Source organism: Stenotrophomonas sp. PFBMAA-4, assembly GCF_030053215.1.
GTDB lineage: Bacteria > Pseudomonadota > Gammaproteobacteria > Xanthomonadales > Xanthomonadaceae > Stenotrophomonas.
In genome coordinates, this window is sequence record NZ_JASGBW010000002.1 from 170,370 (window position 1) to 228,040 (window position 57,671).

The window sequence follows — 57,671 nt, forward strand, 5'->3', positions numbered from 1 at the left end:
TCATCTCAAGCCCATGAAATGATCCTGTATTCCAGATCTTGTCGCTTTCCACGCTGGTGAGCTTCCGGCCCAACTTCCCCTCCATTGCCGATTGCGTTTCCGCGGACCAAAGACGATTCCGTTCCGATGGAGTGGTCACTACGAAGCCCCAGCTATCCGACTTGGCCAAATAACTATGCCCCTGCTACCAGTCTTGAGCAAGCGGCGGCACTGGAGGGCATATTCAAACCGACTTGGGTAACGGGTGCTTCAGCAATGTCCGCTTTCGGCCAGAAGCGGACGTTCAAGACTCGGGAACCAAGCCTCCCCGCGGAGCGCGGTTGGGCTTGAATGAACTGTCAGGCGCCAACCTGCGAACCGAAGCCGACAGGAAGCAACCGAACGTCCGTAGACATGCAGATGCCATTTCCCCCGGAAAGTGGCCGTACACCCAAGATGGTGCCCTGCTGCGCGAGCTCTGCCTGGACAATGACGACAGGCTGTTCAGCGCCATCCTCCAGTAGCTGAACTGCGCAGCATGGAAGGGTCATTGGAGCTGGAGTGGAACCACCCTGTACGTAGAAGACGGCAGATCCGGCCGCAACATCAGCCTCGGTCGCTGGGCGGCCGACCACGCACGGTGTGGCATGCCAATCGGTTGCCGAAATGGGACCCCAAAGTTCAGTCATAGCTGTACTGGCACCCAACTGCCGAGTAGACGGACCCGTGGGTCCGGTCATGCGCGCTAGCCACGATGCACCGAGTTGCGCGCCTCCCCTTGATACAGCTCGATCTTAGGGCGGCCGGGTCCGGCTAACAAGCCAGTCCAGCGGCAGGCTTGGTGGCCGCGCCAATGGCCGCTATGGGTCGGATGCTGCCTTGTCGTGCCCACGACTGTTTTCGGCCAGAAGCGGACACTCAACGCCTGAGCTAAGCCGAGCCGCGAAGCGACTTCGGCTTGAATGAGTTGTCAGGCCCCCGGCGGTGCTAAGGCCAGCTCATCGGCCGAGAAATCGCTAAGCCAAATTGTCTCACCAGACGCACTGACGCACTCAACAACGTATCGGTCGGGCTGGCCGAATCCACGCAGTAAATCTACGACAGCACCTCGGTCCCCAACCTGGGGCAGCGCCTTGTTGATCTTGAATGGATCGTAGAACGTTGGCGGATGCCGAATCTCCGTAACGACCACTGTGGAGTACTGAGAGATCATCTGACGATGCCTAACTCTGGAATTAAGCCGACCCGCGCAGTGGGCTCGGCTTGAATGAACTGTTAGGCCACAAGCTATGGGAACTTCACTTGCGACCCGTACACGACCTCACCAGCCTGGACACGTAGCTCAACGTCCGCAAGGCGCTGATAGATCCTGCGCCAGTGCCGCACCCAATGCACCAATAGCGGCAGGCCGAACAGAACGTAGCTGACCGCCGCCAGGAAAATGGCCGCAGAAACCTCTCCAGGGCGTACCCAAAGCCATGCCGCGACCACGAAAGCGCTGAAGATGATTCCGCCGGCACCTGCGGCAAGAATTGATCGTAACCGCATGACCGATACGGCCTTGCGGACATCTGAGAGATCATCAAGCGAGATGCGATCAGAGCTGTCCATGCGGCTTGATTACCTGTTAGACGGACCCCGGAGTCCGGTTACACGATTTACCCACAAAGCACCGCATGGCGGGCTCTCCCCTTGGTACAACGCGATCCCAGGTCGGCCGGGTCCGGCTGACAAGCCAGCGTACAACCAGACCCAGCAGGCTCGATGGACAAGCTTGGGCTTGGCCAAAGCTTCGACCAAAGAGCCATCAGCCCCCTCCCTACCTCAATGCACCGGGCCCAGATTGCTGGGCATCCCTTTGCGCAGCACCGACAAATACCGCAGATACTTGCCAACAAAGATGCCGGTGAACCCACCAGACAGCAGCAGGTACGCGGCACTGAAGTTTCCATTGGCACTCAGCGCAGGCGACACCGCAAGCGCCACCTCGAACCCGTACTTCACCAGGAACGTGACCAGCAGCAGCGGCAGCAAGCTGTAGTCCGCGCTGCGCCACAACCGGCCCGACGCTTCATTCACCGTCAGCGTCGCGCGGCGCAGCAGCACCCAGCCAAGCATTGCACCCGCACAGATGCCGGCCAGCCACTCGCTCCACGCCACCAGCGAACCGCCGTAGCGATGGCTGATTGACCAGATGCCCCACACCGTGAACAGCGCCGGCACGATCGCCAGCCTCCGCAGCGAGGTCTGCCCTGGCCGCATGGCCGCGACGCCACGGGTGATGAGGTACGCCAGGATCACCCAGACCCAGATCGGGGTGTGCGAGAGGATGGGCAGCAGCAGGTTCACGGGAGATCCTTTCAGTGAATGCCCGCACGGAGGGCGGTGGGTAGCGCTCACTATTGACGGACCGGACGCGCTGAACAAGTGACAGGTGTCAGCGACCGCTTCAGAGCCCTCGGCCGCCGCGCACGGGCGGCGGCCGGCCACCCTCACTTCTTCAGAGCACTACCCAGCGCGTCATCCAAAGACCCGAGCTTCTCCCCGTACGGCGCACGCAGCCGCAGGTTCGACGCCCCATCCTTGGCCTGCACCACCACCGCCTTGCGGTGGCTGAACTGACGGAAGCCATGTACGCCGTGGTAGGCGCCCATGCCCGACGCGCCCACGCCACCAAACGGCAGTTCTTCCACTGACGCATGCGTCATCACATCGTTGATGACCAGCGCGCCGGACGTGGTCAGCCGGGTGAATGCCGCCTGCCCTTCCGCGGTGTTGCCGAAGTAATAGGCCGCCAGCGGGCGCGGGTGCGCGTTGATGTAGGCAATCGGCTCTGCGGCAGCAGCGTAGGACATGACGGGCAACAGCGGCCCGAAGATCTCTTCCTGCATGATGTCCATGTCGTCAGTGGCGTTCAGTACCAGGTGCGGCGCGATCTTGCGGGTGGCCGCATCAAATGCGGGCTCGCCGGCCGGGGCCAGGGAAATGATCGCCGCGCCCTTGTCGGCCGCGTCGGCCAGCAGGCCGACCAGACGGTCGAAGTGGCGCTGGCTGACGATGGAGGTGTAGTCCTCGTTGTCCTGCAGGGCCGGGAAGGTGCGGGCCATGAACTGGCGCGCATGCTCCACCAGCGCGGCGCCGCTGCCCTCGGGCACCATGAGGTAATCCGGCGAAAGGCAGATCTGCCCCGCATTGAACGTCTTGATGGTGAGCGTGCGTTCGATGGCGGTCTGCAGGTCGGCATCGGGCGCCACCACCACCGGCGACTTGCCGCCCAGTTCCAGCGTCACCGGCACCAGGTTGTTGGCCGCCGCACGCATCACATGGCGGCCGACGGCGGTGCTGCCGGTGAACACCAGATGGTCGAACGGCAGTTCGCTGAAGGCCTTGCCCACCTCGGCATCGCCCAGCACCACGCCCAGCTCCATCGGGTCGAAGTAGATCGCGATCAGTTCGGCCAGCAGTTCAGAGGTGGCCGGGGTGAGTTCGGACGGCTTGATGAGCGCCGAGTTGCCTGCCGCGAACACACCGGCCAGCGGCGCGAAGGCCAGGTTGATCGGGAAATTCCACGGGCTGATGATGCCGACCACGCCCAGCGGCTGGTGTTCGATGCGCGTCTGCATGCCGGCTACCGGGGCCTCCACGTCTTCGCTCTGCATCCACGTGCCCACGTTTGCGGCGGCATGGTTGAGCGTGGCGGCGGTGGTGCCCACGTCCACCAGCAGCGACTGGTAGCGGCTGCGCTGGCCGAAATCCCTGGAAATGGCCTCGGCGATGCGCTCGCGCTGCTCCAGCAGCAGCCTGGCGGCGCGCTGCAGGCGGTCGCGGCGCTGCTCGAGCGTGGCCGGGCCCTGGGCAATCTGATGGGCGCGCATGGCCCGCAGGATCGTGTTCAGCTCTGTGGCGTGGGTGCTGGTATCCATCTGGGGCAGCCTCTTGGAAGACGTGGGGGAGGACGCGAAAGGCCTTGCAGCACAAGGGCTTTCGCCATGGAAGAAAGGCTACGCCCCCTGCCCGACCCCGGCCAACGAGGCTTTCGATGAAGGGTCATAAATAATGTTATGGTCCGCCCCATGTCGCTCTCCCGCCTGCGCACCTTCATCGAGGTCTACCGCCAGCGGTCGATCAGTGGCGCCGCGCGCCGCCTCAACCTGACCCAGCCTGCGGTGTCCCAACACATCGCCGGCCTGGAAGCCTCGCTTGGCCGCACCCTGTTCCATCGCCTGCCCAGCGGCGTAGAGCCCACGCCGGCCGCCGACGAACTGGCGGCCGATGTGGGCGACAAGCTGGACCAGGCCGAGGCCGCACTGGCCGCTGCGCGCACCCGTTCTGATGAAGTGGCCGGCGCGCTGCATATCGTCGGGCACGCGGATTTCCTGGCCGAAGTGGTGGCCGCCGAACTGGTGCCGCTCATCAAGGTGGGCATGCGGGTGCGGCTGCAGACCGGCAGCACCAGCGTGGTCTGCCAGATGCTGCTGGATGGGTCGTGCGACCTGGGCATTACGGTCTACCCGCCCGAAGACGATCGGCTGCGTTGCGAAACGGTGCGGCAGGAGCCGCTGCTGGCGGTGGCTGCACCGGAAGTTGCGCAGCGCATCGCGGCGCGTGCGGAGTGTGGTGCAGCGCTGTGCGAGGAGCCGTTGCTGGCCTACAGCCTGGACCGGCCGCTGGTGGATGCGTGGCTGCAGTTCAACCAGCTGGATGTGCGCCCGCCGCTGCCTTCGCTGCTCGGGCAGGATCTGCGTGGGCTGCAGCGGCCGCTGCAGCTGGGGGTGGGTTGGACGGTGCTGCCGCACTATCTGTGTGCGGATGCGCTGGAGCGCGGAACGCTGGTGGAGATTGAAGGGCCTGTGGGACGGGCGAGGCTGGATTACTACTTGATGTGGACGGCGGCGGGGTTGCGGCAGCCGCGGGTGGCGCATGCCAGGCAGGCGTTGCTTTGGAGGTTGCGGGGTGGGGACTCGGCGTAGTCGCGGGGGTGGAGTGCAACTCGATCTTCGTCTGCACCAAGCGCTGGCTGATGTCCGCTTCTGGTCGGAAGCGAACCACCCGCGCCTACCCGGTGAAACTACCCCCGCATGAACGCAATCATGTCGAGCATTTCCAGCCATTGATTACGTCCACCACAACCCGGTCCCGCGAAGCGACATCCCCGGCAAATTCAATATCCGTGGCAAAGGAGTACTTGATTTCCTGGGCGCCGGATTTCACCACACGACTGCAAAGCTGTTGATCGCAAACTGCGAGCGGCCAACGGACATCTGCATCATTCCCATCGGAAAGAAAGACAGCTCGGCTTTCCGGGTTGAACCTGACGAGAAACCGATGCCTGTCCTCGGAGTACTCGCGCGCACCATTCCCGCGCAATTGCTCGTAATAGCTCGTGCCGTGCAGGGGCCTTGGCTTCCAGTCCGTCACCAACACGCTTGAAACATCGTTGAGCCGACCATCGCAACTGCGATCCCACAGGCATCCACTGACGAAAAACCCATCGTCACGCCCATCAACTTTACTGCGCCATCCCCCGGTCAAGTCATAGTCGGAGGGTGGGCAGAACCGCTCGCCCGAGCCAAGCGTGTACTCATTCGCGCTTTCTCCGCATCCGACGAGGAAGAGCAAGCCGATCAACGTTGCCAGAGCTGCAACTCGGCTGCGGACACTAGTCATGGAACTATCTCACCGACATTCCAAGCACGCTCAAGATCTTCTCTGTGGCATCCATTCTGTATCCGCCGAATGCATCGGGGTTTGCGCCATTCCTGGCAGTGACACCGGATTATCAGGACAGGCGAGTCTGGCGTCCAAGGCTTTCATGTGTCCCAGAACCAGGACAGGCTCCCGACCACTGACACCTCGCAGCATGGCCTTGTCGCATTTGGCCTGCTCAGGCTCAGACAACTGCACTGCCTGACGCCGATGGCCCCACGCCCCGGAAAGCCCCGGCCCGCGTGCCTCTCGCACCGACCGTTGCCCATGCGACAATGCCAGAAGCGTCATGGGTTTTGGCGGCATTGACCCCAACCCTTGCCTTTCCCAACTGCTTCCAGCAACTCTGGCACCGCCACCGGAAACGGGTGGCCGGGCCTCGAAAACCCGAGTTACTAGGTAGTAGTTTGCGCTCACCAGTCGGCACCACCTCGCGTGGTGCCGGCTGGTGATCCGTCTGCCGGCTATGGCGGGCGGTGCGTGGGGGCCTTGTGCCCGCCGGTTTCCTAGTAGCCCGGTTTTCGAGCCACGCATCGTCCGCCACCTTATCGGTGGCGGCTTCCGCCTGTTTGCACGGAGCCAGCCATGACCAAGCCGCATTCCCCTTCCCCGCGCCCCAACCAGGACGCCCCCTCTTCCTTCGATTTCAACAGCCTCATCGCCATCCTGCAGAGCATTGGTGCAGGCGCTGCCTCCGATGGCCAGCCCTGGCCCGAGCGCCACCAGGTGCGTGGCCGGCAGATTGCCCTGGCCGATGCAGACTGCGCGCTGGCGGGCCAGCGAATCGTGCAGGAAATCCTGCTGGCGGCCATTCGCGCGCAGCAGAATGGCGACCCTGACGAGTACGTAGGTGACCGCGTGCTGGAGGGGCTGGCGATGGCCGCGCTGGCGCTTACGGCGTTCATCCAGGAGCGCGTGCGGCCGGTTGAGTGAGGGCAGGTTGGGCTGCGCCAGGTGCATCCACGGACGCCGTGGATCCACCTGGGTCGCCCGCCAACGGTGGGTCAGAACGCCACCTGCGCACGCACCCCAACGGTGTTGCCCGAATCAGGCCCTTGGAAGGTGCCCACCTTGTTGTCGGTTTTCCAGTGCACGTAGTTCACCATCAGGCGCGACCAGTTATTGAGATACCAGTTCATGCCCAGTGTCCACGCGGTGCCTTCACCGCCGCGCGCGGCGTCCAGGTAGTCATAGCGGTCGTAGCGTGCGGCCAGTTCAAACGCGCCCCAGCCGCCTTCCTGCACGGGCCGCAGCACGCGGGTGGTACCCCATACGCCAGAGCGACGGCTGAAGCCCGGTCGTTCGCCGGTAATGAGCCAGCCGGCATAGACGGAGGTCGCTTTCTGGTCCACCGCGTTCACCGTGCTCGACTCAATGGTGCGCACGGTCTGTTCGGCAAAGCCCCACAGGCTGCGGTAGACCCCGCCCAGCTCAAGGCCCCAGGCGCGGTTGTCGGTGACATTGGCGATGGAGCTTGCCGACACACGTACGTTGCCGTTCCAGCCCAGTGCCACGGGCGATGTCTTGTTGATGCTGGTGACATCGTTGCCCAGGTCTTCATACCAGTACCAGCCACCCAGGTGCACAAACCCCTGCTGCCCGCGCACCGGGTTCCAGTGCGCACGCGCGAGGTAGGCGATGGTGTCGCTGGCGGTGCTGTCATTGCCGATGTCATCGCCGGTTACCGCCAGGCTGGCATGCCAGCCCTCGCCGATGACCTTGGTAGTGAGGCCGAGGCCGTAGTAGCCGCTCTGCTGCGCGCCCACAGACGCCACCGCGTTGCGAGACATGAACGGCGTGGTGGTGCCGCTGCTGCCGCCATCCAGGCCACGGTCCTTCAGCTTGTTGCCCAGGTAGACCTCGGTGGGCAGCGTTCCCAGCCGGGTATCCCAGGACAGGTAAGTGTCTTTCAACGACACCTCGTTGCCGGCAAAGTCGGCATCGATCTTGTAGCCCAAGGGGCCCATCTGGCCCTCTGCGCCCAGGCGGCCACTGGCCAGATCGGTGCCGGTGATGTTGCGCGCGGCGAATCCGGAACCGTGGGTGCTGCTGAAATCCACCAGCACCCGGCCGCGCGGGTGGAAGGTGAACTGTCCATCGCTGCTACGGAACTCCGGCCCGCCCTTGCGCCAGCGGACATTGCCACTCCCCCCGCCGCCGCCCCCGGTGGCTGCCAGCTGCGCCACCTGCGCCTGCAGCAGTGCCATATCATCCTGCCGCGTGCTGGCGATGGCGGCAGACACCTGCGCCTGCACCGGGTCGGCGGCGGCCGGGGCAGCCCGCTCCAACGCGGCCAAGCGGGCGTTGAGCGCCTCCAGCAATGCCGATTGCTGGCGGAGCTGCTCAGCCTGCTGCTGCACCTGGGCGCGCAGTTCGGCTTCGGTAGTTGCTGGTGCCGCAACGGCATGCGGTGCAGCCAGCGACAGGCAGCCAACGGCAGCCGCAGTAAGCGCGGCACGGTTCAGAACGTTCATTGTTTTCTCCCGAGGGAAGTGAAGGACGCGCGGCTCAGTCGCCGCTGCCGTCGTCGTCGCGCACAGGCGCCACGCCCTGTAATGGCGCGGGCACTGCCGGGCTGATCGGCATCAACGCCTGTGGTGCAACGCCCAGGTAGCCATGGCTGCGGGCCCACGTGGCAAACAGGCGCGGCCATTGGCCCACCAGTGAGCCCGGTGCACCCAGGCCCCAGCTGTGCCCGCCTTTCTCGAACAGGTGCAGCTCGACCGGAAGCCCTGCCGCATGCACGGCCTGGTACAGCGCCAGGCTGTGGCCCACATCCACTGTGTGGTCGTCCACCGCCTGCGCCAGGAAGACCGGAGGCATATCCGTGCGCACGTGGGCTTCCACCGAGTAGGCCTGCTCGGCATCGGCCTGGCTGCCCAGCTCACGCCGCGAGCGGGTCTTGTCCAGCGGCGCGCGCATCGACACCACCGGGTAGATCATGCCGAGGAAATCCGGCCGCGCCGAAAGCTGGTCGGCCGCATCCACGGGCGCGTAAAACGGTGCATCGAAGCGCGTGGCAACTATGCCGGCGAGGTTGCCCCCTGCCGAAAACCCGATCGCACCGATCCGCTGCGGGTCTACGCCCAGCCCGGCGGCGCGGGCACGCAGCAGGCGCATGGCGCGTTGCCCGTCCTGGAACGGTGAGACCGGCGCCCAGCCATCAGCGGGCAAGCGGTAATACACGACTGCGGCGGTCACGCCCAACGATTGCAGCCATTGCGCGGTGGGCGTGGCGGCACTGCCGATCTGGATACGGAAGTATCCGCCACCGCCGAAGATCACCACGGCCGTTCCATTGGGTTTTGCAGGGCGGTAGATCTCCATGCGTGCATCGCTGACGCCAGAGACGGCGCCCTTCGCACTGCCCTCCGCGCCGGTCTTTTCCGGCCCCAGCGCGCGTTGATGCCAGTGGTCCTGCGGCCATAGCGGCACGACCTCGGGCGGGCCTGCGACAGGCTGTGCGCTGGCCTGTACGGCCACAATCGCGCCCAACAACAGACCGGCCCACGGCCAGACGGCGTTTCTCACTTTCTGCTTCATCGTCCCCTCCCAAGGATGCGACAGGCAGTGCGTGGGCATGGATGCCCATGCTGCCGGCCGATTGTCTGCACTTGCAGACGGGAGGGCGATAGCTAATTGGGACTACCGCCTGTGCGGGTGGTCGCCATGGCCACGGGGCAGTTCAACGCCCCTGCGCGGGTGCGACGCTGGGCCTGCGCGCGGCGACAGTCGCCAGGCGGCGGCTGACGAGACCGTAGAGGTCCTGCAGTTCGACCGCGCGCTCAGGCGTCATGTTGCTGCCGAAGAGGACGCGTGCGAGTGCCGCTTCGTGGGTGTCATCGGGGAAGCGTTCGCGGGCGCGGTAGACGTTCTGGAAGACCAGCCAGGCCAAGCGGAGGCCGCCACCGGGCAGCGGGCGCACGAGACGCTCGTAGGCCTGCCAGAACTGGTATTCGGCCTGCAGATCGACCGTCGGCGCCGCGTAGGGCACCGGACGCGGGCGTCCGTGGGCACGCGGGCGGGTGGGCAGGTAGACGGGATCGGGCTGGGCCATGCTGGACAGCATGCCCCAGCAACATTGTGGGAACCTTGCGCTGGTGCCGGAATATCAGTGCGGGCTGTGCAAAGTGCGGTGGTGGAGCCCGCTTTGGTAGATGCCAACCTTGGTTGGCAGGGTTTTCCCGGCGCTGGAGGCATTCCGCCGGGCATGGCCCGGCGCTACCGGGGTGCGCGGGGAGCATCCACGCATGGCGTGGATCTACTGGGGGCAGAGTCCTCCGCATTCGCGGAGGGATCCGACCCCGGGTAATGCGTGTGCCGCTTTGGTAGATGCCAACCTTGGTTGGCAGGGTTTTCCCGGCGCCGGAGGCATTCCGCCGGGCATGGCCCGGCGCTACCGGGGTGCGCGGAGAGCATCCACGCATGGCGTGGATCTACTGGGGGCAGAGTCCTCCGCATTCGCGGAGGGATCCGACCCCGGGTAATGCGTGTGCCGTTTTGGTAGATGCCAACCTTGGTTGGCAGGGTTTTCCCGGCGGTGGAGGCATTCCGCCGGGCATGGCCCGGCGCTACCGGGGTGCGCGGAGAGCATCCACGCATGGCGTGGATCTACTTAGAAGGTCATTGCGGTACTGAACATCACCTGCCGTGGGGCGCTGCGCTGCAGCGTCTGGTAATCGCCCGAGAACGAGGAACCCGCAATCGTGGCGGTGCCGATGTTGTTGCGGTTGAACAGGTTGCTCACATCCAGCCGCAGTTCCAACCCGGGCAGCACACTGCCCTCGCCCAGCGTGTATGCGGCGTAGGTGTTCACCTGCCAGAACGTGGGCACGTGGATATCGTTCTCGTACGTAAAGGGCTGGCGCAGGTAGGAGGTGCTGGTGGCGCCCAAGCGCCAGTTGCCAAGATGCGCGGACAGATCGCTCACCAGCGAAACCTGCGGATACCCCGGCTGGGCGTTGCCCTTGATCGGGTACACGGTATCGCCCACCACGAAATCACTGCCGTAATACGAACGGGCGACGGCTACGCCCTGGTAGAACTGCACGCGATCACTGATGTCTGCAGTAATGCCCAGGTCGGCGCCAATCACGTGCATCTTCGGCATCAGCCGCACGGTGTTGATCTGAGCGAACTGTGTGCCGATGGCCGCTGACAGCAACCGGTTGCGGATATCGCTGTAGAACACATCGCCGGTCAGCGTCAGCCGCTCGAAGCGATGCGTTGCGCCCACGGTGAAGTTCCAGTTCTTCTCCGGCCGCAGCGTGCCGGCCACGCGGTCGAACTCGTCCTGGTCGCTGATGGTCCACGCCGATGCGGTATAGCCGATGTTGCCGCGCTGGGCCACGCGATAGCCGTTCATGGTGTTGGCCACGTCGATGAAGGCATCGGTGGCGTCGCTCGGGCTCCAGAACAGCGAGACGTGCGGCAGGACGTTGTCCTTGGCGCGCAGCGCGCCGTATACCGGGCGGTCCACGGCATCGCCGAGGCCGCCGCCTTCGGTGCGGAAATCCACGGCCTTGAAGCCGACGCCCAGCTTCAACGTATCGCTCAGCGCGATGTCATCGTGCAGGTAGAACTGCTGCGATCGGGTAACCCAGCGCGAGGCGTTGTCGGTGAGGAAAGCCGGGCCATACACATCGAACGGGCCGGTGGCCTTCAGCGGCTTGCCCTGCCCCAGCAGCGGCTGCTGGTACCAGTCGGTGCGGGCGGCCGCCTTGCTCTGTTCCTGCCAGTAGCCTGCGGTGAGCGTATGCGGGCCAACCTCGAGCTGCAGGTTGGCCATGCCACCGAGGCGGTTCACGCGCGGCGTCTGCACCTGTTCGGAGAACGGCGCGCCGTTGGGCGACGGCACGGTGGGGTCGGTCAGCGTGGCCTGCGTGTGGCTGTTGGCGTTGTACAGCTGCACGTTGCCACTGAGTGCGGGCGTGATCTGGAAACGGTGGTTGATGGACGTCACGCGGTCGCGGGTGATCTGGCCGGTCTGGTAGGGAATCAGTTCGGACAGCTCGCCGCAGGTATAGGCACCGCAGGATCTATCGGCATTCTCCGGCGAAGCCACGTAGTACGCCCAGGCGTAATCGGGGTAGAAGCTGTCGGCCTTCCAGCCCAGCTTTCGGATCATGTCGAAGGAGATGTTGTTGTAGCCCCAGACCTTGGCCTTGCTGTCGGAGGCGAACACGGTGAAGTCACCCCAGGACACATCCTGCTGCGCCTTCAGGTTGCCGCGCAGGAAATCCTGCGTGCCCGCGCCCTGGTACTTGTCTGCCGAGACGCGCTGCAGGTCGACCAGCACTTTCGGGCCGTGCTCGCCCAGCTGCCCGCTCTGCGCGGACACCGTGGTGACCAAGGTGCGGTTGCTGCCCACGCCCTGCTTGATGCGCAGGCTGGGCGTGTCCTGCAGGTCGCGCAGGCGATATTCCAGGCTGCCACCGTTGGCGCTGCTGGAAAACACACTGACCGGTGCGCCGCCCGGGCTGACCGTGATCGAACCGATGCCGTCGGGCACGCCCACGTTGACCACGCTGGTGCCGGTGAGCGAGAGGAAGCCGCTGTCATTCAGCGGCACGCCTTCAAAAGTGATGCCCATTTCATTCATGCGGAACCCGCGCACGAACAGGCTGGTGGCGGAGATATCCAGGCCCAGGCCGTCGGTGGCGGTGTAGCTGGCGCCAGGCACGGCCTTGAGCATGGCCAAGGCGTTGTTGCCGGTGACCATGGCATCGAGGTCGGCGGCGTTGATGATGTAGCGGTTCGGGCCGACCACCTGCGTGGGTGCAACCGCCGCGCCGCGTGGCGTGGCAATGACCTGCAGGGCATTGAGGGTGGTGGGCGCGTCGCTGGTTTCGACAGCGTAAGCGGGTGCGGCGAGGGCGGCGCTGAGGGCCAGGGCGAGCAGGGTCGTGGGTGGAGTGTTCATGGCCGGATCCAAGTGCAGGGGGAAGAGGACGCAGGCGCACGCCCAGCGCGTGGCAGCACCGGATGGCGATGCGGTGGCTGGAATGCGATTGCGTTGAAGGGGAGCGGCGCGTTGCGCGCCGGTCAGGGGCAGAGGAAGACGGTCAACTGCCGGGCGATGCGATGGGGTGATTTCGACGGGCGGAAGTGTTGCACTGCCGTGCCGCGCGCACCATTGCACCGTGGTACAGCACGGCTACACGCAGGTATCGTGCGGGCTTGGTAGAGGCCGACCTTGGTCGGCGCTTTGCTTCTACGTGTGCCAACCAAGGTTGGCATCTGCTGGAGCAATGGCTTACTGCAGTACGAACCGTTCGATGGCCTTGGCCACGCCATCTTCGGAATTGGTGGTGGTTTCAAAACGCGCCACCGCCTTCACTGCATCGATGGCATTGCCCATCGCCACGCTGGTGCCGGCAAACTGCAGCATGGTCAGGTCGTTTTCCTGGTCGCCGATGGCCATGACGTTGGCGCGGTCGATGCCCAGCTGCTCGGCCAGCTTCTGCAGGCTGGGCCCCTTGCCGGCGCGGTGGTCGAACACTTCCAGGAAGAACGGTGCGCTCTTCAGCACGGCAAAGCGCTCGGTCAGTTCGGCCGGCAGGTGTGCGATGGCCGCGTCCAGCACGTCGGGCTCGTCGATCATCATCAGCTTGATGAAGGACATCGATGGATCCATGTCGTCCACGCGGCGGTACGACAGCGGCACGTGCGAGAGGTGCGAGTCGATGACGGTGTAGCGGCTGATGTCCTGGTTGGGCGTGTACAGGCGCTGGCCGTCGAGGGCCTGGAAGTGCACGCCGATATCGCGCGCGACCTGTTCGCAGTAACGGAAATCCTCGAAGCTGAGGGGGAATTCGGCCACGTTCTCGCCGGTGCCCAGGCGCCGCACCAGGCCGCCGTTGCAGGCGATGCAGTAGTCGTCGTCACCGTTGATGCCCAGCTCCTGCAGGAACGGCGCCAGGCCGGATACGGGGCGGCCGCTGGTCAGCACGATATGCACGCCCAGCGCGCGCGCCTGCGCGATGGCTGCCTTGGCCCGCTCGGTGAGCTTATGGGCGGGGTCCAGCAGGGTGCCATCCATATCGATGGCGACCAGTGCGATGGTCGATTGCCTGCGGCCCATGTCCATCAACGTCCAACCTTGCATGTGGGGACCGCTATTTTAGGGCAGTCGCGCACCTGCCCGCCTCATGCGCGGTTCATACCGCCGGGCGCGGCTGCAGGGATACTCAGCAAGCCTGTGCGCCCCCACCGCAGGACGGCCCCCATGACCGCCCTCCCCTGGAGATCCAGACGCATGACCTACCGCGCCCCCGAGGCTACCGACACCGCACCGCTGGCCGAGCAGATCGAAGACCTGATCCACGGCCTGCCCGGCGAGCAGATCCGCGTGGGCACGCTGCTGCAGGCGCTGGGCGACGAGGGGCTGATGCTGATCGTGATCCTGCTCTCGGCGATCTTCCTGATTCCGGTGTCGATTCCCGGGCTGAGCACGGTGTTTGGTGCGTCCATCCTGCTGATCGGCCTGAGCCGCGTGCGTGACCGCCCGCTGTGGGTGCCACGCCGCCTGGCCGAGCGTGAGGTGGCCACCGAGAAATTGAAGGCCAACCTGGGCCGCGCCCTGAAGTGGGTGCACCGCATGGAGCGGCTGTCGCAGCCTATGCGGCTGGCGGTGATGGTGCGTTCAAAGAAGATGATGCGGCTGAACAACCTGGCGCTGGTGTTTGCCACGCTGCTGCTGATGGCACCGGCCGGGCCGATTCCCTTCAGCAACACTCTGCCTGCGCTGGCGCTGATGTCGTTCGCGATCGGGTTCATCCAGCGCGATGGCGCGGCGGTGGCGGCCGGTTATGCGTTCGTGGTGGCCACGGTGGTGTACTTCGGCGTGCTGCTGGGTGGCGTGGGGTTTGCAGCGGAATCGGTGTTCAGTGGGCTGCGTGGCGGCACGTCGTCCGTGTAGAGCCGAGCCCATGCTCGGCTGCGCTTCTTCTGTAGAGCCGAGCCATGCTCGGCTGGTTCTTTGAAGAGCAGCCGAGCATGGCTCGGCTCTACAACATCCAAAGCCAACAGCAGTCGAGCACGGCTCGACTCTACAAAAGCCAAAGCAGCCGAGCATGGGCTCGGCTCTACAACTACAACGCTCCGGCTACTTCGCCGAGACCCGCCACACCACATCGCCGACATCGTCGGCCACCAGCAGCGCGCCGTCGGCGTCCATCGCCATGCCCACCGGCGCGCCCATCAGGGTCTTTTCATCCTTGGAGGTGAAGCCGCTGACCACGGCTTCCGGGCGGCCGGTCGGCTTGCCGTCCTTGAAGGCCACGTAGACCACTTCGTAGCCGCTCAGCGGCGAACGGTCCCAGCTGCCGTGTTCGCCGATGAAGGCGCCACCGTGGTACTTCGCCGGCAGCGACTGGCCGGTGTAGAACAGCAGGCCCAGCGGCGCCACGTGCGAGCCGATGGCGTAGTCGGGCACGATCGCCTTGGCCACCAGGTCCGGCCGCTGCGGCTGCACGCGCTCGTCCACGTGCTGGCCGTAGTAGCTGTAGGGCCAGCCATAGAAGCCGTCTTCCTTCACCGAGGTCAGGTAGTCGGGCACCAGGTCGGCACCGATCTCATCACGCTCGTTGGCCACGGCCCACAGCTTGCCGGTGCTCGGCTCCCAGTCCAGGCCGGTGGGGTTGCGGATGCCCGAGGCGAAGATGCGGCTGCCACGCGTGGCCACGTCCACTTCCAGCACGACCGCGCGGCGGTATTCGACGGCCAGGCCGTTTTCGGTGATGTTGCTGTTGGAACCCACGCCCACGTACAGCTTGCTGCCATCGGGGCTGGCCAGCAGTTCCTTGGTCCAGTGGTGGTTGATGGTGCTGGGCAGGTCGGTGAACTCGCGGCCCTTGTCGGACATGCGGGTTTCGCCGGGCACGTAGTGGTACTGCATGATGTTGCCGGTGTTGGCCACGTACAGCGTGTCACCGATGAGCTGGATGCCGAACGGCGAATGCAGGCCTTCGATGTAGACGTGCTGGGTCCAGGCATCGGTACCCGGCGTGCGGCGCAGCAGGCTGACCCGGTTGCCGCCCTTGCCGGCCTTGCCCGAGCGCGCCTTCACCTTGCCGGCGATCCACTGCTTGGGCGTGGTGACCGGTTCTTCGCCGGGGCCATTGCCTTCCACCACCAGCACGTCGCCGTTGGGCAGGGTGAGCAGGCGGCGCGGGTGCTGCAGGTTGGCGGCGATGCGTTCGATCTTCAGGCCGTCGGCCACGGTGGGCGACTGGCCGTCGGCCCAGCCCACGCCCTTGGGCACCTGCATGGGCGGCATGAGGAAGTTGGCCGGCTTGGGCAGCGGCGGCTGCGCGCCGGACTGGTCGGCCGGGTGGTACTCGGCCTTGCCGGCGCAGGCGGCCAGCATCACCGCCAGGGAAAAGATGCCCAGCGTGGGCAGGATGCGATCAGCCATGACGACCTCCGTGCAGCACCGGCAGCTGCAGCGACAGCAGGATGAAACCGATGGCGATCAGGCCCACGGTCAGGGCGGAGAGGATGGTGCCCGGCACGGCCACCGCGTAGGCGTCGCGGCTGTGCACGAAGGCATTCCAGATGGCCAGCACGATGGCCACCAGGTTGAGCAGGAAATCCACGCGGTCCACGCCGGTGGCGGTGCCGTTGCGGCGCCATACCGCAAACAGGTTGATCAGCCGCGGAATGATGGCGATGAGCAGGCCGAAGGTGATCAGCCAGGCCGCGGCCTTGCCCCACATCACCTCGGCGGTGTTGAGGTAGAGGATGTCGAAGATGAGCGCACCGACGAAGAAGCCGAACGGTATCGGGTTCAACAGGCTGAAAAGCGTGGTGCCCGGGCCGCGATGGGCCTGGGCGACGGGGTTGACCATGGTCGTGCTCCGAAGGGGAAAGGTTGCATGGCCGTAGTAGCACAGCCGGCCGGGAGGTCGCGCGATGATGGCCGGCCGACCCCGCCCCCTGCTTGGATGGATGTGCCACGAGGGATGTGCCGACCAACGGTCGGCACCCACCAGGGCAGTAGATCCACGCCATGCGTGGATGGAGATCGGCGCTGACTCTCAGGGAACGTAGACCAGATGCAGGCTGTAGGCGAAGCCGGTTTCGGTTTCGGTGATGGATACATCCATCACCAGGTCACTTCGCCCTTCTGCGGCCGTATGCAGGTCGACCAGGACCTTCCAGCGCTCGCCATCCCACTGGCTGACCGAGGTTTCCCAGGTGGCCTCGGGAAGTGGCACGAGGGTTTCCCCGTAGTCCAGGATGATGTCGGTGATGGTCTCCCACGTATCGGCCGTGCGCAGGCGAACGTCTGCTGCGTCGGGCGCGCGGCCTGAGGCGATCTCGTTGGCCATCCAGGTCAGGGTGGGGCGGAACGCCTCGTCCACGGCGGCTTCGATGTCCGGGTCTTTCCTGACCATGTGTCTTCCTGGGAAAGCGGGCGGCGATCCGCGGTTCAAACATGATGGCATGGGTGGGATGGCCGCGCCCGGCGGCCGGGGACCATGGCCCGGAGGGATGTGCCGACCAACGGTCGGCACCCACCAGAGCGTCGGCACCCACCAGAGCAAATGATGCCGACCAACGGTCGGCACCTACCAGAGCGTCGGCACCCACCAGAGCAGTAGATCCACGCCATGCGTGGATGAGCGCCGACAAGAGGGTCGTTATTCCCGGCCGGAATAAGTGTTTGTGACGCGCTTTGCACAACCGCATCTCCGCGCGCACGAGAGGTAGGGGGTTCTCCGTTGTGCTGCGTTTGGCCATGGGCGATGGGGCAGTTCCGCCCCGCCGTTCTGCCATGCCGATTCACAACAGAAGGACTCGTGTATGAAGCGAAACACGCTCCGCACCGTGCCACCGCGTTCCGCGCGGCTGGCCTTGGCCACTGCGCTGGTACTGGGCAGCCTGGCTGCCAGCGCCCAGGCGCAGCAGGCCGATCCCCTGGCCAACCTGCAGTGGCACCTGCTCAACACCGGACAGGCGGTACCGGCCGACACCCTGCCGGTGGCGGGCAACGATCTCAACGTGGATGGCCTGTACCGCAATGGCATCCGCGGCCAGGGCGTGGTGATCGGCATCGTCGATGACGGCCTGCAGATCGCCCACCCCGATCTGGCCGCCAACGTGGCCGCGGTGCCCGGCAGGAACTTCGCCAACGGCTCCACCAACCCCTCCCCCTCCAACCCCGATGCCGACCACCACGGCACCATGGTCGGCGGCATCGCCGGTGCGGTGGGTGCCAATGGCGTGGGCGTGCGTGGCGTCGCTCCCGCGGCCACGCTGAAGGGCTTCAACGTGCTGGCCTCCAACGCGCAGGGCAACCAGCTGAGCAACATCGAGTACTCGTGGTGGGATGGCGCCGAATCGGCCGACGTGCAGGTGTTCAACAACAGCTGGGGCGCCGGGCCGGGCAACCCCAACCTGCCACTGGCCTTCAGCCAGAACGATGTGGCGTCCTATGAGCAGGCACTGTCGGGCACGCGTGGCGGCCGCGGTGGCATCTACGTGAAGTCGGCCGGCAACAACTTCAACAACGCCTCGGTCAGCCAGACGCAGGATGTCTGCACCACCGACACCAAGAACCGCAACACGGGCTGCGTGCCGGCCGGCCGCGACCCGCGCAACAACCTGTTCAATGTGATCACCGTGGGTGCGGTGCGCGCCGATGGCGTGCGCTCGTCGTACTCGTCCACCGGTTCGGCACTGTGGGTGTCGGCCTTCGGTGGCGAATACGGGCTGCAGGCGCAGTACGCACCGGGCCTGGTGGCGCGCGCCTACGACCCGGCCATCGTCACCACCGACGTTGGCGGCTGCACGGTGGGCAGCAACAAGAACAGCGCGCGCGAGAACAGCCTGGACAGCAACCTGTCGGCCATCGACAGCACCTGCAACTACACGGCCAAGATGAACGGCACGTCCGCCTCGGCGCCGATGGTGTCCGGCGTGGCCGCGCTGGTGCTGGAAGCCAACCCGCGCCTGAGCTACCGCGACGTGAAGTACATCCTGGCCACCACCGCCACCCGCACCCATCCCAACCAGCCGGCGGTGACGCTGGCCGATGGGCGCACGCTGGTGCCGGGCTGGACGGTGAACGCCGCTGGCCGCGCCTTCAGCAACTGGTATGGCTTCGGCGTGGTGAATGCCGCACGCGCGGTACAGGTGGCCGATACGTTCCAGTCGCTCGGGCCGTTGCTGGACACCGGCTGGCGCACCACCACCCGCAGCGTAGCGATCGGCAGCACGTCGGCCACGGCCGGCCGGCTGACCTTCCAGGTGGCCAATGGGGCGCGCAACGTCGAAAGCGTGCAGCTCGGCTTCCGGGTCAACCACAGCAACACGCGGCAACTGCAGTTCGTGCTGGTATCGCCCAGCGGCACGCGCAGCGTGGTGCAACCGGCGTTCACCGCCATCGGTTCCGGCACGGGCGGCGTGCAGCGCAACTTCACCAACTGGGATCTGCTGTCCAGCAACGCGTTCCTGGATGAAAGCGCCACGGGCACGTGGACGCTGGAAGTGACCGACATGGGGCAAGCCGCCGGCGCTGCATCGCGCGGCAGCCTCGAATTCTTCAAGATCCGCGTTCTGGGGCACTGATGATGAAGACAACCATTCTGTTGAGCACCCTCGCCTTCGCGGCGATGACCGGCCCGGCCTGGGCACAGAGCACGGGCGCCACGCCGGCGGCGCGCACGCTGTCCACCGTGGATGTGCAGGTGCTGAAGGCGGAGGCGACCGGCCGCTCGTTCGATGTGGGCGGCAACCGCTTCCAGCTGGCGCCCACAGTGGCCGTGCAGCAGGCGGCCAGCGGCCAGTTCCAGATCACTCCATCGGCGGCGGCGACCAGCGGCTCGCGCAGCAAGCGTTCGCTGGGCGCTGCTGATGCGGGCACCCGCAAGTTTGCTGCTGCGGTATCCAGTGATGGCGCGCCGGTGGTGGCGACATCGCGGGTCAAGGTGTTCTTCACCGATGCGGCGGCGGCACAGAAGGCGGCAGCGGCCACTGGCGGCACGGTGGTGAAGGTGTCGAAGGCTTCGGGGCGGGCGATTGTGGAATACCCGTCGGTGAACGCGGCGCTGGATGCCACGACCAAGCTGCTGTCGACCGCGGGTATCCGCGCGGCGGAGGCGGACCTGGTGCAGTGGGAAGAGAAGAAGTGATCTAGGGCGTTGTGTGGTGCCCCGGCCGGTGTGCCTCTCCCGGCCGGCCGGGGCTTTTGTGCCGACCAACGGTCGGCACCCACCAGAAACACATGCCGACCAACGGTCGGCACCCACCAGAGCCACATGCCGACCAACGGTCGGCACCCACCAGAGCCACATGCCGACCAACGGGCGGCACCCACCAGAAACACATGCCGACCAACGGTCGGCACCTACCAGAGCCACATGCCGACCAACGGTCGGCACCTGCCAGAGCCACATGCCGACCAACGGTCGGCACCTGCCAGAACTACATGCCGGCCAGCGCTTCCACCAATGCATCCATCTGCTGCGGCCGGGTGAACACCGACGGCGTGACCCGCACGCAGGAGCCGGATTCCAGGCCATCACGATGCGTGGTGAACACCCGGTGCTCATCCAACAGGCGCTTCTGCAGCGCCATGTTGTCGGCCACGCTGGTGCGCCCGCGCAGGCGGAAGCTGGCCAGCGCGCTGGCCAGTGCCGGGTCAGGCGAGGACAGCACTTCCAGATGCGCCATCTGCCGGGCGGGCACCGTCCAGCGCTCGCGCAGGTAGCGCAGGCGGGCCTGCTTGTTGGCCACGCCGATGCGCTGGTGCAGGGCAATGGCTTCCGGCAGCGCCAGGTACGCCGCGAAGTTCACCGTGCCGGTGTGCACGCGGCTGCCGACGCGGCCATCGTCCGCCTCGCCCATGTACGGATCGAGATCGGCCACGCGGCCCTTGCGGACATACATCGCGCCCACGCCCACCGGTGCGCCGATCCACTTGTGCAGGTTGATGCCCACGAAATCGGCCTTCAGGTCCGGCACGGCGTAGGCGATCTGGCCAAAGCCATGAGCGGCATCCACGATCACATCGATGCCGCGCGCACGCGCACGTTCGGCAATCTCGGCCACCGGCAGCACCAGGCCATGGCGGTGGCTGACCTGGGTCAGCAGCACCAGCTTCAGCCTGGGCAGCCGCGCGAAGGCGGCATCGTAGGCCTGCAGGATCTGCGCGTGGTCGGGCACCGCCGGCAGGGCGATGCGCTCCACCTGCACGCCGCGGCGCTGCTGCAGCCAGCGCATGGCGCCGATCATGCTGTCGTAGTCCACGTCGGCGTACAGCACCTGGTCGCCGGGCGCGAGGCGGTTGTAGCCGCCGATCAGGGCCAGCATCGCCTCGGTGGCGCCACGGGTCAGCGCGATCTCGTCGGCACCCACGCCCAGCATGTCCGCCACCTGGCGGTGCACGGCCATGTACTCGGCGGGGAAAGTGTGCCGCCCGTACCAGGCGTTGCCACGGTTCACCTCGGCGGTGTGCCGCTGGTAGCTGGCCAGGGTCTGCCGCCCCATCGCGCCCCAGTAGCCGTTTTCCAGGTGGTTCACTTCATCGGTGATGTCGAAGTGGCTGGCCACGGCGGCCCAGTAGCCTTCATCGCGGGCCAGCACGTCCGGCGCCACGGTCGTTGCAGGAATTTCCATGGCCGCAGGGTAGCGTGCAGCAGCCATTGCAGGCAGTGAAGACAGCGCTGCGGCGGCCGGCAGCAGCGTGCCGGCGCGCAGCAGGTTGCGGCGGCGGCTGTCCATCAGAAGGTCAGCCGGTACTGCGCGTACACGTTGGCACCGTCGGTGTCGTAGGGTGCGTTACGCGAGTAGATCAGGCCGCGGCTGGCCTGGAAGGTCGCCTCGTCCGGGTAGCGGTCGAACACGTTGTCCACGCCCACGCGCAGGCTGTGGTGCTCGTTGATGCGGTAGCCCACGGCCAGGTCGAGGAAGGTCATGTCACCGAAGCGCTGGTAGATGTCGCCGGCCGCGTTGCCGGTCGAATCGGTCCACGCGCCGTAGTAGCGCACGCGCGCCATCAGCGACCACGCGCCCACGTCCCAGCTGCCGGTGAAGCTGCCCTTGTGCTCCGGCAGGCGATCTTCGAACAGCACGCGCTGGGTTTCGTTGGTGGCCACCGAAGTGCTGCCGTTGTCCACGCGGGTGCGGTTGAAGTTGTAGGCCAGGGTCAGCGTCATGCGGCCGGCGCCGAGGTCGCGCAGGTAGTTGCCGACCACGTCCACGCCACTGGTGGTGGTGTCGAAATCGTTGGTGAAGTAGTTGACCGAGGTGTAGCCCAGCGGATTGGGCGTGCCGGCGGGAATGGCGAAGCTGGCCGACTGGCTGAAACGGTCGGTGAGCTTGATGCGGTACACATCCACCGAACCGGACAGGCCCATATCGGTGCGCCAGGTCAGGCCGAGCGAGGCGGTGCGCGATTCTTCCGGGGTGAGCGGCTTGGCACCGAGCAGCTGTGCCAGCGGATCGTTCGGCGACAGGCGGCCGCTGGTGAAGATCTGCAGGGTGCGCGTGTCCAGGCCCTGGCTGGTGCTGGTGGTGTTCAACTGCGCCGGGGTGGGCGCGCGGAAGCCGGTGGAGAACGTGCCGCGGAGGGCCACGTCCGGGGTGATGGCAAAGCGCGCCGACAGCTTGCCGTCCACGGTACTGCCGAAGCTGGAGAAGTCTTCATAGCGGCCGGCGGCACCGATGCTCCAGCGTTCGCCCAGCGGCACTTCCATATCGACATAGGCAGCATGGCTGCGCTGGTCCCACTTGCCCGCCTGGCTGGCCGAGAAGCCCGGCGCGCCGTTGGAGTTGGCTTCCAGGCCGGCCACTGCGCCGGGGCCGACCGCGTACGAGGCCGGGTCGCCGGCGCGCACTTCATAGGTTTCCTGGCGGAACTCGGCACCGAAGGCGACGTTGACCGGCTTGGCCAGCGCGGCCACGTCCCATTCGTAGTTGAAATCGACGTTGGCGTTCTTCTCGGTCTGGGTCAGGCGGCCGAGGTCGAACGAGGTCGGGCTGTCCGGGCCAAGCGAGGCATTGATGGAGTTGTCCAGGCTGTAGTCGATGGCATTGCGGCCATACGACGCGCTGGCATCCCAGCGCAGCTTGGGCGTGATCTCACCACGCAGGCCACCGACCAGCTGCAGGTCGTTCTGCACGTTGCCGTACTGCGGGCTGAAGCCCACCGGATAGAGCGAACGCAGATCCCAGCCGGGGAAGATGCTGGTGGTGCGGTAGGCGCCGGTGGTGGTGTCCGGGTTGCGCCAGTTGAAATCGCTGACGCCATCGCTGTGGCTGTACAGGCCGAAGGCGTAGACCTCCAGCGTATCGCTGGCATTGGCCTTCAGGTTGAAGCCCACGCGGCGGCTTTCCAGTTCCGGCTGGCCCCAGCGCTGCACGGGGTTGGGCACGTCCAGATCGGGGTGCGCGGCCTGGAAGGCGATGGCATCGGGGCGCTGGCGGGTGCGCGAGGTGGCATCGGAGTTCGACGACTCGGCGAACAGCGCCAGGCTGCCGTAGTCGCCCAGCGCCCAGCCGGTGCGGGCGCTGAAATCACGCGAGGCACCATCGCCCTGCGCGTACTGCGAGTAGCCCGCAGTGATCTCGGTGCCCGGGCTGTCTTCAAGAATGATGTTGATGACGCCGGCGATGGCGTCCGAACCGTACTGCGCCGAGGCACCATCGCGCAGCACTTCGATGCGCTTGATGGCGCTGGTCGGGATCTGCGCCAGGTCGGCGGCCTGTGCGCCACGGTTGCCCAGCAGCGCACTGCGGTGGAAGCGGCGGCCGTTGACCAGCACCAGGGTCTGGTCCGGCGACAGGCCACGCAGGGTGGCGGGCCGCACGAACACCTGGCCATCGGCCATCGGCAGGCGCTGCACCACGAACGACGGCACCAGCTGTGCCAGCACGTCCTTCAGGTCGGTGGAATCGACCGACGTGATGTCTTCCTTGGTGAACACATCCACCGGCGCCAGCGTTTCGAACTGGGTGCGGTTGGAAGCGCGGGTGCCGGTGACCAGCATGGCGTCCAGCTGGGTGGGCGCGGCGTGGGTGGTGCCACCACCGGGGGTATCTGCCGTACTGGCATCTGCTGCGATCGCGCCTCCTGCGCTGACCATGGAAAGGGCGAGGAGGATGGAACGCGACAACAACGAGCTCTGCACGACGGGGACTCCGGGACTGCACGACAGGGTCAGGCGCGCCTGTACAGGCGGCCTGGACAAGTCGCGCAGTCTCGGCGCGATGTGTGAAGCGGGCGTTACGTGAACGCGACAGGAGGAAGTCGCGGAGGGCGGCGCCATTACCACGCGCGTAATAGAATCGAAGCATCCCGCACGCAAGGAGACCGCATCATGCGCCTGCTACACCTCACCCTGCCGGTGTCCGATGTGGGTACCGTCGCCGCCTGGTTCCACGACGTGCTGCAGCTGCGCGTGGTCGGCCACCACGTGCACATCGGCTGGAGCACCATCGAGCTGCAACCGGCCGATGGCCAGCCGCTGGGCGGCGTGCACCTGGCCTTCAACGTGCCGGACAACCGCTTCGCGGAAGCCATGGCATGGCTGCGCGAGCGCGTGCCGCTGCAGCGCAATCCCGAAGGCATTGATTACTTCGCGCTGGAGAGCACCTGGCAGTCGCAGTCGGTTTACTTCACCGGGCCCGATGGGCTGATCCTGGAGCTGATCGGCCGCAAGCGCCTGCCGGCCAGCGCACGCAGCGGCGCGTTCCACGGCAGCGAGCTGACCTGCCTGAGCGAAGTGGGCCTGCCCAGCGCGGACGTGGATGCGGTACGCGCCGAGGCCAGCGCGCGCTTCGGGCTGCAGCCGCTCAGCACGCCCTCGCCGCAGTTCGCGCCGATGGGCGATGACGAAGGACTGTTGATCGTGGTCGCCGCCGACCGCCGCTGGTTCCCCGAGCAGAAGGACCTGCCCAACGCGCAGGGCCTGACGCTGCGCGTGGGCGATGTGCAGGGCAGCGGCGAGATTGCCGATACCGCGCAGGGATGGCGCGTGATCCAGTAGATCCACGCCATGCGTGGATGGTCGGTGGAATGTGTCAACCAAGGTTGACACCTACCAGCTGCCCGACGCGCCACCACCACCGCTGCGGCCACCGCCCCCGGACCAGCTGCTGGAGCTGCTTGAGGATGAACTTGACGAGGAGGTGCCGGTAGAGCTGCGATAGCCGCTGGATGAACCGCCGCTCCCGCGTGCTTTCTCACCTGGCAGCATGGTGAAGATCCAGGCGAAGTACAGCACGAGCGTACCGGCACTCCACCCGATCGTCGCCGCAAGGCGCGCTGCCGGGTCGACCCGATCAATGGCCAGCAGGGCAAAGATCGCGTAGCCGGCGGTCAGCAGCACCAGCACTGCGAACCGCACCCCGAAACTGCTGCGGTCCTTGTGCCAGCGTGCACGGCAGGCCTGTACGAGGAAGAACACCAGCATCGCGGCAATGCCCACGGCCAGATCCAGCAGCGTGTGCAGGGCCAGGCTGGGCGGCAACTGGCCACGCAGCAGCATCACCACGAAGAAGCCCGTACTGACCCCGAGCATGCCCAGCAACACGATGCGCAGGCCCCGGCTGCGGCGCCAGCACCAGCCGAGCAGGCTCGCCACGGGTACGCACAACGCCAACACGATGCAGAGCGCCGCCAGTGCAGAACGCGGTGCCCACACGACCGCCGCCAGCATCCCGCCAGCCACGACGGCCGTCACCAGCATCGGGCGGCCCCAGGCCGGCAATCGCTTCGGTCGCGCCCGTTGCTTGGCACCTGCACGCGACTGTCCACGCTGGCGCTCGCGATGCCTGCGTGCGAAGTCGTCCGGCGTCTTCGCCGCGCTGGACGCTGGTGGCGAGCGCCACACGCCGGCGAAGAAGCCGGCCAGCAGCGCCAGGGCGATCACTGAATCCGCACTGCGCCAGTCCGGCGGCAGCACGCTGCGTGCCGTGGGGTCCTCCCAGGCTGGCAGATCTTCGCCGTCGATCAGCGCAACCACGATCTTCGTTCCATCCAGCAACCCCTGGTCGAGGTCGCCATCGCGGAAGCGTGGCACGATCGCCTTGTCGATGATGCGCGCAGCATATGCATCCGGAATTGCACCCTCCAGGCCGTAGCCGGTCTGGATGCGCACGCGGCGGTCCTGCACGGCCACCAGCAGCAGCACGCCATCATCGACGCCTTCGCGGCCCAGCTGCCACTGATCGAACACCCGCTGGGCGTAGGCCTCGATGCCCTCATCGCCAACATGGTCGACCACCAGTACCTGCAGTTGCGCGCCGGTACGTGCCTGCAACTGCAGTGCCTGTGCGCGCAGGGTGGCGTGGGTATCCGCCGACAAGGCACCCGCAGCATCCACCACCGGATCATCCAGCGCAGGTACCGCAGCAGCAGCCATCACCACCATCGGCATAAGGCACAACAGCATCAGCAGCCATGCCGGGGCCCAGCTCCGCGCTACCCTCCGCGACCTGCTCATGCGCCCTCGCCCTGCTCGATCTGCGCATGCAGTGCCTGCAGACGCGCCACCTGTGCGTCGAATACCTGCAGGTCGGCGTCGACCAGTTCCGCCCAGTCCGGTGCGTGGCCCAGCAACTGCGCCACCTGTTCCTGCGGGGCGCGGTCGAACCCTTCGGACAGCACGGCCAGGTAGCGCTGGCGGAAGCCCTGCGGATCCTGTTGTTCCTGCACGTACAGCTGCACCGCCACCAGGCCGGCGAACAGGTAATTGGCCAGGTACAGCGGGTCTTCGTACATCAGCCGCTTGGTTTCCCAGGTGGCACCCAGCGCCGGGTAGCGTTCGGCCATCATCCCGTAGCCGGACAGCACCTTCAGTGTCAGCGCATCGAGGTCATCGGCCGTACCCAGCGTGCCGGCGGCCACGCCCTGGTAGATCGACTGCTCCAGCTGCGCTTCCTCCGAAGCGATGAACAGCTGCAGCACGATGTCATCCAGCAGCGACTTCAGGTAGTACGCCTTGGCGCGGGGATCCTGCGCCTGCTGGTACAGCTGGTCGCGGAACTCCAGTTCGTTGAAGATCGCGTAGGCCTCGTTCAACCACGAGGTGCCGTTGCGGTAGAACGCCGAAACCTGCCCGCGCTGCATCCATTGGCCGTGTGCCGCGTGCCCGGCTTCATGCACGGCCTCCACGTCGCTTTCCAGGGTGCCCCGGCGCTCGCCAACGAACAGCAGCGCGGGCGCGCCCGGCGCTGTCACTGCAAAGGCATCGGCCGTGCGCGGGCCCAGCGTTTGCGCCAGGTCCATGCGCTGCTGCGCAGGGTCGAGCAGCGCGCGCACTTCAGCGGCGTACTCGGGGCCCAGCCCCCGCATCGCCCCGGTGGCGGTGTCGCGCACCTGTTCGAGGGTGAGGACCGGCGGCACGAAGCCGGCATCGGGCAGGCTGAGATCCCAGATCTGCGGCTCGGCCAGGCCCATGCGTTCGGCATGCTGCAGCAGCACCTGCTGGTAGGCGCGGCGCTGCGGCGCATGGCGCTGTACGGCGGCCAGCGTGGCCAGCACCGCAGGCGTGTCCAGGCCCATGTGCCGGTAGCTGCGTTCGGGTGCGCTGCCATCGCCCTGCAGCTGCGAGGCACGATCGTTGACCTGCACCAGCGCCAGCAGCGTGCTGGCCATGGCTTCGCGCTGTGAGGCCACGCCCTGCCAGTAGCCCTTCCAGCCGGCCTCGCGCAGCGCGCGATCCGGGTGCTGGGCCAGGGCCGTACTGTCCTCCCTGCTGTCCAGCGTGCGCCCATCGCGCTCGAAGCGCGGGTAGCTGGCGTGCTGCAACAGCTGCCGCTGCAGGCGTGCGAATGCATCCAGCGCCGGGCTGGCCACCTCGTCCACGGCATCGTCCAGGCCTGCGGCGCGCGGCGCCGTAGAGCCGCCGGTGGTGCCCAGCGCACGCGTGCGCAGCCAGGCATAGGGGGCCACCCAGCCCGCATCGGCCGGCGCACTGGCCAGCGCCTTGCGTGCGATGCGCGCGGCGTCGCCACACAGGTCCGCGATGCCTTCCTGTGCCTGCACCAGGCGCACATCACGCGCATTGCGTGCGGCCTGCAGGTGCAGATAGCCATGGTGGCGCAGGCATTGGCCGAACAGCCGGTCAGCCTGCTGCACGCGCGCGGCCGGATCCTCGGGTCCGGCATCGCGCAGCGTCGCGATGGCAGTGGCAAGTTTCGCGCGTGCGTCCTGTTCGGCCGCCGCATCGGCGAACCAGCTGCGGTCGTCGGCGTGCAGCGTCTGCGCGCTGGCGCTGGCGGTGCCGGCGGCAAGCAGCAGCACGGTGGCGGCGGTGATGCATCGCATCCTGCGGATGTTCATGACAGCTTCCTTTGTAGAGTCGAGCTTGCTCGACTGGACTTGTCCGCAGTCGAGCAGGCTCGACTCTACGCCATGGGCAGACCGCGGCGGGGGTAGACTAGCCCGTTCCCCACCTGTCCGGCCTTCACATGCGCACTTTCCTGCTGGTCCTCGGCCTGCTGCTCGCCCCGCTGTCGACCGCGCTGGCCGCAGGCGAACAGGTGCGCGAGGGCGACCTGTTGTTCGTCACCGCCGGGCACAGCGGACTGAGTGCGGCCATCGACGATGCCACCGCCACGCAGGGCGCGACCAGCTTCGACCACGTGGCCCTGGTGGCTGCCGGCCCGCACGGCTGGCAGGTGCTGCATGCCGATGAGAAGGGCTCACGGCAGCAGGCCCTGCTCGACTTCCAGCGCGACGCCCGCAGCAAGCAGCGGCAGATCGTCGTGTACCGGCTGCGTGCAGCGCCGGCCGGTGCGATCACCGATGCGGTCGCCAAAGCGCGCACGATGCTGGGCAAGCCGTACAACACGGCCTACGTGCTGAACGAGGACAGCTACTACTGTTCGGATTTCATCGAGCGTGCCTTCCGCGCGCACCATGTGTTCGCACTGCAGCCGATGAATTTCCGCAACCCGCAGACCGGGGAGATCGCCCAGCATTGGGTGGACCTTTACCGGGGCATGGGCATGGACGTGCCGCAAGGCCTGCCGGGCACCAACCCCAACGACATGGCCGCCAGCGCGGTGCTGGAACGGGTCGGCGTGCTCTGATCGGGACGCTGTAAAAGCGAAGCCCCGCACGTGGCGGGGCTTCAGTGTTCAGACCTGGGGGGAGCCAGGGTCATTCTTCTTCGTCTTGGCTGCCCTGCTGCTGGTTGCGCTTCTGCTGCTGGTCCTGCTGCTGTTGCTGCTGCTGGTCACGACCGCGACCCTGCTGCTGATCCTGCTGGTTCTGCTGACCCTTCTGGTTCTGCTGGTTCTGCTGTGCCATGTCCGTGTCTCCGAAGCCACGCGCGGAATGCGGTGGACGGGGCCATCCTCTGCGGCCGAAGGTTAACCATGCGTTGCAACGCAGCTAGGCTGGCGTGCACGCGCCCCACAAAAGACCGCGCGCCCCTTGCGGCACAAGCCCCTGAAGGATTCATGCGACGTGTGCATGTGCTCATGCCGGCCCGGCACCAGCCGCATTCAGCGGCCTTGCCCCGTGTGACGCGCGCATGACGGCCTACACCCATGGTCCCATTTGCAGCCGCGCGCGGCACCGCTATGGTCAGGCGGACACCCGCCGGAGACGCGCATGGCCCCGCAGACCGCAGTACGCCCTTCCTACGATGAAGCCCGCGACGGCTTCGATATCGCGCAGTGGCAGGACCGCTTCCAGGGGCGCCTGGACCAGGGCATCAACGCCTGCGTGGAATGCTGCGACCGGTACTGCGGAAGCGATCGGCTGGCCCTGCGCTGGATCGATGCGCAGGGCGCCCTGCACCTGTACACCTTCGACGACCTGCGCGATGCCGCCGCCCGCGCCGCACAGGTGCTGCGTGCCGCCGGCGTCGGCCCGGGCGATGTGGTGGCCGGCCTGTTGCCGCGCACGCCGGACCTGCTGGCCACCATCCTCGGCACCTGGCGCCTGGGCGCGGTGTACCAGCCGCTGTTCACCGCGTTTGGCCCGAAGGCCATTGAAAGCCGCCTGAAAACCGGCAGCACCCGCCTGCTGGTGACCGACAGCGCACAGCGCAGCAAGCTGGACGAACTCGATGCCTGCCCGCCGGTGGCCACGGTGCTCGCCCCCGGCCATGCACTGCGCGACGGTGATATCGACTGGCGTGCGGCCACGGTGGCGGCCGCGCCGACGCTGGAGCCGGTGCTGCTGCCCGGCGATGCGCTGATGGCCCTGCTGTCGACCTCCGGCACCACCGGCAGCCCCAAGGGCGTGCCCGTGCCGCTGCGCGCGATGATGGCCTTTGCCAGCTACATGGAACTGGCCGTGGACCTGCGCGCCGACGACGTGTTCTGGAACATCGCCGATCCCGGCTGGGCCTACGGCCTGTACTACGCGGTGATCGGCCCGCTGCTGCTGGGCCACGCCACCACCTTCAGCGAAGCCGGCTTCAGCGTGCACGGCCTGAACACCATCATCGGCCAGCTGGGAGTGACCAACCTGGCCGGCTCGCCCACCGCGTACCGGCAGATCATCGCCGCCGGCCCCCAGGCCAGTGCCGGCATCAAGGGCCAGCTGCGCGTGGTCAGCAGTGCCGGCGAACCGCTGAATCCGGAGATTGCCCGCTGGTTTGCCGAGCACCTGCAGACCACCGTGCTGGACCACTACGGGCAGACCGAGACCGGCATGGTGGTGAACAACCACCATGCGCTGGCCCACCGCGTGCGCCCGGGGTCGTCGGGCTTTGCGATGCCGGGTTACCGCGTGGCCGTGCTGGATGAACACGGCCATGAACTGCCACCGCGCACGCCCGGCATCCTCGCGGTGGACCTGAAGCAGTCACCGATCATGTGGTTCACCGGCTACTACCGGGCGGAGACCCCGGCCATCGCCGATGGCTACTACCGCACCGGCGATTCAGTGGAATGCGAGGACGACGGTTCGATCAGCTTCATTGGCCGCTCCGACGACCTCATCACGTCGTCCGGCTACCGCATAGGCCCGTTCGATGTGGAGAGCGCGCTGATGGAGCATCCGTCCGTGGCCGAAGTGGCAGTGATCGGCGTACCCGACCCGGAGCGGACCGAGATCGTCAAAGCGTTCGTGATCCTGCGCGACGGATTCGAGGGCAGCGATGCGCTGGCGCACGCGCTGCAGCAGCATGTGCGCCATCGCCTGTCCGCGCATGCCTACCCGCGCCAGGTGGAGTTCGTGGCGCAGGTTCCGAAGACGCCCAGCGGCAAGGTGCAGCGGTTCCTGCTGCGCAAGGCAGAGATCGAGAAACAGGCCGCAGCCGGCTGATGTAGAGCCGAGCCGTGCCCGGCGGGTTCCTGTAGAGCCGAGCCTATGCTCGGCTGGTTCCTGTAGAGCCGAGCCTGTGCTCGGCTGGCCGTTGCAGGCAGCCGAGCGTGGGCTCGGCTCTACAACCCCACAGGCGCTAAGGCATCACCGGCGGCACGTAGGTCAGGGTCATGCCCAGCAGCCACAGCAGGCCCAGCACCAGCGGAATGTGCACCAGCAGCTGGATGAAGGTGAAGCCGACGATGTCGCGGGCCTTCAGTCCCAGCACGCCCAGCAGCGGCAGCATCCAGAACGGGTTGATCAGGTTCGGCAGGGCCTCGGCCGCGTTGTAGACCTGCACCGCCCAGCCCAGGTGCGCCTTCAGTTCGTTGGCCGCCTGCATCACATACGGCGCTTCGATGATCCACTTGCCACCGCCAGAGGGCACGAAGAAGCCCAGCACCGCCGAGTAGACGCCCATCACCAGGGCGAAGGTATCGGTGCTGGCCACGTGCACGAACAGGCTGGACAGGCGATGCGCCAGGGTCTGCCCGTCGCCGCCGGCCGCATGGGTGAGGATCATCGCGATGCCGCCGTACAGCGGGAACTGGATGAGCACGCCGGTGGTGCTGGGCACCGCCTTGGCCACCGCGTTGAGGAAGCTGCGCGGGCGCCAGTGCAGCAGCAGGCCGAGCGAAATGAACAGGAAGTTGTAGGTGTTGAGGTTGGCGATGGCAGTGACCACCGGCTTGTTGGCGAACTCGTTGAACAGCCAGCCGAAGGCCAGCAGCGAGAGCAGCACGGTCAGCAGCGGGCTGTACTCGAGCCATTCACCCGGGCGCGTGCGCTGCTGCAGCGGCTCCGGCTCGGCCTGCGCGGCGCCGGGGAAATCTTCGGCGGTACGTGCACTGCCAGCGGCCGGCGCGGTCAGCCAGGCAATCAGCAGCGAGACCAGGATCAGCACCGCGGTCAGCGCGATCGACTGCCACAGGAAGATGGTCTCGGTGAAAGGCAGCACGCCGGTGATTTCCACCAGGCCGGGCGGCATGCTGGCCGGGTTGGCCTGCAGCTGTGCGGCCGACGAGCTCAGCCCCATCGCCCACACCGCGCCCAGCCCCAGGTAGGCCGAGGCACCGGCGGCGCGGTAATCCATGCGCAGCTCGGTGCGGCGGGCGAGCGCGCGCACCAGCAGGCCGCCGAATACCAGCGAGAAACCCCAGCTGAGCAGCGAGGCCAACATGCTGACGAGGCCGACGTAGACCACGGCACCGCGGCCGGTGCGCGGCACCCGCGCGAGGAAATCAATGAAGCGCGCCACCACCGGCGCCGTGGCCAGCGCATAGCCGCCGATGACCACGAAGGCCATCTGCATGGTGAAGGGGATCAGGCTCCAGAAGCCGTCGCCGAAGGCGCTGGCCGTGGCCTGCGGGGTCGAGCCGAAGCCCATCGCCGCCACCGCGACGATGACCACGCCCAGCACCGCGAACACGTACGCATCGGGGAACCACTTTTCCGCCCAGGCGGCCGAACGCAGCGCCGCGCGCGCCATCCAGCCATCCTGTACTGCTGCCGTCGAGGCCATCGCCTACCCTCCCAGGTTCGATGGGCCGATTCTGGGCGGTGAGGTGCGGGCTGTCAGCCACCTATTGGTCGTAGGTGGCAGAGGGGGTAGTGCCGGCCGCTCGCCGGCAACCCCGCGATCGCGCACGTGCGCAGCCGGCCAGCGGCCGGCTCTACCATCCATGGGTCGCACGTCGCGGAAGGGGGTAGTGCCGGCCGCTGGCCGGCAATCCCGCGATCGCGCACGCGCGCAGCCGGCCAGCGGCCGGCTCTACCATCTATGGGTCGCACGTCGCGGAAGGAGGTAGTGCCGGCCGCTGGCCGGCAACCCCGCGATCGCGCACGTGCGCAGCCGGCCAGCGGCCGGCTCTACCAGACCCGGGGGTCAGCGCAGCGCCAGGTCCACGGCGATGCCGGCAAACAGCGCCGCGCCTACCCAGTTGTTGTGCAGGAAGGCCTTGAAGCACGGCCCGCGCTCGCGGTTGCGGCAGATCCAGAATTCGTACACCACCAGCACCGTGGCCACCGCCACGCCAGCCAGGTAGTACCCGCCCATCCCGCCACGCACGCCCACCAGGGCCATCGTGGCCAGGAACAGCGCGTACAGCACGCCCTGGATGACCAGGTCCAGCTCACCAAACAGGATGGCGGTGGAGTGCGAGCCCATCTTCAGGTCGTCCTCGCGGTCGACCATGGCGTACCAGGTGTCATACGCGGTGGACCACAGGATGTTGCCCGCGTACAGCAGCCAGCCCAGCATCGGCACTTCGCCCTGCACGGCGGCGAAGGCCATCGGGATGCCCCAGCCGAAAGACATGCCCAGGTAGACCTGCGGCAGGTGCGTGTAGCGCTTCAGGTAGGGGTAGCTGGCGGCCAGGAACACGCCGATGAAGCTCAGGCCGATCGTCAGCCCGTTCAGGGTGAGCACCAGACCGAAGGCCACCAGCATCAGCACGGCGAACAACGCCAGCGCCGCACGGCCGCTGATCGCCCCGGTGGCCAGCGGGCGCGCCTTGGTGCGCTCCACGTGCGGGTCCAGCCAGCGGTCGGCGTAATCGTTGATGACGCAGCCGGCAGAACGGGTGAGCCAGACGCCCGCGGTGAACACGAACAGGGTCCACAGCGGCGGCAGGCCGCCAGCGGCCAGCCACAGCGCCCACCAGGTGGGCCACAACAGCAGCAGGGTGCCGATCGGGCGATCGGCGCGCATCAGGGACCAGTAGTGACGCCAGCGCGGCGTCGGCGCCGGATGCGGTGCGGAAAGAGGGGTGTCAGCCATGGCGATAGGATACTCCTGCGCTGGAGGGACGGCGGCGCGGGTCTGGAAAAGACAGGGCCCGATGCGCCTGCGCGCACCGGGCCCCGGTGTCATGGCCCGCCGTGGCGCTGAACTCAGACCTTGCCCCACGCTGCTGGCGCGTTGTGCCAGCGCCAAGCGCTCTCAATGATCGGCGCCAACTCTGTCCATACGGGCTGCCACCCCAGCACCCTGCGCGCGCGCTCACTCGAAGCCACCAGCCGCGCGGGATCACCGACCCGCCGCTCAGCAGCGTCGTAGGGCACCCGCAGACCAGATACAGCCTCAGCCGTCTTGATCACGTCGAGCACGGAAAAACCTTGCCCGTTGCCAAGATTGAACGCATGGGCACCAGGCTGTGCGTCCATGTAATCCATCGCCAGCGCATGGGCCTGGGCCAGGTCCTGCACATGCACGTAGTCCCGCACGCAGGTTCCATCCGGTGTTTCGTAGTCGCTGCCAAACACCTTGAGCCGCCCGCCCTGCCCCAGGGCCGAGCGCAGCACATTGGGGATCAGGTGAGTCTCGCAGGCATGCGCCTCACCGATGCCGTGCTGGGGCAATGCCCCTGCGGCGTTGAAGTACCGCAGGCATACCGAGCGCAGACCGTAGGCTGCAGCAGCATCCGCCAAGATGCGCTCGGCCATCAGTTTGCTCGCCCCGTAGGGGTTGATGGGCTGCTTGGGATGGTCTTCGTCAATCAGCGCCGAGCATGGCTCGCCAAAGATCGCCGCCGTGGAGGAAAACACAATGCGCTCCACCTCGTGAGTTCGCATTGCCTCCAGCAGATTCACCGTGCCGGTGACATTGTTGGTGTAGTAAGCATAGGGGTCACGTACCGACTCGCCCACCAGCGACCGGGCAGCGAAGTGCATAACCGCATCGAAGTGCCTACCAGCAAACAGCCGTTGAAGGGCTGCAGCATCCAGCAAGTCCCCCTCTACCAGCTCTCCCCACGCCACGGCGCCGCGGTGCCCCGTGGACAGGTTGTCGAATACGGTTACCCGATGGCCCTGCTCGGACAAGTACTGGGCCATGTGGCTGCCGATGTAGCCCGCACCGCCGCATATGAGAACGTCATGCATGGGGATCTTCCCTGACCTGAAGGGAAGAATGCCTGGAGCATCCTACCCCTGGAATGGACTGAGGATCGGCATCTTCATGCCGATCCTCTACACGCCATCAATAGCAGGAAATTACTCCTTGCCGTCAGACTTGTACTCGTAATAGCCGTAGCTGTAATAGCCCGTGGCGCGCTTCTCGACCGCGTTGAAGATCGCACCCTTGATCTGCACGCCGTTCTGCTCGAAGCGCTGCAGGGTCAGCTCGATTTCCTTGGCCTGGTTCACGCCGAAACGGGTGACCAGCAGGCTCGAGCCAGCATGGGTGGCGACCAGCGCCGGATCGGTCACGGCCAGGATCGGCGGCGTATCGACGATCACCAGGTCGTACTTCCCGGACATGTCCTGCAGCAGCTGCGCGAAGCGCGGGTGCATCAGCAGCTCGGCCGGGTTCGGCGGAATGTCACCGCGCACCATGTAGTGCATGTTGTCCAGGCCGGACACCGGATGGATCACCTCGTCGACGCTGAGCTTGCCACCCAGCACGTCCGACAGGCCCTTCTGGTGCGACACACCCAGGATCTTGTGCAGGGTGCCCTTGCGCATGTCGGCGTCGATGACCAGCACGCGCTGGCCCGCCTGCGCGATGACCGCGGCCAGGTTGGTCGACACGAAGGTCTTGCCCACGCCCGGGCGCGGGCCCGAGATGGTCAGGATGTTGTTCTTCGCTTCCAGCATGGCGAAGTGCAGGCTGGTACGCAGGCTGCGCAGCGCTTCCACGGTCGGATCGGCCGGGGCGGTCACCGCCAGCAGGTGCTGGCGACCGTCGGCCACCACGCGCGTACCGTGCTTGCCCTTGCGCAGCTTGGGCAGGGTGTTGGACACGCTGAGCGGGATGGCGGCGTAGACCGGCAGGCCCAGGGCCTCGATATCCGCCGGGTCTTCGATGCCCGGGTTGAGCATGCGCTGGAGGAAGACGAAGGCGACCGAGAGGAAGCCGCCGAGGAGCGTGGCGATGGCTACGATCAGGGCCTTGCGCGGCTTGACCGGGTTAGCCGTATCCACGACTGCCGGATCAACGATGCGCACGTTACCGACGGTGCCGGCACGGGCAACGTCCAGCTGCTGCGCCTGATTGAGCAGCGCGGTGTAGAGCTCGTTGCTGACCTGAAGATCACGGGTCAGGCGAAGCAGTTCCTGCTGGGTGTCCGGCAGCTGGCCGACCTGGCGCTGGAAGCCAGCCTTGCGGCCTTCCAGATCACCAATCTGCTTGAGCAGCGCACGGTAAGCCGGGTGTTCGCGGGTGAAGCTGCGATCCATCTCCGCCTGCTTCAGGCGCAAGGTCTGAATGCTGGCTTCCACGGCGACTTCCTGATCCAGGAGCCCCTTGGTCTGCATGGTGATGTCAACAGAATTAGCGCGCGACTGATAGCTCGTCATCGCGGCTTGGGCTTCCTCCACCTGTTTCCGTACAACTGGCAACTGTTCCTTTACAAACTGCAACTGCGCCGCAGCTTCGGCCGATCCCCGATCTACATTCTGCCGCACGTATGCCTGCGCAATACGCTGAACGATCAGCTCAGCAAGCTGGGGATCTTCGCTCTCGTAAGTGACTTTGAGGATGCCAGAGTCTTTACCCTGTTCCGCGACCGCCACTGCTTCCTGCAAGCCAGCGATGACATCCAATCGACGAAGCTTGGTCACCGCAAAACGCGTGCCGGGATTCGCCGTCAGACTCGCGACTTCGATGATGATCCCAGAACCCTCGGCGCGCTGGCCGGCCACCCCCTTGACCAGAGCAGCACCCTCATCGTCCTCGAGAACGAAGGTACTTCCGACGCCAGTTCGCAGGGTCAGTTCCTGATTCAGCAGCGCGGGTGGGACCTCAAGGCGCTGAATCTGAAGACTCTCCCCGCCCCAACCGTAACTCTCTGCACCGAACTTGGCTGGAGCCGGAGCATCCGCGACATCGGGCTTGAAGCGACGTGCGAAGTAACCACCGATCAGTGGAAATCGGTACGGAGCGACACTGATGTCCAAATGAAGCTCATCGACAGCGGTGCCAATGACACTCCTTGACGTGAGCAACGCAACCTCCGTCGTGGCGGCAGGGGTTGCCCCGCCAACACCAAGGGAGGTGAGCTCGGACAGACCCGGGATGCCTGGGACCTTGGACTCAACCTGCACCATTGACTGAGCCTGGTACACGGGAGTTGCGATCAGGGCGTAGATGCAGCTAATCACGAAGAATAGGCCCGTAACTACTGCGATCAGCCACTTTCGATCAAGAACAGTGCCAAAAATCTCCCGGAGGTCGATCTCATCATCCTTGACTACACGGGCTTCCGTCTGCTTTGTCATCGTTTCCACTTCACAATAAAGAGAACTGCGGCGCACAGCGCCTTTCAACTGATCGAGTTCGCGCTGAGTTGACACCAACAGGGCGGAAAACGGGTGCCAGCCTATCAGCTTACCCGATTGATGGCGTTTGACGAACCGTCACCAACATGGCGGATGCCTGCTCAATATGTGATGCCCGTCTCACTTTTGGTGTTTTCATGCGATGAGGGCTTGATCTGGGCGAGGGAGCGGCTTCGTGAAGTAGCTCACGCTGGGGATGGATGGTGGCTCATTCGCCGGAGTTGCGAACTTGGACGACGTGGAACGGCCCACACTGTAGTAGGATTCGACCTTTGCTCGTTTTACTCACCGACCTGCGTAGGCCAAGCGCCCTCCAGCTCAAAATCAGGACCCGGTTGTGGCTGTTGCCCAGGGCGCGCGCAACGCCAACTCACGTCTCTCCGCTTCATTAGTGACGCGAGAGGTGTCGGGAACCGTGACATAAGGATGTAGAAATGAAAATTGCTGTGGTCGGAACGGGTTACGTCGGCCTGTCCAATGCGGTGCTTTTGGCACAGAATCATGACGTCGTCGCCCTGGACATTGACGCGAAGCGCGTCGATCTCTTGAATGCACGCAAGGCGCCGATTGAGGACTCTGACATAGAGCAGTTCCTCGAAAGCAAGCCACTGAAACTAGCTGCCACGCTGGATAAAAACGAAGCATACGCCGATGCTCGATTTGTCATCATCGCAACACCAACGGATTACGATCCGCAGACCAATTATTTTGACACGACTTCAGTTGAGTCCGTGATCCGGGATGTCACAGAAATAAATCCTGATGCGGTAATGATAATAAAGTCGACGATCCCGGTCGGCTGTACCGCAGAACTCAAGTCGAGATTTCTGACGAACAACATCATCTTTTCCCCTGAGTTTCTTCGGGAAGGGAAGGCGCTGCACGACAACCTCTATCCCAGCCGCATCATTGTCGGAGAGCGTTCGGCTCGCGCAACACAGTTCGCGGAACTCCTGAAAGAGGGTGCGATCAAGTCGGAGATTCCGACTCTCTTCACCGACTCCACTGAAGCGGAAGCAATCAAGCTTTTTGCCAACACCTACCTAGCCATGCGCGTCGCCTACTTCAACGAACTGGATACATATGCCAGCTCACATGACCTGGACACTCGCCAGATAATTGAAGGCGTCAGCCTAGATCCGCGCATTGGCGGGCACTATAACAACCCGTCCTTCGGCTACGGAGGCTACTGCCTGCCGAAGGACACCAAGCAGCTTCTAGCCAACTACCGCGACGTCCCGCAGAATTTGATTCACGCGATTGTTGAATCCAACCGCACTCGCAAGGATTTCATTGCCGACGCGGTTATTAAGCTGAACCCCAAAACTGTAGGCCTCTACCGTCTCGTAATGAAAGCAGGGTCGGACAACTTTAGAGCATCTGCAATTCAAGGGATCATGAAGCGGATCAAGGCAAAGGGAATTCAAGTCATCGTGTACGAGCCAGTACTCTCGGATGGAGATTTTTACAGCTCTCGGGTTGTAAATGATATCGCGGAGTTCAAGAAGTCCGCGGATATCATCGTGGCGAACCGGATGACCGACGAGCTCGAAGACGTCGCCGCGAAGGTCTATACGCGCGACATTTTCCGGTGCGACTGATGAATAACGATATCAAGCCTCCCGTGAAACCCAAGGCCCGCTTTGGCATGTTCTCAGTCGACTGCCTGTCCCGCAAGGAGCTAGTCGAGAGAGCTCTTGAGGACTGTTCAAGAGACGTTCGACCGCAGCTGGTATTCGACGTGAATGGGCATGCACTGTCACTCGCGAGAACCGACCACAGCTACCGAGACGCGGTCAGCCAGGCTGACATAGTTCACGCGGATGGTGGCTTCCTTGTCACCCTTTCCAAGCACCTTGGATTGCCAAAGATTCCTGAGCGCAGCGCCACTACCGATATGATCCACGACTTTGCGGCCTCGTTCAGCGAGACCTCTCATGGATTCTATCTACTGGGGGGCGAGGAAAGGGTAAACGAACAGTGCGTCAACATCCTTCAAGAGCAGTACCCACGACTGAAAATATCAGGGCGCCGCAACGGATTCTTCAACAGTGATGACGAAGAGCACATCGTTGAGCAAATCAACGAAAGTGGGGCTTCGATACTTTGGGTAGGCCTTGGCAAGCCAAAGGAGCAGGCTTTTTGCATCCGTTGGCGGCACAAGCTTAACGTCCGCTGGGTGATCACCTGCGGTGGCTGCTACAACTACATAACAGGGGATTATGGCCGTGCACCTGCATGGATGCAAAAGCTGAACATGGAATGGCTTTATCGAATGGCGACGGAGCCACGCAAGCTGTTCTGGCGCTACGCAATCACATCCCCTCATGCACTGTGGATTGCACTAACAGATCACAGCGCAAAATGAGTATTTTCAAGATTAACTTATAGGACATTCATGTACGCAATAATCGAAGGCGGAGCAACACCGAAGGGACGTGTGCGTGTTAGTGGAGCCAAGAATTCCGCAACTCGGCTACTGGCAGCTGCCCTGCTCTCGGATGACACCGTAGAGCTTTCGAACTTCCCGACCAGGCTCGTTGACGTAGGACACAAGATTCAGTTCTGCCAGACCCTCGGCGCGGACATCCGCGTTGATCATGAATCGGAGCATTTGACCATCCAGGCCTCGGCACTGCGTGCCAAACTGCTGAGCAGGGACGAGTTCGACGTACCAATTCGCACTACCTATCTTCTTGCGGCAGGTCAGGTCATCCGATCAGGTCTTGCTCGCGTGCCGTATCCGGGTGGGTGTCCGATTGGCGGCGGAAGCGGCGGCGGCCGAGGCTATGATCTGCACATGATGGTGTGGCGAAATCTCGGCGCCAATGTGACCGAGCGCGAGGACCACATCGAGATCTCCGCTCCTGATGGGTTCAAGGGAGGAGCGATCAATTTCCCAATCAGCACCGTTGGTGGAACTGAGAACGCGCTTCTCTGCGCAAGCGTCGCGGATGGTCGGACAGAAGTTCACAACGCATATATAACCCCAGAAATCGAAGATCTGATTGCCCTCCTGCGTCGCATGGGCGCAGAAATCACAGTTTCCGGCACTAGTCATATTGTGATTGATGGCAGAGCCGGAAAGCTCTCTGGTGCTCGCATGCCCGTCATGACGGATCGAATCGAAGCACTAACCTGGGTTGTCTATGCGATTCTTGCCAAGGGAGAAGTCACCATTGATCAAGTGCCCTTCTCCCCCATGCAAGTTCCCCTTCTTCACATCGAGCATGCTGGTGTAGATCTGCTGAAGAATTCGCAATCCATCCATGTAACCCCGGATTGTCTTCGCTCTGGGCTGGTTCAGCCCTTTGAACTTGCATGCGGCGCACACCCAGGCGTCATTTCTGACATGCAGGCTTTCTACGTCATGCTCGGACTTGCAGCATCTGGCACTTCTCGAATTTTCGATTATCGCTATCCCGAGCGAATCGCTTTCGTCAGCGAGCTGGCCAAACTGGTTGATGGGGATCATCTTGCTGCTGAACGTGGAAGGATCACCGTGAAGGGACCTGCACGATTCAAGGCCGGCGTTGCAGATTCAACCGATCTTCGAGGCAGTATGGCCGCAGTCATCGCGGCGCTCTGTGCCGATGGCCAGTCAAAGATTCTCAATGTCCAGATGGCACTCCGAGGCTACAACGACCTGAGCGGAAAGCTGTCGCAGCTCGGCGCTCGAATCTCCATACACGAAGACTGAACCCAATGTCCGTAAAACCCGGCTCGCAGGAAATTGATCGGCTGGCTGAGCTGCTGTCGACCGAGCTTCCTAATCAGGTGTCTCGCAATGTCTCTCTGGCCACGATATCCAGATGGAAGATTGGTGGCAACGCAGCGATTTATGTCGAGCCGACGTCTGTCGCAGCTGCAGCGCGTGTAATGGCGATCATGGCCGGAAGGCCTGAGCCATTCTTTGTCATGGGTGACTCTTCAAACACGCTTTTCGACGATGCCGGCTTTGCTGGCGTCGTTATGCGGATTGGACGAAATCTTTCGGCCATGCGAGTGGAGGGAACCAGAGTCTGGTCGCAGGCAGGAATATGGGTGCCCAAGCTCGCCTTGGCAACGAGTGATGCCGGTCTCGGTGGGCTTGAGCACACCACAGGAATACCAGGAACTCTAGGCGGCCTAGTGGTTATGAACGGAGGCAGTCAGCGCAAGGGAGTGGGCGCTAGTGTCACAGAAGTCCTTTGCGCTGACGAAAGCGGAGAACTATTCCGAATGGATCAGCGGCAGTGCGGCTTTGCTTACCGCACATCCTCACTCCAGAGTCGACGCGTAGTGGTGCTGGAGGTTGAACTGGAACTAAAGCCTCGTCTGCGTAACGAGTCGCGAGCCGAGATGCTCGCCATTGTAAGAGACAGGCGCAGAAAGTTTCCGCAGAAGCTGCCAAATTGCGGATCAACTTTCTTGTCAAACCCTTCAATGTACGAGCACATTGGGCCACCAGGCCTTGCGATTGAACAGAGTGGATTGAAGGGCCTTCGGAAGGGGGGCGCTGTCGTGTCGACGCTCCATGCCAATTTCATTGTCAACGATGGCGGCGCAACTTGCGTCGATGTTCTCTGGTTGATCGGACACATCCGAGAGACCGTGAGACAGCGCACCGGATATGAGATGGATTGCGAAGTAAGACACCTTTCTCCAACTGGGGAACTGAGGGCCGCCCACATCAGTGCTCAGCAGATCTATTTCCGCGAAGTCGAATCAGCATAGCCATGTCTTCGACTTTCAGAGATGTAGCCACCGTCGTGTTTGCACGCGGGTTCGTTCGCGCGGCCCAGTTTCTTTCCTTCCTCATCCTGGCGAGATTCCTGACGGTCGAAGAGTTTGGCTGGTTCGGACTAGTCACCAGTGCGATAGCCCTTGCCGTAACTCTTGGCAGTCTTGGTCTACGCCAGTCAGTGGCCTATCAGCAAGGGAGCGGGGAAGTCAGCCAAGGTCAGAGCCTGGCTACGTCGCTAGTGCTCTTTCCCGTTCTGGCCGCTGCCTCTAGTGCCGGCGTACTGCTGCTCTACGGAGATGCCCTGCCTACCGGAACCCCGATCCTGCTCAAAGCCTCGATTGTCCTGGCGACCTCAGGCAGTCTACTCGTGACCATACTCCAGGGAATACCTCTGGCAAAAGGCGATATCCGGTCCTTTAGCCTATCCGAGACTTCGCCCCGGGTGATCCTTGCCGTGGCCTGCGTTTTCTTCGCCGCTGCCGGGTTCATGTCACTACCAATTGCGATGTCGGCATATGCTTTGGGCTTCGTAGTAACTGCTCCCCTGCTTCTCTTCAGTGTCTCAAGGGGTGTCAACGGCATATCAATACCTCCGGCGAAGAAGATATTTCGGATGATTGGTTTTGGCGGAGTCTTCGCCATCAATCTGTTCCTGATTCTCGGAATGTCGCGATTAAGCATGTTCCTGCTGGAACACTATCACGGGGCAAATCTAACCGGCTTGTTTTTTGCCGCATTGCGCGCCAATGAGTTATTGCTTGAAGTGGCAGCTGCGGTCGGCATCGTTGCATTCTCGTCGTCCGTCAGAGAAGTATCTACTGACAAGAAAACCTTTGCGGATCAGACCAGCAAGCTTTCCCGCCTGGTGTTCTGGGCCTTTACCATCGCGGGCTTTGCAGTTGCGCCATTCTCAGAAAGCGTGGTAACCATACTGGCTGGGAGCTCCTATCGGGGGGCGGGCCCGGCAATGCTCGTCCTTTCATTGTCTCTGGGAATTGCTTCAGCAAACAAGGTGATTTATCCAGCCGTAGCCGGAAGAGGTCGTCCTTTGTTCGGAACGCCGGCAATTGTCATCGGGCTTGCTGTAACCCTTCTTGCCTCAATCCTGCTTATTCCAAAATTCGACTTGGTTGGCGCTGCCACATCAATCGCTGCGGGGCAAGCAACCATATTTGCACTTTACGTCTTCAGCTTCGGCCGCGCCTACGGATCGACCTTCGGTGACTTCCTGTTTCCGAAGTCATCGGACATAAAAGAAACGTATCTTAGGATCAAGAACAGGATCGCAAAATCGAAATGACTCAATCAGACGACGCCTGCACCTCTCCCGGCATACGCCCGGCGACGGTCTCAGTACTGACGGGATACTACAACCGCGTCCATTGTGTTGATGAGACGATCCTTTCCATTCTCAACCAGTCACATCAAGACATCGAACTGATCGCCTTTGATGATTGCTCAACCGACGGAACTGGAGATCGATTAATAGCACTTAGGGACGAGCTTGCCGATCCACGATTCAAGGTTCTCATCCACGAATCGAACAAGGGGTTTACTCAGGGAATGATCGACGCCATTGCAGCGTCGGATTCCGAATTCATTTGCGTCCAAGGATCTGGCGACATATCCCTGCCGCGCCGAATCGAACGTCAGGTTTCGGCACTCAGAAGCGATCCCGATATAGGTGCAGTCGGCAGCTGGTACACCAACGTGGTGGAGACGAACGGCCGCCGGTACCCGCGCCGCCCCGATGCCAATGGTGTTGACTTTGAATCACTGATGAAAGGAAATGTATTCTCTCACGGCGAGGTCATGATCAGGCGGTCAGTATACGAAGCCGCAGGTGGCTACCGCAGCGCATTTACCTTCTGCCAGGATTATGATCTCTGGTTGAGAATAGCAAAGATATCTAGACTCCATACTGTAAAGGAATTTCTTTACGAAAGGAGTGTTCGTTTTGACGGCGCATCCTATCATCCAAAGAAATTCCCGCTCCAAGCTAGATTCACCATTCTCGCACGGAGATTTGCTCTAATGAGCGAGCCCGAGCTCGGCGCTGCAATTGCGCGCCTTGGTGAAGTGGGTCCTGGCGAGTTCGTTCAGGGAGACGATCCGGAGCTTCAACGAATTCTCCTTAAGGCGGTGCTGCGTTCGACCATCTTCGGCGCGACTCAAGAAGCCGAGAAGCTTTCGGAGCAGCTTACGCCTGGAATTCCAAAGGCTATCCTGAGGACGATCAACTCCATCGTGGCGAGGCTACCCAGTCGCGTGAGCGGCCGTTAGACTGCGCCCAGTCTCCGTGCACACTGATGTGCCCGCAAGTCACATCCTGAGAAGATCAAAACGCGCCTGCGAGATCACTCCCTACGGAGCTGCCCTCTCCCCATTCTGAGCTTTATCAGTGAATTTCGAGAGACGCGCTGCGGAAACGAAAAGATGAACAACCATACGCACCAGACCCAATTCCACTCATCAGTTGTCCGCTACGCGCCGTTGATTTGGCTCGCGGGTCTGAGCTCTGTTGCCTATCAGCTCGCCGCTCTTTGGAGCGCGATCCGATCAGGCGGGAAAATCGTTCGCCCCAATGCGATGCAGATTGTTGTGTACAGCTATTGCGCGGTGTACGCGACCTCTATCGGCATTGCGGCTATTGAAGGCGCGGACATTCTGCGGGTTTTGGCAGCGTTATATAATCTTTCAATATGGGTTTCCGGAGCGATTCTTCTGGGAACAGCAGGTCTCACGCATCACGACTCAGTGAGACGATCGGCCAGAATGACGTTGGTAGTACTCTTCGTGCTTGCCGTCGGGTCTTACTTTGCCTTCGGGTCACAAGGATCAGTACGACTGAACTCTCTTCTGGGATTCGCAATTAACGCCGATGCGCTTCCTGAGAATCTCGCCGCCAATACAAATTTGCACATGACCAGCGTCGACTGGTCGACACTGGGCCTGGGATCCCGGGTCAGTGTTCTGGCGCCCTACCCTACGGCGTCAGGAATGTTGGCAGTCGTACTTCTAGCTCTTTCGGCTCCGGCGTCCTTGACGCGCTCATCGGCACTTAGGTACTGCATTTACATCGCCTTGGCTATTGTGGTGTGCATGCTATGCGCATCCCGTGCAGCGGTAGCATCGGCCTTTCTCTATTGCGCGTTGCTGGGTCTGTTCTATGTCGCACGCGTATCGAAATCGCAGAGCTTCAAAGCTGCGATCGTTTGTCTCATCATAATCTCAGTACTCCTGGCATCCTCACTTCTCAGCGAAGCAATTTCCGCGCTCTGGAGCACGGTGAATTCGTCAAGATCGGACAGCTCGTCACTACGATTCATGCTCTACACCCGTTCGGTGTCGTCTGCCTGGGCAGAGCACCCACTTCTTGGATTTGGAATCAAGGAGCGAGTCAGTGAACTGGCGATTCCGCTTGGATCACATTCGACATTCTTCGGAGCGATGTACAAAACCGGCCTGATTGGTGGTCTTGTCGTCACCTTGTTCTTTCTACTCGTGACAAAGACGTCATTCGCAGCTGGCTTCAGATCACGTTGCGACTATCGCTCATCTCTGGCTGCAGGTTGCATCGCCATGCTGCCTCTCCTGATATTCGAAGACTTGGACTCCGTTCCACTTGTCGCGTACACATTCTTCCTGATGATTGCGCTTGTATCTAGGCGTTCTGCCATAGAACAAAGGTAGAGCCCTTCTGCGCTGCCTTGTAGTGGAGACAGTACGGAGCGTCGATTCAGGGAGCCGCAGCTCGACTGGATACGATGGAGATTTATGGTACTGGATGGGTTAGACTAGCGAACCCATCCAGCACGATGGGTCTGCGGTAGGAAATTAAACGCGCTCGTAGCTCAGCCGGATAGAGTAGTGGCTTCCGAAGCCATTGGTCGGGGGTTCGAATCCCTCCGGGCGCGCCATCTTCCCCTGATCCCGTCTGCCCTTGCAGACCCCGTCTCCCAGCAGGACGCCCCCCAGCAACACCCCAGCTCCCAGAGCCCCACCGCCCAGCGCTTCAGCCGGCGGCACAGCGCCATGGCCGCTCGTCAGCGCGAGCCTCCGCGCGCCCGCCCCGGTCACCCGAGCCCATGCAGCGCCCGCCGCTCAGGGCCCTTCTCGACCTCGTACATGTTGAACAACTGCGTCGCATCCCGCGACCAGCCCTCTTCCAGCCAGCGCCACGTCGCCGCATCCACCCGCGGCAGCTTCCGTTCCAGGTAGTAGACCCGGCTGCCATCACCCGAGAAGCACCCGTCCAGCAGCTGCCAGCGCGCGCGATCCACCCCGGGCAGCGGCTTCCCGTCGCAGTAGACGTGGCTGTCATCAACGGCGTACAGCGGGTCCTCTGCCACCCCCTGCAGCAGGTCGCCACGCAGGCAGTGCTTCATCCGCCTGCCGCAATGCCAGCCGCCCTGGTCATCGGCCCCGTAGCCGCCACCGAGATCGCGGAACGTCGTGCAGTCCGCCCCGGCCAGCGCCTTCAGCGAGGTCTCGTACTCGAAGTAGACGGCATGGTCGTCCAGCCAGTATTCGCCACACTGGCGAAAGCTGTCGCGGTCGATGGAGGTCTGCCGGGTCCACGCGTGGTAGACCGCGTGCGCATCGCGCCCGATGAAGAAGTGCGCCGGAATGAACTCGAAGCTCGCTGCATCGGCCTTGCGCAGCAGCCGGCCCTGGTGGAACACCTGGCCCTCGTCGATGCGCCAGAATTCGATGCGAAACGGACCGAGGAAACGCTGGTCCGGCTGGTCGCTGATCTTCTGCCATGGCATGGTGTGAGGCTCTGCCGGTGGTGAGGACGCTAGCGCTGGCAGCCGAGCGTGGGCTCGGCTCTACGCCGGATCAGGCGGCAACGCCGGGCATGGCCCGGCGCTACCGTGGGGCACAGATCAGTACTTGCCGTCGAAGGCGAAGATCGGCTTGCGCTGCTTCCATGCACCGGCGGTGAAATCCGGGAACTCCAGCGTCTGGAAGCCGTTGGCGATCGACTGCTCGGACAGCGGCGTGATCGCGCTCCAGGTCACCGCGTCATAGATGTCGATGGGCATCGGTGCCTTGGCCTTCAGCGCTTCCACGAAGGCGTGGATGACGAACCAGTCCATGCCGCCATGGCCGGCGCTGGCCGCGGTGGCGGCGTTCTGCTTCCACAGCGGGTGTTCGTACTGGTCCTGGTAGGTCTTGAACTCTTCCCACTGGTGCGGCGGGCTGCGGCCTTCGATGTGGATCGAATGGTTCACGTCCATCCACAGGCCCTTGGTGCCCTGCACGCGGAAGCCCATCGAGTACGGGCGCGGCAGCGAGGTGTCGTGCTGCAGCAGGATGGTCTCGCCGTTCTCGCAGGCCAGCGTGGTGGTCACGATGTCACCCAGCTTGAATGTGACCTTGGTGCTTGGGTGGGTGGTGCCACCGCTCTTGGCCACGGTGTAGTCGTGCAGGCCGCGCGCCTTGGTGGCGAACGCGTTGATGTGGGTGAAGCGGTTGCCGCGGTTGATGCCGGTGTACATCGCGCACGGGCCGATGCCATGGCTGGGGTACAGCTCGCCGTTGCGCTGCACCGAATGCTCGGTGCGCCAGCGCGCTTCGCTCCAGCCCTTGGGGCCGAATTCCACGCCGCTGTCGTAGGGCTGGTTGGGATCGCCGGAATTGAACTTCACCCCGCGCAGGTCGTGCTGGTAGCCGGCCTGCAGGTGCACCAGTTCGCCGAACAGCCCCTGGCGCACCATCTGCAGCGCGGCCATCACGTCGCGGCGGTAGCAGACGTTTTCCAGCAGCATGTACGGCGTGCCGGTGTTGAGCTGGGTCTTCAGCACGTCCCAGTGGTCCTGCAGGGTGATGCCGGCCACCACTTCGCAGCCGACGGCCACGCCGGCCTGCATCGCGGCAATCGCCATCGGTGCGTGGTATTCCCACGGCGTGGCGATGACCACGCCATCGATGCCCTTCTGTTCCAGCAGGCGCTTCCACGCGTTGGTGTCGCGGTCCTGGCCGTAGGTCTTCGGCGCGGCCTTGCCGGCCTTGGCCACCATGTCCACGGCGCGGCCCAGCATGATCGGCTCGATGTCGCACAGCGCGACCACCTCCACATCATCCCGGCGCACCAGCTCCTTCAGCAGCACCAGGCCGCGCATGCCGGTACCGATGAGGGCCAGGCGCACCTTGCGCCCTGCCGCCCAGGCAGGGATCTGCGGCAGCAGGCTGCTGGCGGCGACGGCGGCACTGGCCGCGATGAATTCCCTACGCTTCATGGCAAACACTCTCCTCTTGAAGGTGCGCCGGCCACGACCGGCGCACCAGGGTCACACGAACGGAATTACTTGAACCGGTAGCCGACGGTCACACTGTAGCCGCGGCCGAAGATGGTGGCGTAGTCGCTGGAATCGCCCAGGAAGCTGTTCGGATCGTAGAACGGCAGGCGATCGAACAGGTTCTTGACCGTGAAGCTGAGGTTCCAGGCGTCATCCGGGCGCCAGGTGACGCTCAGGTTGGCGGTCCACCACGACGGCGCGCCATCACACTTGCTGGCCTCCAGCGCAAGGAAGCCGGCGGTGCAGGTGTCCTTGTTGTTGTCCACTTCGTCCACGCGGTCGCGGGCCCACTTGGTGCCGCCCACGTAGTTGACGAACATGCTGGTGGTGACCTGCTTGTAGGTCCAGTCGGCGTTGAGCGTGGCGCGCAGGCGCGGGTTGTTGTAGTAGCCCACCACGTCGCCGTAGTACCAGCCGCTTTCGTCATCCATGTAGTAGCGGTTGCGGTTGGCGATGGTGGCAGCCAGGCCCACGTTCAGCCCGCCCCATTCACCCAGCGAGAAGCGGCTGCGTGCATCCACGTCGAAGCCGTCGACCAGGGTCTTGCCGCGGTTCTTGTACTGGCCCACCACGCTGGCCACGTTGCCCACGCTGTAGCCGGGCAGCACGGCCGGGCAGCTCACGCCGCTGGCCGGGTCGGCGCACATCGCCGCCAGCTGGGCCAGGTTGGCGCGGTCGGCGTCGGTGATCGGCGAACGGCTGGAGGAGATGATGTCGGTCTCGCGGCTGAAATCCGGGGCGACGATCTCGTTGTTGCGGTAGATGAACCAGTAATCGGCCGACACCGACAGCCAGCTGGCCGGCTCGTAGACGAAGCCCAGGGTGGCGATCTTGGCCTTTTCCGGCTTCAGGTCCTGGTTGGGCTGGGTCATGCGGGCGACGGTGCGGCTGCAGTCGACGTTGGCCAGGCTCTTGCCCAGGTCCACGTCACCGGCACGCTGCGACTGCCGCAGCAGGTCGGCGATGGCGTTGGTCTCGGCGCAGCGCACCTCGTCGCGGTAACCGCCCAGCTGGGCGAACACACCGCCACTGCCCGACTCGGCCAGGCTGGGCGCGCGGAAGCCGGTGGAATAGGTGCCGCGCAGCATCAGCTGGTCGAAGGCCTGGTACTTGAAGCCGATTTTCGGCGCGACATTGGCGCTGAAGTTCGGGTACTTGTCCACGCGCACCGCCGCATCCAGTTCCAGCTTGTCGGTGATCGGCGCCACGGTTTCGGCGAACAGCGCATAGGTGTTGCGCGCACCGTCGAACCACGAACCACCCTGCTGGGTGATCAGGCCGGCGGCGGCATCGGGGTTGCCCGGGGTGTAGAAGGTCTCGCGGCTGGCATTGAAGCCGAAGGCCGCGCGCATCTCGCCGGCGGGCAGCTGGAACAGCGGGCCTTCGATCTTGCCGTCCAGGGTGTGCAGGCGGGTCCAGGACTGGATGTCGAAGGTCGGGAAGGCTTCGCGGATCAGCGCAGCGTTGGCCTCGCTGATCTCACCGAACTTGTACGCAGGGTGGTCGGAAATGATGACCCGGCCGGTACCCGGGTCCACCGAGTACGGGCCAAAGGCCTTCTCGAAGCCCTTCAGGTTGACGTTGATGGTCTGGTAGGTGGTGGAGTGCGTGCCCGCGGTGGCGAAGGCGGTTTCCCAGTTCCAGTCACCCACGTTGCCACGCGCACCGGTCAGCACGCGGTAGCTCTGGTCGGTGTTGCGCTGGCCGAAGTAGTTGGCGCCGGCATCCTGCAGCAGGTACTGCAGGCCGACCACGCCGCCCATCATCGCCTTCAGTTCGGGGCTGGCGTGGTTGTACTCGTTGTTCGGGCCCAGGTACGGGTACAGGAACTGGTTGACCGAGGTGCCGGTATCACGCGAGAACCAGCTGGTCGGGTTGCCGGTGGTGGTGCCGTAGGTGCGCGGCGTGCCGCCGTTGGCGCGCAGGTCGATGTCGGTGTAGGTGGCCTCGGCGAAGATCTCGGTGTTGTCGCCCACCAGGAAGGTGCCGTTGAGGTAGGCGGTGTTGCGCTCGGACTTGGCGCCGGCATCGATCTCGTTGTTCATCCACGTTTCCCAGACGCAGCTGGGGCCGGCGGCCTGGCCCTGCAGCACGTTCTGGCAGCCCGGTGCGGCTTCCTGCACGCGGCGGCCGGTCACCGGATCGAAGGCGAAATACGTGCCCGGGTTGAACTGGCCCGGCTTGCTGCCCACGCCCAGGCGCAGGTTGGTCAGGTAATTGGGGTTGTTGACGTAGTACTGGCTGGGGCGCTTGTCGTAGAAATCGCTGAGCGGAATCGCGTCGCGGCGGTACATGTTCACCGCGGCGTAGACGTTGAAGCGGTTCTCGGTGAGGTCACCGAAGCCGGCGGTGATGCTCGCCTGGCGTTCGCCGTAGGAATCGATGCGCGAGGAGGTGTCGTTGGTGAAGTTGATCTCCGCGCCCTGGAAATTGCGCTTGGTGATCACGTTGATGACGCCGGCCACGGCGTCGGTGCCGTACACCGCCGAGGCGCCGTCGGTCAGCACTTCCATGCGTTCGATGGCTGCCGCCGGGATCGCATCGATGTTGACGAACTGGGTCTGGAAGCCCGCCGGTGCGCCGTAGTACGAGAGGCGGCGGCCGTTCAGCAGCACCAGCGTGCCCTGTGCGCCGAGGCCACGCAGGTTGGCCTGCGAGGCGCCGTCCGAACCGGTGAACAGCGAGCGCGAATCCTGCTGCGCGGGCCGCGCGGCCGGCAGGTTGTCCAGCACCTGCAGCAGCGTGCGCGCACCCATGTTCTGGATGTCCTGCTTGCTGATCACCTGCACCGGCGATGCGGTTTCAACGTCGGTACGGCGGATGTTGGAGCCGGTGACCTCGATGCGGGCCAGGTCGGTGGCGTTGTCCTTGCTGTCCTGGGCGGCAGCAGGCAGGGCGATCGACAGCAACACGCCGGCGATGGCCAGCGACAGCGGAGCGATCGAGCGACAGGGGGGACGGGGGTGGCGTGCGGGCAACATCGGGGTTCTCTCCTGGCAGGGGTGCGGCGCGGGTGGGCGGCGCGAAAGCGATTGGCGGGCAAAACGCTCCCGGGCCACGGCTCGAAAGCCGTAGTCGGAATGGGCGGGGGGAGGAGCGGTGTTACGTGGGGGTCATGGGGCGACGATGCTGGCGGAGTCGCCCTCCTGGCCGATCAGCACGGCGTTGGCCCAGTTGGCGCAGACCTGGGCGGGTTGGCTGCCCTGCGCACCCAGCGTGCGCAGGCTCAGGGCGGAAAGACCACGGATGTCCAGCTCGGGCTTGACCACGCCGGGTGCCTTCACCAGGCCGCTGTCGTACAGCAGGCGGCCATCGCCCCAGACCTGGAACTGCAGGCCACCGGCGGCGCGGCAGGCGTCGTCGATGCCGAGATCGGCGCGCAGCAGGTTCCAGCCGCCCTGCAGGCGCAGGTCGATGCGGCTGTTGCCGGCCACGCCCAGGCCACGGCGGAACTGCAGGCCGTTCATGCGCAGGCCGGCGTCGCCACGGAAGGACTGGTCGGCGCGCACCTGGCTGGCCAGCGCGGCCGGCACCGGCAGCTCGGAGAGATACTGCTGCCGGGCCGGTCGCTCCGGTTCCTGGTGCTCAAGGATGTGGAAGGTGGACAGCGCGATCGGGCCGACATCGCGCGGCTGCAGTGCATCGAATGCGCGGGCGCTGCCCTGTGCGGCGGTGACCATCGGATCGGTGCTGCTGGCGCCGTCGCCTTCAGGGTTCTGCACGCTCAGCACGCGGAAGCGCAGCAGGCGGCCGGCATGGGCCGGGAAGTCGATGCGCTGCACACCTTCCTTCAGCTGCAGGCGGCCACGCGCGATGGGTTCGCCCCACTCGCCATTGCTGTCGCCCAGGTAGACCTCGTAGTCGCGCACCTGGCCGTGCTTCCAGTTCTTGTCGTTGCGCGGCGCGATCTCGATGCCGTCGATCATCTTGCGCTCGCCGAAGCCGACCACCCACTCATGCGCACCGGTACGCACGGCCTGGTTGCGCACGCTGCGGAACCAGGTGCCGGGGTCATCATCGAAGGCGTTTTCCAGTGCATGGCCCGGTTCTTCGGCCGGACGATTGACCACCAGCAGGCTGTCGGCCGGCAGTTCGCGGCCCAGCACCGGTGCGGCCGGGAAGGCATCGTCGGCGGCTGCAGCGGCCACGGCGAAATCCAGCTGCAGCTGCAGCGGCTGGCGGATGTCCTGCGTGGCGGTACGCACATGCAGGGTGCCACGGCGTTCCTTCGCATCGAAGTACCAGCCTTCGCTGGCGCTGTTGAACGCCGCCGCATCGGCCAGCGCCGGCAGCGCGCGGCCAGCGGCCTGCACCGCGCGCGGCGCCTGCCGGCTGAGCACGCGCAGGCCATATCGGCGCTGTGCCAGCTGGCCGTTGTAGCTGCCCTGCACCGCGTCGATCTGCACCTGCACCGGGCCGCTGCCCTGCGCCGGGGCCTGCACGCGCACCACCTGCGTGCTCGATTCGCCCTTCTGGTAGCGGCGCGTGGTGCCGTCGTCTTCGTACAGCGTGTACTGCGCTTCGCCCTGCGGGTAGAGGTCGAAGGTCACTTCATCGAGGGGCTTCTCGCCGTCGAACAGCATCGACGGATACATCGGCAGGATGGCACCGGCGCGCACGAACACCGGCAGCGTGGCCAGGTCCACCTGGCGGTCGAGCTGGCGTCCCTCGGCCCCGGCCTGCACGCGGCGGCCATCCCAGTAGTCGATCCAGCCGCCGGCCGGCAGGTGGATGTCGCGGCGCCAGCCACGGCTGGCGGCCTGGCTGCGGTACACCGGCGCCACCAGCAGGTCGCGGCCAAGCAGGAACTGGTACTTGTAGGTTTCATCCTGCGCATGCGGGTCGCGCGGGTTGTCCCACATCAGGCCGCGTACCGGCGGTGCACCGGTCTGCGCGGCCTCGTGCACCAGCCCGTACATGTACGGGGTCAGGCGCATCTTCAACTTCAGGTAATCGCGGTTGATGCTGCGGTAGGGCTCGTCGTACCACCACGGGTGCTTGCGCGCGTTCGACGACCAGCCGCTCATGCCCATCAGCACCGGGGTGAACGCTTTCCACTGCAGGTCGCGGGTGAAGGTCTCGGCGCTGCCGCCGAAGATCGCATCGACGTCGCCGCTGGCGTAGGCCATGCCGGACAGGCCCGAGCCGACCAGGGTCGGCACGTGCCAGCGGATGTAATCCCAGCTGCTGCTCTGGTCGCCGGTCCAGGCCACCGCGTAGCGCTGGATGCCGGCCCAGCCCATCACCGTCCACAGGAACGGGCGCGAATCGGAGTTGTCGAGGATGCCGTTGAAGGCCTGGCGGTTGGCATCCATCGCGAACTGATAGCCCTTGCCGGTCCAGGCCACGTCCAGCTTCTGCACCCGGCTGCCGGCCTTGCCCACTTCCCAGGCGATCTTGTCGACGCCGTTCTCGGTCCACAGGCCGGTGCGGAAGCCATATTTCGCCAAGCCCTGCACTGTCTCGGGCAGCTTCTGGTAGCCGCAGCCGTAGCCGTCGTTGGGCAGGATCCAGCCGCCGGGCATGTCATGTTCGCGGTACTGCTTGGCCACGCTGTCGATCACATCCGGCGTGGTGCCGGTCGGGCCGTCGCTCCAGCCTTCGGGCACGGTGCCGGGCTTCCGGCTGTTGTCGGCGTCGTTGTAGCAGTCGGCATCGCCGTAGGAGAGCGCCCAGCGCGCGACCATGTTCGGGCGGCCGGTCAGCTGGGTGTAGCGTTCGATCAGCTTCGGCAGGTCGGCACCGACGAAGTAGTAGGCGTCGAAGCGGTCTTCGCGGTGCAGCAGGGTGGCCTGGTCAGGCTGGCGCAGGTCGTAGCTGCCATCGCTCCAGGTGTTGCGCAGCATGCCCCAGCCACGGCTGCTGAGCAGCATCGGCGCCGGACTCGGGCGATCGCCTTCTTCCCAGCCGCCGGAGTAGGACACCTCCAGCTCGCGGCCCTTGAACTGGTAGCGGCCGTTCTGCTGGCCGCCTCCGAAGTAGCCTTCATCGGCCTGCGAGGAGAGCACCTGCACGCTCTGCGTGGCATCCAGGTCCAGCGGCTGCAGTTCCTGCCACAGCGCAGTGGGCTGGCCGTTGTCCAGGCGCTCCAGGCGCAGGCGCAGCGGCTGCCGCTGCACGTGCAGCACCAGCGCGTCGGTACGCACGCGGATTTCCTGCGCATCTTCTTCCAGCTGCGCCCGCACATTCGCCTTGGGCTGCGGCAGCACGATCGGCGCGGCCTTGTCGCCGGCCCCGGTCAGCGTGCCCTTGCGCCCGGCCTGCACGCGCAGGATGTCCGCGGCCGGCAGTTCGATGCGGATGCGCGCGCCGCTGTCGGTCTGCAGGTCCCAGCCGTGCACGCCGTCGCGGCTGTCACTGGCGCTGACCGAACGCAGGTTGCCGACCGGCTCGGCCTGGGCCGATGTCGCTGCCAGCATCATGGCGGGCAACAGGGCCAGCAGCAGCGGCGAGCGACGAATGCGGTTCTCCACACGAACTCCCAACCCGTTTACCGGGCGTTTCGAAAGCAGTTGCGGCCGACTCTAGGGCAGGGATTCGAAAGATGTCAATAAACTGAAAGGAAAAAGGAAGATATATTTGGTAGAAACGAAAGTTGTTGCGTCGCAATACTTTGTGTAAGCGCTTGCAATCCCCTGTTAAGCATTGTGCGATACGGCATTAGGCCGGTTCTTGCGTTTCTGGATATGTGTATTCCCGGGCAAGCTGCGTCAAGCCATTTCTTTCTTTTTACTTTCGATGTTTGACATTTCGAAAGAAAACACTGATGGTGCGCTGGCCCAACTGGAACCTCCGAATGGACGTCACCCTGCTTTCCGATGTGTCCGCCTGGCAGCGCCGGGGCGGAGCCGATACCGCTACCGAAATCGCCCAGCAGCCGGCGCTGTGGGAAGCCCTTGCGCAGGACCTGTCGCGTGCCCGCGACCGCCTGCAGGCCTTCCTCGGCGACAGCCTCAACGATCCCAACCAGCGCGTGCTGTTCACCGGCGCAGGCAGCTCCGGCTTCATCGCCGAAATGGTGGCCGATGCGATCAACGCGCAGTGGCCGGCCGAGGTGCGCGTGGTGCATACCACCAGCCTGCTGACCCACCCGGCGCTGTACCTGCAGCGCGACCGCCCCACCCTGCTGGTGTCGTTCGGCCGCAGCGGCTCCAGCCCGGAAAGCGTGGCTGCGGTCGACCGCGTGCGCGCCGACGTGGCCGACGCCCGTTTCCTCGATATCACCTGCAATGCCGACGGCGAGCTGGCCCGCCGTGGTGCCGGCCGCAGCGATACCTGCACCCTGCTGATGCCTTCGGCCAGCTGCGACCGTGCCTTTGCCATGACCAGCAGCCTGACCTGCATGCTGCTGGCTGCGCTGACCGTATTCGACCGCTCGCCGTGGGAGGCGCGCAGCGCACGCCTGAAGCAGATTGCCGCGCTGGGCCGCGAAGGCCTGGCGCAATGGGATGCGCCGGTGGCGGCACTGGCGCATCGCCCGTTCAACCGGGTGATCTACCTGGCCAGCGGACCGCTGGAAGCGCTGGCCCGCGAGTGCGCGCTGAAGGTGCTGGAGCTGACCGCCGGCCGCGTGCTGGCGCTGGCCAACACCCCGCTCGGCTTCCGCCACGGTCCCAAGTCCACGCTGGATGGCGACACCCTGGTGGTGGTGCTGCGCAGCGTGCAGCCGCTGGCACGCCGCTACGAGCAGGACCTGCTGGAAGAACTGCGCCGCGACGGCGTGGCCGGGCAAGTGCTGGCGATCGGCCCGCATGCGGATATCGGCGCGGACGACGAGTACACGCTGGCCGTGCCGGCACTGGACGACCCGTGGCTGGCGCCGGTGTGGCTGGGCTTTGCCCAGTTGTTCGCGCTGCAGCGCTCGGCCGCGCTGGGCCTGACCCCGGACAATCCGTTCCCCGACGGCACCGTCAACCGCGTCGTCCAGGGCGTCACCATCCACCATGGCTGAGCTGATCGCCCACGCCTGCTACGGCATCGACATCGGCGGCACCAAGATCGAGCTGGTGGCGTGCGATGCGGCGATGCAGGTCACCTGGCGACGCCGCGTGGCGACGCCGCAGGGCGACTACGCCGGTTTCCTGCAGGCCGTCGTTGCACTGGTGGCCGAGGCCGATGCCACGCTGGGGCGCAGTGACGCCGCCATCGGCATCGCCCTGCCCGGCGTGCGCGACCGCCGCAGCGGCCGCCAGCTCAGCGCGAACGTGCCGGCGCTGACCGGCCAGTGCGTCGCCCACGACCTGCAGGCCCGCCTGCAGCGTCCGCTGCACTTCGGCAATGACCTGCAGTGCTTTGCGTTGTCCGAGGCGCACGGTGGCGCCGCCGATGGCTACCCCAGCATGTTCGGCGCCATCCTCGGCACCGGTGCCGGTGGTGGCTTCTGCCTGCAGGGCCGCCTGCTGACCGGCTTCAACGGCCTGGCCGGCGAATGGGGCCACTGGAGCGTGCCCGGCCATCTGCTGCAGCGCCACGGTCTGCCCCTGCTGGACTGCGGCTGCGGCCTGCAGGGCTGCGTGGAGCGCTACGTGTCCGGCAGCGGCGTGGCGATGATCGAACGCCATCTTGGCGGCAGCGCGCGCGATGCCAGCGCGGTGATCGCCCTGGCCGAGGCCGGCGATGCACGCGCCCGCCAGGCACTGGACATCCACCGCGACCTGCTCGGCCACAGCCTGGCCGCGCTGGTGCTGGCGCTGGACCCGCACGTGATCGTGCTCGGCGGCGGCCTTTCGCAGTACGCGCCGCTGTACCAGCTGCTGCCCGCCGCCGTTGCCGCGCATCTGTTCGCTGGCGCGCAGGTGCCGCCCATTGTGCCGCCGCGCTTCGGCGATGCCGGTGGTGCGCGCGGTGCTGCGCTGCTGGCCTGCCAACCCTCGTTTTCCTGATCGACCGGAGCCTGACCATGTCCCCACTGCAGACCCTGCTTGCCTCCCACCGTGCCGGTGCCAACGTCGGCCTGTACAGCGTCTGCTGCAGCAACGAACAAGTGCTGCGCGCGGCCATGCATGTGGCGCTGGCGCACGGCACCGTGCTGCTGGTCGAAGCCACGTCCAACCAGGTCGACCAGTTTGGCGGCTACACCGGCATGACCCCGCCGCAGTACCGCGATTACGTCGGCACCCTCGCCGATGAAGAAGGCTTCCCGCGCGAGCGGCTGATCCTCGGTGGCGACCACCTTGGCCCGAACGCCTGGCAGAAGCGCCCGGCCGCCGAAGCCATGACCCATGCGCGCGTGCTGATCGAGGCCTACGTGGCCGCCGGCTTCCACAAGATCCACCTGGACTGCAGCATGTCCTGCGCCGACGACCCGGTGCCGCTGCCCGATGCGATCGTCGCCGCACGTTCGGCCGAGTTGGCCGAGATCGCCGAGCGCACCGCCGCCGGGCACGGCCTGCCGCCGCCG

43 protein-coding genes, 1 tRNA gene and 1 pseudogene (2 of these 45 cut by a window edge) are annotated in these 57,671 nt (G+C 64.9%); 19 read left to right on the plus strand and 26 right to left on the minus strand.

Annotation, left to right across the window (positions count from 1 at the left end):
* The 4 genes and pseudogenes from QMZ26_RS02120 to QMZ26_RS02135 all read right to left on the minus strand — a co-directional run.
* Window positions 1-52 carry the 5' portion of a hypothetical protein gene (locus QMZ26_RS02120; protein ID WP_283220411.1) on the minus strand. Its footprint begins 107 nt before the window's first position, so the window shows 52 of its 159 coding nt (coding positions 1-52); its start codon is at window positions 50-52; its stop codon lies beyond the left edge, outside the window.
* Between the two features lie 1,214 nt (window positions 53-1,266).
* Complete coding sequence (locus tag QMZ26_RS02125) at window positions 1,267-1,590, minus strand: hypothetical protein (protein ID WP_108759086.1); 324 nt, start codon at window positions 1,588-1,590, stop codon at window positions 1,267-1,269.
* Window positions 1,591-1,803: 213 nt separating this feature from the next.
* The gene (locus tag QMZ26_RS02130; protein WP_283220412.1) at window positions 1,804-2,328 is read right to left on the minus strand and encodes a DUF6622 family protein; all 525 of its coding nucleotides are present in this window, start codon (window positions 2,326-2,328) and stop codon (window positions 1,804-1,806) included.
* A 143-nt stretch (window positions 2,329-2,471) separates the two neighbouring features.
* Window positions 2,472-3,917, minus strand: a pseudogene (locus QMZ26_RS02135) (coniferyl aldehyde dehydrogenase); the annotation flags it as partial.
* Between the two features lie 135 nt (window positions 3,918-4,052).
* On the opposite strand from QMZ26_RS02135, the gene QMZ26_RS02140 reads away from it, so the two are divergent.
* Entirely contained in the window at window positions 4,053-4,949 is an 897-nt protein-coding gene (locus QMZ26_RS02140) for a LysR family transcriptional regulator (protein ID WP_283220413.1), read from the plus strand.
* Between the two features lie 118 nt (window positions 4,950-5,067).
* Here QMZ26_RS02140 and QMZ26_RS02145 read toward each other — a convergent pair whose 3' ends face one another.
* Window positions 5,068-5,646: a hypothetical protein gene (locus tag QMZ26_RS02145; protein WP_283220414.1), complete on the minus strand. Its 579-nt coding sequence runs from the start codon at window positions 5,644-5,646 to the stop codon at window positions 5,068-5,070.
* 624 nt (window positions 5,647-6,270) lie between these two features.
* On the opposite strand from QMZ26_RS02145, the gene QMZ26_RS02150 reads away from it, so the two are divergent.
* Window positions 6,271-6,618 (plus strand): hypothetical protein, encoded by a 348-nt coding sequence (locus QMZ26_RS02150; RefSeq protein WP_283220415.1) that lies wholly within the window; start codon window positions 6,271-6,273, stop codon window positions 6,616-6,618.
* A gap of 71 nt (window positions 6,619-6,689) precedes the next feature.
* Here the strand turns inward: QMZ26_RS02150 and QMZ26_RS02155 are convergent, their stop codons facing one another.
* The 5 genes from QMZ26_RS02155 to yidA form a co-directional block, all read right to left on the minus strand.
* Window positions 6,690-8,159: a porin gene (locus QMZ26_RS02155; RefSeq protein ID WP_283220416.1), complete on the minus strand. Its 1,470-nt coding sequence runs from the start codon at window positions 8,157-8,159 to the stop codon at window positions 6,690-6,692.
* Between the two features lie 34 nt (window positions 8,160-8,193).
* Window positions 8,194-9,228: an alpha/beta hydrolase gene (locus tag QMZ26_RS02160; protein ID WP_283220417.1), complete on the minus strand. Its 1,035-nt coding sequence runs from the start codon at window positions 9,226-9,228 to the stop codon at window positions 8,194-8,196.
* Window positions 9,229-9,370: 142 nt separating this feature from the next.
* On the minus strand, window positions 9,371-9,754 hold the full coding sequence (locus QMZ26_RS02165; protein ID WP_283220418.1) for a hypothetical protein: 384 nt from the start codon (window positions 9,752-9,754) through the stop codon (window positions 9,371-9,373).
* Between the two features lie 546 nt (window positions 9,755-10,300).
* A complete protein-coding gene (locus tag QMZ26_RS02170; RefSeq protein WP_283220419.1) occupies window positions 10,301-12,607 on the minus strand; it encodes a TonB-dependent receptor in 2,307 nt (768 codons plus the stop codon).
* 333 nt (window positions 12,608-12,940) lie between these two features.
* Window positions 12,941-13,774 (minus strand): sugar-phosphatase, encoded by an 834-nt coding sequence (yidA, locus tag QMZ26_RS02175; protein ID WP_283220486.1) that lies wholly within the window; start codon window positions 13,772-13,774, stop codon window positions 12,941-12,943.
* A gap of 168 nt (window positions 13,775-13,942) precedes the next feature.
* Between yidA and QMZ26_RS02180 the strand changes: the two genes are divergently transcribed.
* A complete protein-coding gene (locus QMZ26_RS02180; protein WP_283220420.1) occupies window positions 13,943-14,605 on the plus strand; it encodes an exopolysaccharide biosynthesis protein in 663 nt (220 codons plus the stop codon).
* A gap of 186 nt (window positions 14,606-14,791) precedes the next feature.
* Here QMZ26_RS02180 and QMZ26_RS02185 read toward each other — a convergent pair whose 3' ends face one another.
* The 3 genes from QMZ26_RS02185 to QMZ26_RS02195 form a co-directional block, all read right to left on the minus strand.
* Window positions 14,792-16,102 (minus strand): sorbosone dehydrogenase family protein, encoded by a 1,311-nt coding sequence (locus QMZ26_RS02185; protein ID WP_283220421.1) that lies wholly within the window; start codon window positions 16,100-16,102, stop codon window positions 14,792-14,794.
* Window positions 16,095-16,535 (minus strand): DUF2231 domain-containing protein, encoded by a 441-nt coding sequence (locus QMZ26_RS02190; protein WP_079224014.1) that lies wholly within the window; start codon window positions 16,533-16,535, stop codon window positions 16,095-16,097. Before QMZ26_RS02190 ends, QMZ26_RS02185 begins: the two co-directional genes overlap by 8 nt.
* Window positions 16,536-16,724: 189 nt before the next feature.
* Window positions 16,725-17,084, minus strand: coding sequence for a hypothetical protein (locus tag QMZ26_RS02195; RefSeq protein WP_283220422.1), 360 nt, complete (start codon window positions 17,082-17,084; stop codon window positions 16,725-16,727).
* Between the two features lie 409 nt (window positions 17,085-17,493).
* Here QMZ26_RS02195 and QMZ26_RS02200 point away from each other — a divergent pair, with 409 nt between their 5' ends.
* Window positions 17,494-19,260: a S8 family serine peptidase gene (locus tag QMZ26_RS02200; protein WP_079224018.1), complete on the plus strand. Its 1,767-nt coding sequence runs from the start codon at window positions 17,494-17,496 to the stop codon at window positions 19,258-19,260.
* Window positions 19,260-19,823 carry a DNA breaking-rejoining protein gene (locus QMZ26_RS02205; RefSeq protein WP_345782651.1) on the plus strand — a complete coding sequence of 188 codons (564 nt, stop codon included), beginning with the start codon at window positions 19,260-19,262 and terminating at the stop codon, window positions 19,821-19,823. Before QMZ26_RS02200 ends, QMZ26_RS02205 begins: the two co-directional genes overlap by 1 nt.
* A gap of 292 nt (window positions 19,824-20,115) precedes the next feature.
* Here QMZ26_RS02205 and QMZ26_RS02210 read toward each other — a convergent pair whose 3' ends face one another.
* Both QMZ26_RS02210 and QMZ26_RS02215 read right to left on the minus strand, forming a co-directional pair.
* Window positions 20,116-21,414 carry an aminotransferase class V-fold PLP-dependent enzyme gene (locus QMZ26_RS02210; RefSeq protein WP_283220424.1) on the minus strand — a complete coding sequence of 433 codons (1,299 nt, stop codon included), beginning with the start codon at window positions 21,412-21,414 and terminating at the stop codon, window positions 20,116-20,118.
* Entirely contained in the window at window positions 21,414-23,822 is a 2,409-nt protein-coding gene (locus QMZ26_RS02215; protein ID WP_283220425.1) for a TonB-dependent receptor, read from the minus strand. Before QMZ26_RS02215 ends, QMZ26_RS02210 begins: the two co-directional genes overlap by 1 nt.
* A 189-nt stretch (window positions 23,823-24,011) precedes the next feature.
* Between QMZ26_RS02215 and QMZ26_RS02220 the strand changes: the two genes are divergently transcribed.
* Window positions 24,012-24,680: a VOC family protein gene (locus QMZ26_RS02220; RefSeq protein ID WP_283220426.1), complete on the plus strand. Its 669-nt coding sequence runs from the start codon at window positions 24,012-24,014 to the stop codon at window positions 24,678-24,680.
* 51 nt (window positions 24,681-24,731) lie between these two features.
* On the opposite strand, the gene QMZ26_RS02225 is transcribed toward QMZ26_RS02220, so the two are convergent.
* Both QMZ26_RS02225 and QMZ26_RS02230 read right to left on the minus strand, forming a co-directional pair.
* Window positions 24,732-26,087, minus strand: coding sequence for a TPM domain-containing protein (locus tag QMZ26_RS02225; protein WP_283220427.1), 1,356 nt, complete (start codon window positions 26,085-26,087; stop codon window positions 24,732-24,734).
* A gap of 47 nt (window positions 26,088-26,134) precedes the next feature.
* Window positions 26,135-27,964: a M3 family metallopeptidase gene (locus QMZ26_RS02230; protein ID WP_283220487.1), complete on the minus strand. Its 1,830-nt coding sequence runs from the start codon at window positions 27,962-27,964 to the stop codon at window positions 26,135-26,137.
* 143 nt (window positions 27,965-28,107) lie between these two features.
* Between QMZ26_RS02230 and QMZ26_RS02235 the strand changes: the two genes are divergently transcribed.
* Window positions 28,108-28,731: a YiiX/YebB-like N1pC/P60 family cysteine hydrolase gene (locus QMZ26_RS02235; protein WP_283220428.1), complete on the plus strand. Its 624-nt coding sequence runs from the start codon at window positions 28,108-28,110 to the stop codon at window positions 28,729-28,731.
* A gap of 70 nt (window positions 28,732-28,801) precedes the next feature.
* On the opposite strand, the gene QMZ26_RS02240 is transcribed toward QMZ26_RS02235, so the two are convergent.
* The gene (locus tag QMZ26_RS02240; RefSeq protein ID WP_174208706.1) at window positions 28,802-28,951 is read right to left on the minus strand and encodes a hypothetical protein; all 150 of its coding nucleotides are present in this window, start codon (window positions 28,949-28,951) and stop codon (window positions 28,802-28,804) included.
* A 306-nt stretch (window positions 28,952-29,257) separates the two neighbouring features.
* Here QMZ26_RS02240 and QMZ26_RS02245 point away from each other — a divergent pair, with 306 nt between their 5' ends.
* Window positions 29,258-30,922 (plus strand): AMP-binding protein, encoded by a 1,665-nt coding sequence (locus QMZ26_RS02245; protein ID WP_283220429.1) that lies wholly within the window; start codon window positions 29,258-29,260, stop codon window positions 30,920-30,922.
* Window positions 30,923-31,058: 136 nt separating this feature from the next.
* On the opposite strand, the gene QMZ26_RS02250 is transcribed toward QMZ26_RS02245, so the two are convergent.
* From QMZ26_RS02250 to QMZ26_RS02265, 4 genes are all read right to left on the minus strand, one after another.
* Window positions 31,059-32,483 (minus strand): TIGR00366 family protein, encoded by a 1,425-nt coding sequence (locus tag QMZ26_RS02250; protein ID WP_174208707.1) that lies wholly within the window; start codon window positions 32,481-32,483, stop codon window positions 31,059-31,061.
* A 363-nt stretch (window positions 32,484-32,846) separates the two neighbouring features.
* Complete coding sequence (gene ubiA / locus QMZ26_RS02255) at window positions 32,847-33,740, minus strand: 4-hydroxybenzoate octaprenyltransferase (RefSeq protein ID WP_108759117.1); 894 nt, start codon at window positions 33,738-33,740, stop codon at window positions 32,847-32,849.
* Window positions 33,741-33,853: 113 nt separating this feature from the next.
* Window positions 33,854-34,843 (minus strand): UDP-glucose 4-epimerase GalE, encoded by a 990-nt coding sequence (galE, locus tag QMZ26_RS02260; protein WP_283220430.1) that lies wholly within the window; start codon window positions 34,841-34,843, stop codon window positions 33,854-33,856.
* A 111-nt stretch (window positions 34,844-34,954) separates the two neighbouring features.
* On the minus strand, window positions 34,955-37,180 hold the full coding sequence (locus QMZ26_RS02265) for a polysaccharide biosynthesis tyrosine autokinase (RefSeq protein ID WP_283220431.1): 2,226 nt from the start codon (window positions 37,178-37,180) through the stop codon (window positions 34,955-34,957).
* Between the two features lie 494 nt (window positions 37,181-37,674).
* On the opposite strand from QMZ26_RS02265, the gene QMZ26_RS02270 reads away from it, so the two are divergent.
* The 8 genes from QMZ26_RS02270 to QMZ26_RS02305 all read left to right on the plus strand — a co-directional run bounded on the left by QMZ26_RS02270 (window position 37,675) and on the right by QMZ26_RS02305 (window position 45,886).
* A complete protein-coding gene (locus tag QMZ26_RS02270) occupies window positions 37,675-38,841 on the plus strand; it encodes a nucleotide sugar dehydrogenase (RefSeq protein WP_283220432.1) in 1,167 nt (388 codons plus the stop codon).
* Complete coding sequence (locus QMZ26_RS02275; protein ID WP_283220433.1) at window positions 38,841-39,608, plus strand: WecB/TagA/CpsF family glycosyltransferase; 768 nt, start codon at window positions 38,841-38,843, stop codon at window positions 39,606-39,608. The genes QMZ26_RS02270 and QMZ26_RS02275 overlap by 1 nt, the downstream gene beginning before the upstream one ends.
* Window positions 39,609-39,638: 30 nt before the next feature.
* Window positions 39,639-40,940 carry a UDP-N-acetylglucosamine 1-carboxyvinyltransferase gene (locus QMZ26_RS02280; protein WP_283220434.1) on the plus strand — a complete coding sequence of 434 codons (1,302 nt, stop codon included), beginning with the start codon at window positions 39,639-39,641 and terminating at the stop codon, window positions 40,938-40,940.
* A 5-nt stretch (window positions 40,941-40,945) separates the two neighbouring features.
* Entirely contained in the window at window positions 40,946-41,956 is a 1,011-nt protein-coding gene (gene murB / locus QMZ26_RS02285; protein ID WP_283220435.1) for a UDP-N-acetylmuramate dehydrogenase, read from the plus strand.
* A 2-nt stretch (window positions 41,957-41,958) separates the two neighbouring features.
* Window positions 41,959-43,266, plus strand: coding sequence for a polysaccharide biosynthesis C-terminal domain-containing protein (locus QMZ26_RS02290; RefSeq protein ID WP_283220436.1), 1,308 nt, complete (start codon window positions 41,959-41,961; stop codon window positions 43,264-43,266).
* On the plus strand, window positions 43,263-44,249 hold the full coding sequence (locus QMZ26_RS02295) for a glycosyltransferase (RefSeq protein WP_283220437.1): 987 nt from the start codon (window positions 43,263-43,265) through the stop codon (window positions 44,247-44,249). Before QMZ26_RS02290 ends, QMZ26_RS02295 begins: the two co-directional genes overlap by 4 nt.
* 153 nt (window positions 44,250-44,402) lie before the next feature.
* Window positions 44,403-45,659, plus strand: coding sequence for an O-antigen ligase family protein (locus QMZ26_RS02300; RefSeq protein WP_283220438.1), 1,257 nt, complete (start codon window positions 44,403-44,405; stop codon window positions 45,657-45,659).
* A gap of 150 nt (window positions 45,660-45,809) precedes the next feature.
* Window positions 45,810-45,886, plus strand: a tRNA-Arg gene (locus QMZ26_RS02305).
* A gap of 156 nt (window positions 45,887-46,042) precedes the next feature.
* Here the strand turns inward: QMZ26_RS02305 and QMZ26_RS02310 are convergent.
* The 4 genes from QMZ26_RS02310 to QMZ26_RS02325 all read right to left on the minus strand — a co-directional run bounded on the left by QMZ26_RS02310 (window position 46,043) and on the right by QMZ26_RS02325 (window position 54,744).
* Entirely contained in the window at window positions 46,043-46,738 is a 696-nt protein-coding gene (locus QMZ26_RS02310; protein WP_283220439.1) for a DKNYY domain-containing protein, read from the minus strand.
* Between the two features lie 117 nt (window positions 46,739-46,855).
* On the minus strand, window positions 46,856-48,211 hold the full coding sequence (locus tag QMZ26_RS02315) for a Gfo/Idh/MocA family oxidoreductase (protein ID WP_283220440.1): 1,356 nt from the start codon (window positions 48,209-48,211) through the stop codon (window positions 46,856-46,858).
* A 65-nt stretch (window positions 48,212-48,276) separates the two neighbouring features.
* Window positions 48,277-51,252: a TonB-dependent receptor gene (locus QMZ26_RS02320; RefSeq protein ID WP_283220441.1), complete on the minus strand. Its 2,976-nt coding sequence runs from the start codon at window positions 51,250-51,252 to the stop codon at window positions 48,277-48,279.
* 132 nt (window positions 51,253-51,384) lie between these two features.
* On the minus strand, window positions 51,385-54,744 hold the full coding sequence (locus tag QMZ26_RS02325) for a TIM-barrel domain-containing protein (protein WP_283220442.1): 3,360 nt from the start codon (window positions 54,742-54,744) through the stop codon (window positions 51,385-51,387).
* A 323-nt stretch (window positions 54,745-55,067) separates the two neighbouring features.
* On the opposite strand from QMZ26_RS02325, the gene QMZ26_RS02330 reads away from it, so the two are divergent.
* The 3 genes in view from QMZ26_RS02330 to QMZ26_RS02340 are tightly spaced (at most 17 nt apart) and all read left to right on the plus strand, a layout consistent with a single transcriptional unit that may run on beyond the window.
* A complete protein-coding gene (locus tag QMZ26_RS02330; RefSeq protein WP_283220443.1) occupies window positions 55,068-56,222 on the plus strand; it encodes an SIS domain-containing protein in 1,155 nt (384 codons plus the stop codon).
* Window positions 56,215-57,153, plus strand: a complete 939-nt coding sequence (locus QMZ26_RS02335; RefSeq protein WP_283220444.1) for an ROK family protein — start codon at window positions 56,215-56,217, stop codon at window positions 57,151-57,153. Before QMZ26_RS02330 ends, QMZ26_RS02335 begins: the two co-directional genes overlap by 8 nt.
* Window positions 57,154-57,170: 17 nt before the next feature.
* Window positions 57,171-57,671: the beginning of a D-tagatose-bisphosphate aldolase, class II, non-catalytic subunit gene (locus QMZ26_RS02340; RefSeq protein ID WP_283220445.1), read on the plus strand. The gene runs 834 nt beyond the window's last position; the window shows 501 of its 1,335 coding nt (coding positions 1-501); it begins with the start codon at window positions 57,171-57,173; the stop codon falls past the right edge of the window.

Excerpts from the sequence above, each read along its gene's own strand:
- QMZ26_RS02125 (WP_108759086.1), bottom strand. The coding sequence starts at position 1,590 with ATGGACAGCTCTGATCGCATCTCGCTTGATGATCTCTCAGATGTCCGC.
- QMZ26_RS02140 (WP_283220413.1), top strand. The coding sequence starts at position 4,053 with ATGTCGCTCTCCCGCCTGCGCACCTTCATCGAGGTCTACCGCCAGCGG.
- QMZ26_RS02145 (WP_283220414.1), bottom strand. The coding sequence starts at position 5,646 with ATGACTAGTGTCCGCAGCCGAGTTGCAGCTCTGGCAACGTTGATCGGC.
- QMZ26_RS02150 (WP_283220415.1), top strand. The coding sequence starts at position 6,271 with ATGACCAAGCCGCATTCCCCTTCCCCGCGCCCCAACCAGGACGCCCCC.
- QMZ26_RS02155 (WP_283220416.1), bottom strand. The coding sequence starts at position 8,159 with ATGAACGTTCTGAACCGTGCCGCGCTTACTGCGGCTGCCGTTGGCTGC.
- QMZ26_RS02160 (WP_283220417.1), bottom strand. The coding sequence starts at position 9,228 with ATGAAGCAGAAAGTGAGAAACGCCGTCTGGCCGTGGGCCGGTCTGTTG.
- QMZ26_RS02165 (WP_283220418.1), bottom strand. The coding sequence starts at position 9,754 with ATGCTGTCCAGCATGGCCCAGCCCGATCCCGTCTACCTGCCCACCCGC.
- QMZ26_RS02170 (WP_283220419.1), bottom strand. The coding sequence starts at position 12,607 with ATGAACACTCCACCCACGACCCTGCTCGCCCTGGCCCTCAGCGCCGCC.
- yidA (WP_283220486.1), bottom strand. The coding sequence starts at position 13,774 with ATGGACATGGGCCGCAGGCAATCGACCATCGCACTGGTCGCCATCGAT.
- QMZ26_RS02180 (WP_283220420.1), top strand. The coding sequence starts at position 13,943 with ATGACCTACCGCGCCCCCGAGGCTACCGACACCGCACCGCTGGCCGAG.
- QMZ26_RS02185 (WP_283220421.1), bottom strand. The coding sequence starts at position 16,102 with ATGGCTGATCGCATCCTGCCCACGCTGGGCATCTTTTCCCTGGCGGTG.
- QMZ26_RS02190 (WP_079224014.1), bottom strand. The coding sequence starts at position 16,535 with ATGGTCAACCCCGTCGCCCAGGCCCATCGCGGCCCGGGCACCACGCTT.
- QMZ26_RS02195 (WP_283220422.1), bottom strand. The coding sequence starts at position 17,084 with ATGGTCAGGAAAGACCCGGACATCGAAGCCGCCGTGGACGAGGCGTTC.
- QMZ26_RS02200 (WP_079224018.1), top strand. The coding sequence starts at position 17,494 with ATGAAGCGAAACACGCTCCGCACCGTGCCACCGCGTTCCGCGCGGCTG.
- QMZ26_RS02205 (WP_345782651.1), top strand. The coding sequence starts at position 19,260 with ATGATGAAGACAACCATTCTGTTGAGCACCCTCGCCTTCGCGGCGATG.
- QMZ26_RS02210 (WP_283220424.1), bottom strand. The coding sequence starts at position 21,414 with ATGGACAGCCGCCGCCGCAACCTGCTGCGCGCCGGCACGCTGCTGCCG.
- QMZ26_RS02220 (WP_283220426.1), top strand. The coding sequence starts at position 24,012 with ATGCGCCTGCTACACCTCACCCTGCCGGTGTCCGATGTGGGTACCGTC.
- QMZ26_RS02225 (WP_283220427.1), bottom strand. The coding sequence starts at position 26,087 with ATGCTGTTGTGCCTTATGCCGATGGTGGTGATGGCTGCTGCTGCGGTA.
- QMZ26_RS02230 (WP_283220487.1), bottom strand. The coding sequence starts at position 27,964 with ATGCGATGCATCACCGCCGCCACCGTGCTGCTGCTTGCCGCCGGCACC.
- QMZ26_RS02235 (WP_283220428.1), top strand. The coding sequence starts at position 28,108 with ATGCGCACTTTCCTGCTGGTCCTCGGCCTGCTGCTCGCCCCGCTGTCG.
- QMZ26_RS02240 (WP_174208706.1), bottom strand. The coding sequence starts at position 28,951 with ATGGCACAGCAGAACCAGCAGAACCAGAAGGGTCAGCAGAACCAGCAG.
- QMZ26_RS02245 (WP_283220429.1), top strand. The coding sequence starts at position 29,258 with ATGGCCCCGCAGACCGCAGTACGCCCTTCCTACGATGAAGCCCGCGAC.
- QMZ26_RS02250 (WP_174208707.1), bottom strand. The coding sequence starts at position 32,483 with ATGGCCTCGACGGCAGCAGTACAGGATGGCTGGATGGCGCGCGCGGCG.
- ubiA (WP_108759117.1), bottom strand. The coding sequence starts at position 33,740 with ATGGCTGACACCCCTCTTTCCGCACCGCATCCGGCGCCGACGCCGCGC.
- galE (WP_283220430.1), bottom strand. The coding sequence starts at position 34,843 with ATGCATGACGTTCTCATATGCGGCGGTGCGGGCTACATCGGCAGCCAC.
- QMZ26_RS02265 (WP_283220431.1), bottom strand. The coding sequence starts at position 37,180 with ATGACAAAGCAGACGGAAGCCCGTGTAGTCAAGGATGATGAGATCGAC.
- QMZ26_RS02270 (WP_283220432.1), top strand. The coding sequence starts at position 37,675 with ATGAAAATTGCTGTGGTCGGAACGGGTTACGTCGGCCTGTCCAATGCG.
- QMZ26_RS02275 (WP_283220433.1), top strand. The coding sequence starts at position 38,841 with ATGAATAACGATATCAAGCCTCCCGTGAAACCCAAGGCCCGCTTTGGC.
- QMZ26_RS02280 (WP_283220434.1), top strand. The coding sequence starts at position 39,639 with ATGTACGCAATAATCGAAGGCGGAGCAACACCGAAGGGACGTGTGCGT.
- murB (WP_283220435.1), top strand. The coding sequence starts at position 40,946 with ATGTCCGTAAAACCCGGCTCGCAGGAAATTGATCGGCTGGCTGAGCTG.
- QMZ26_RS02290 (WP_283220436.1), top strand. The coding sequence starts at position 41,959 with ATGTCTTCGACTTTCAGAGATGTAGCCACCGTCGTGTTTGCACGCGGG.
- QMZ26_RS02295 (WP_283220437.1), top strand. The coding sequence starts at position 43,263 with ATGACTCAATCAGACGACGCCTGCACCTCTCCCGGCATACGCCCGGCG.
- QMZ26_RS02300 (WP_283220438.1), top strand. The coding sequence starts at position 44,403 with ATGAACAACCATACGCACCAGACCCAATTCCACTCATCAGTTGTCCGC.
- QMZ26_RS02310 (WP_283220439.1), bottom strand. The coding sequence starts at position 46,738 with ATGCCATGGCAGAAGATCAGCGACCAGCCGGACCAGCGTTTCCTCGGT.
- QMZ26_RS02315 (WP_283220440.1), bottom strand. The coding sequence starts at position 48,211 with ATGAAGCGTAGGGAATTCATCGCGGCCAGTGCCGCCGTCGCCGCCAGC.
- QMZ26_RS02320 (WP_283220441.1), bottom strand. The coding sequence starts at position 51,252 with ATGTTGCCCGCACGCCACCCCCGTCCCCCCTGTCGCTCGATCGCTCCG.
- QMZ26_RS02330 (WP_283220443.1), top strand. The coding sequence starts at position 55,068 with ATGGACGTCACCCTGCTTTCCGATGTGTCCGCCTGGCAGCGCCGGGGC.
- QMZ26_RS02335 (WP_283220444.1), top strand. The coding sequence starts at position 56,215 with ATGGCTGAGCTGATCGCCCACGCCTGCTACGGCATCGACATCGGCGGC.